General features: G+C 64.5%; 38 protein-coding genes (1 of these 38 cut by a window edge). 18 read left to right on the forward strand and 20 right to left on the reverse strand.

Annotation, left to right across the window (positions count from 1 at the left end; translation table 11 throughout):
- Together ACZLZY_RS21165 and ACZLZY_RS21170 are read right to left on the reverse strand one after the other, a co-directional pair.
- On the reverse strand, positions 1 to 897 hold the start of the coding sequence (locus ACZLZY_RS21165; protein ID WP_472936034.1) for a circularly permuted type 2 ATP-grasp protein. It extends 1,521 nt beyond the left edge of the window; only the first 897 of its 2,418 coding nucleotides appear in the window; its start codon is at positions 895 to 897; its stop codon lies beyond the left edge, outside the window.
- Between the two features lie 19 nt (positions 898 to 916).
- Positions 917 to 4,258, reverse strand: coding sequence for a transglutaminase family protein (locus ACZLZY_RS21170; RefSeq protein WP_472936070.1), 3,342 nt, complete (start codon positions 4,256 to 4,258; stop codon positions 917 to 919).
- A gap of 659 nt (positions 4,259 to 4,917) precedes the next feature.
- Here ACZLZY_RS21170 and treZ point away from each other — a divergent pair.
- The 5 genes from treZ (at position 4,918) to ACZLZY_RS21195 (ending at position 13,347) form a co-directional block, all read left to right on the forward strand.
- Positions 4,918 to 6,816: a malto-oligosyltrehalose trehalohydrolase gene (treZ, locus tag ACZLZY_RS21175; protein WP_472936035.1), complete on the forward strand. Its 1,899-nt coding sequence runs from the start codon at positions 4,918 to 4,920 to the stop codon at positions 6,814 to 6,816.
- Complete coding sequence (malQ, locus tag ACZLZY_RS21180) at positions 6,809 to 8,665, forward strand: 4-alpha-glucanotransferase (protein ID WP_472936036.1); 1,857 nt, start codon at positions 6,809 to 6,811, stop codon at positions 8,663 to 8,665. The genes treZ and malQ overlap by 8 nt, the downstream gene beginning before the upstream one ends.
- Positions 8,662 to 11,367, forward strand: a complete 2,706-nt coding sequence (gene treY / locus ACZLZY_RS21185) for a malto-oligosyltrehalose synthase (protein ID WP_472936037.1) — start codon at positions 8,662 to 8,664, stop codon at positions 11,365 to 11,367. Before malQ ends, treY begins: the two co-directional genes overlap by 4 nt.
- Before the next feature lie 151 nt (positions 11,368 to 11,518).
- Entirely contained in the window at positions 11,519 to 12,304 is a 786-nt protein-coding gene (locus ACZLZY_RS21190) for a ThuA domain-containing protein (protein ID WP_472936038.1), read from the forward strand.
- Complete coding sequence (locus tag ACZLZY_RS21195) at positions 12,301 to 13,347, forward strand: Gfo/Idh/MocA family protein (protein ID WP_472936039.1); 1,047 nt, start codon at positions 12,301 to 12,303, stop codon at positions 13,345 to 13,347. The genes ACZLZY_RS21190 and ACZLZY_RS21195 overlap by 4 nt, the downstream gene beginning before the upstream one ends.
- On the opposite strand, the gene ACZLZY_RS21200 is transcribed toward ACZLZY_RS21195, so the two are convergent.
- Positions 13,344 to 13,856 carry a hypothetical protein gene (locus tag ACZLZY_RS21200; protein ID WP_472936040.1) on the reverse strand — a complete coding sequence of 171 codons (513 nt, stop codon included), beginning with the start codon at positions 13,854 to 13,856 and terminating at the stop codon, positions 13,344 to 13,346. The genes ACZLZY_RS21195 and ACZLZY_RS21200 overlap by 4 nt on opposite strands.
- A gap of 267 nt (positions 13,857 to 14,123) precedes the next feature.
- Here ACZLZY_RS21200 and pyc point away from each other — a divergent pair, with 267 nt between their 5' ends.
- The 4 genes from pyc to ACZLZY_RS21220 all read left to right on the forward strand — a co-directional run bounded on the left by pyc (position 14,124) and on the right by ACZLZY_RS21220 (position 20,514).
- Positions 14,124 to 17,585 carry a pyruvate carboxylase gene (pyc, locus tag ACZLZY_RS21205; RefSeq protein ID WP_472936041.1) on the forward strand — a complete coding sequence of 1,154 codons (3,462 nt, stop codon included), beginning with the start codon at positions 14,124 to 14,126 and terminating at the stop codon, positions 17,583 to 17,585.
- Positions 17,586 to 17,884: 299 nt separating this feature from the next.
- A complete protein-coding gene (locus ACZLZY_RS21210) occupies positions 17,885 to 18,502 on the forward strand; it encodes a TadE/TadG family type IV pilus assembly protein (protein WP_472936042.1) in 618 nt (205 codons plus the stop codon).
- A complete protein-coding gene (locus tag ACZLZY_RS21215; RefSeq protein WP_472936043.1) occupies positions 18,502 to 19,098 on the forward strand; it encodes a TadE/TadG family type IV pilus assembly protein in 597 nt (198 codons plus the stop codon). Before ACZLZY_RS21210 ends, ACZLZY_RS21215 begins: the two co-directional genes overlap by 1 nt.
- 9 nt (positions 19,099 to 19,107) lie before the next feature.
- Positions 19,108 to 20,514 carry a pilus assembly protein TadG-related protein gene (locus tag ACZLZY_RS21220; RefSeq protein ID WP_472936044.1) on the forward strand — a complete coding sequence of 469 codons (1,407 nt, stop codon included), beginning with the start codon at positions 19,108 to 19,110 and terminating at the stop codon, positions 20,512 to 20,514.
- A gap of 101 nt (positions 20,515 to 20,615) precedes the next feature.
- Here the strand turns inward: ACZLZY_RS21220 and ACZLZY_RS21225 are convergent, their stop codons facing one another.
- From ACZLZY_RS21225 to ACZLZY_RS21260, 8 genes are all read right to left on the reverse strand, one after another.
- On the reverse strand, positions 20,616 to 21,353 hold the full coding sequence (locus ACZLZY_RS21225) for a BA14K family protein (protein ID WP_472936045.1): 738 nt from the start codon (positions 21,351 to 21,353) through the stop codon (positions 20,616 to 20,618).
- 455 nt (positions 21,354 to 21,808) lie between these two features.
- Positions 21,809 to 22,024 carry a cold-shock protein gene (locus ACZLZY_RS21230; protein WP_188853002.1) on the reverse strand — a complete coding sequence of 72 codons (216 nt, stop codon included), beginning with the start codon at positions 22,022 to 22,024 and terminating at the stop codon, positions 21,809 to 21,811.
- 546 nt (positions 22,025 to 22,570) lie between these two features.
- Positions 22,571 to 22,783: a cold-shock protein gene (locus tag ACZLZY_RS21235; RefSeq protein ID WP_472936046.1), complete on the reverse strand. Its 213-nt coding sequence runs from the start codon at positions 22,781 to 22,783 to the stop codon at positions 22,571 to 22,573.
- Positions 22,784 to 23,229: 446 nt separating this feature from the next.
- Positions 23,230 to 25,434 (reverse strand): aldehyde oxidoreductase molybdenum-binding subunit PaoC, encoded by a 2,205-nt coding sequence (gene paoC, locus ACZLZY_RS21240; protein WP_472936047.1) that lies wholly within the window; start codon positions 25,432 to 25,434, stop codon positions 23,230 to 23,232.
- A gap of 3 nt (positions 25,435 to 25,437) precedes the next feature.
- Positions 25,438 to 26,388 carry an FAD binding domain-containing protein gene (locus ACZLZY_RS21245; RefSeq protein WP_472936048.1) on the reverse strand — a complete coding sequence of 317 codons (951 nt, stop codon included), beginning with the start codon at positions 26,386 to 26,388 and terminating at the stop codon, positions 25,438 to 25,440.
- The gene (gene paoA, locus ACZLZY_RS21250) at positions 26,385 to 27,023 is read right to left on the reverse strand and encodes an aldehyde dehydrogenase iron-sulfur subunit PaoA (RefSeq protein WP_472936071.1); all 639 of its coding nucleotides are present in this window, start codon (positions 27,021 to 27,023) and stop codon (positions 26,385 to 26,387) included. Before paoA ends, ACZLZY_RS21245 begins: the two co-directional genes overlap by 4 nt.
- Before the next feature lie 373 nt (positions 27,024 to 27,396).
- The gene (locus ACZLZY_RS21255) at positions 27,397 to 28,584 is read right to left on the reverse strand and encodes a tyrosine-type recombinase/integrase (protein WP_472936049.1); all 1,188 of its coding nucleotides are present in this window, start codon (positions 28,582 to 28,584) and stop codon (positions 27,397 to 27,399) included.
- Entirely contained in the window at positions 28,581 to 29,018 is a 438-nt protein-coding gene (locus ACZLZY_RS21260) for an Arc family DNA-binding protein (protein WP_472936050.1), read from the reverse strand. The genes ACZLZY_RS21255 and ACZLZY_RS21260 overlap by 4 nt, the downstream gene beginning before the upstream one ends.
- Positions 29,019 to 29,136: 118 nt before the next feature.
- Here ACZLZY_RS21260 and ACZLZY_RS21265 point away from each other — a divergent pair, with 118 nt between their 5' ends.
- The 9 genes from ACZLZY_RS21265 to ACZLZY_RS21305 all read left to right on the forward strand — a co-directional run bounded on the left by ACZLZY_RS21265 (position 29,137) and on the right by ACZLZY_RS21305 (position 34,444).
- Positions 29,137 to 29,328 carry a helix-turn-helix domain-containing protein gene (locus ACZLZY_RS21265; protein WP_472936051.1) on the forward strand — a complete coding sequence of 64 codons (192 nt, stop codon included), beginning with the start codon at positions 29,137 to 29,139 and terminating at the stop codon, positions 29,326 to 29,328.
- A gap of 113 nt (positions 29,329 to 29,441) precedes the next feature.
- Complete coding sequence (locus tag ACZLZY_RS21270) at positions 29,442 to 29,714, forward strand: hypothetical protein (RefSeq protein ID WP_472936052.1); 273 nt, start codon at positions 29,442 to 29,444, stop codon at positions 29,712 to 29,714.
- Positions 29,701 to 30,003, forward strand: a complete 303-nt coding sequence (locus ACZLZY_RS21275) for a hypothetical protein (protein WP_472936053.1) — start codon at positions 29,701 to 29,703, stop codon at positions 30,001 to 30,003. The genes ACZLZY_RS21270 and ACZLZY_RS21275 overlap by 14 nt, the downstream gene beginning before the upstream one ends.
- 257 nt (positions 30,004 to 30,260) lie before the next feature.
- A complete protein-coding gene (locus ACZLZY_RS21280) occupies positions 30,261 to 31,739 on the forward strand; it encodes an AAA family ATPase (protein WP_472936054.1) in 1,479 nt (492 codons plus the stop codon).
- A gap of 550 nt (positions 31,740 to 32,289) precedes the next feature.
- Complete coding sequence (locus ACZLZY_RS21285; protein WP_472936055.1) at positions 32,290 to 32,910, forward strand: hypothetical protein; 621 nt, start codon at positions 32,290 to 32,292, stop codon at positions 32,908 to 32,910.
- Positions 32,907 to 33,236 carry a hypothetical protein gene (locus ACZLZY_RS21290; RefSeq protein ID WP_472936056.1) on the forward strand — a complete coding sequence of 110 codons (330 nt, stop codon included), beginning with the start codon at positions 32,907 to 32,909 and terminating at the stop codon, positions 33,234 to 33,236. Before ACZLZY_RS21285 ends, ACZLZY_RS21290 begins: the two co-directional genes overlap by 4 nt.
- A gap of 54 nt (positions 33,237 to 33,290) precedes the next feature.
- Entirely contained in the window at positions 33,291 to 33,539 is a 249-nt protein-coding gene (locus tag ACZLZY_RS21295) for a hypothetical protein (protein WP_472936057.1), read from the forward strand.
- A 56-nt stretch (positions 33,540 to 33,595) separates the two neighbouring features.
- Positions 33,596 to 34,060 carry a hypothetical protein gene (locus tag ACZLZY_RS21300; RefSeq protein WP_472936058.1) on the forward strand — a complete coding sequence of 155 codons (465 nt, stop codon included), beginning with the start codon at positions 33,596 to 33,598 and terminating at the stop codon, positions 34,058 to 34,060.
- Between the two features lie 150 nt (positions 34,061 to 34,210).
- Complete coding sequence (locus ACZLZY_RS21305; RefSeq protein WP_472936059.1) at positions 34,211 to 34,444, forward strand: hypothetical protein; 234 nt, start codon at positions 34,211 to 34,213, stop codon at positions 34,442 to 34,444.
- A gap of 154 nt (positions 34,445 to 34,598) precedes the next feature.
- Here the strand turns inward: ACZLZY_RS21305 and ACZLZY_RS21310 are convergent, their stop codons facing one another.
- From ACZLZY_RS21310 to ACZLZY_RS21350, 9 genes are all read right to left on the reverse strand, one after another.
- Positions 34,599 to 35,489 (reverse strand): ABC transporter permease, encoded by an 891-nt coding sequence (locus ACZLZY_RS21310; protein WP_472936060.1) that lies wholly within the window; start codon positions 35,487 to 35,489, stop codon positions 34,599 to 34,601.
- On the reverse strand, positions 35,486 to 36,424 hold the full coding sequence (locus tag ACZLZY_RS21315) for an ABC transporter permease (protein WP_472936061.1): 939 nt from the start codon (positions 36,422 to 36,424) through the stop codon (positions 35,486 to 35,488). The genes ACZLZY_RS21310 and ACZLZY_RS21315 overlap by 4 nt, the downstream gene beginning before the upstream one ends.
- Entirely contained in the window at positions 36,421 to 37,848 is a 1,428-nt protein-coding gene (locus ACZLZY_RS21320) for an alkaline phosphatase family protein (RefSeq protein WP_472936062.1), read from the reverse strand. Before ACZLZY_RS21320 ends, ACZLZY_RS21315 begins: the two co-directional genes overlap by 4 nt.
- A complete protein-coding gene (locus ACZLZY_RS21325; RefSeq protein WP_472936063.1) occupies positions 37,845 to 38,582 on the reverse strand; it encodes a glycerophosphodiester phosphodiesterase in 738 nt (245 codons plus the stop codon). The genes ACZLZY_RS21320 and ACZLZY_RS21325 overlap by 4 nt, the downstream gene beginning before the upstream one ends.
- A 2-nt stretch (positions 38,583 to 38,584) precedes the next feature.
- Entirely contained in the window at positions 38,585 to 39,475 is an 891-nt protein-coding gene (locus ACZLZY_RS21330) for an ATP-binding cassette domain-containing protein (protein ID WP_472936064.1), read from the reverse strand.
- Positions 39,436 to 40,443 (reverse strand): ABC transporter ATP-binding protein, encoded by a 1,008-nt coding sequence (locus ACZLZY_RS21335; RefSeq protein WP_472936072.1) that lies wholly within the window; start codon positions 40,441 to 40,443, stop codon positions 39,436 to 39,438. Before ACZLZY_RS21335 ends, ACZLZY_RS21330 begins: the two co-directional genes overlap by 40 nt.
- A gap of 44 nt (positions 40,444 to 40,487) precedes the next feature.
- A complete protein-coding gene (locus ACZLZY_RS21340; RefSeq protein WP_472936065.1) occupies positions 40,488 to 42,056 on the reverse strand; it encodes an ABC transporter substrate-binding protein in 1,569 nt (522 codons plus the stop codon).
- Between the two features lie 482 nt (positions 42,057 to 42,538).
- On the reverse strand, positions 42,539 to 43,753 hold the full coding sequence (locus ACZLZY_RS21345) for an adenylate/guanylate cyclase domain-containing protein (protein ID WP_472936066.1): 1,215 nt from the start codon (positions 43,751 to 43,753) through the stop codon (positions 42,539 to 42,541).
- Positions 43,754 to 44,043: 290 nt separating this feature from the next.
- The gene (locus ACZLZY_RS21350) at positions 44,044 to 45,963 is read right to left on the reverse strand and encodes a putative bifunctional diguanylate cyclase/phosphodiesterase (protein ID WP_472936067.1); all 1,920 of its coding nucleotides are present in this window, start codon (positions 45,961 to 45,963) and stop codon (positions 44,044 to 44,046) included.
- Between the last annotated feature and the right edge of the window lie 778 nt (positions 45,964 to 46,741).

A 46,741-nucleotide genomic window follows, 5' to 3' on the forward strand; every position in this document is an offset into this window, starting at 1 on the left:
GAAATCCGAGTCGAGGCGCCGCCACAGCACCTTTAGCGGTTCGAAGCCGTCGACGGTGCGCACCTCCACCGCATCGTCGTTGACGACGAGATCGCCGCCTTCGAGCAGCAGGAAACCGAGATAGCGCGAGAGATAGGCGTGCTCGAAATAGGTCTCGTTCATCGGACCGGGGGTGAGCACCCCGATGCGCTCGGTGCCATCCTGGTTCAGCCGGAGCAAGGATTGCCGGAAACGCTGGAAGAAGCCTGCGAGCCGCTGCACCCGCATGTCGGCGTTAAGGTCGGGAAAGGCGCGCGAGGTGGCGACGCGGTTTTCCAGCGCGAAGCCGGCGCCCGACGGCGCCTGTGTGCGGTCGCCGAGCACCCACCAGCGCCCGTCCGGGCCGCGGCCGAGGTCGATGGCGATGAAGCGGATCAGCGGATCGCCGGCCAGGCCTTGATTGGCGATCGGCCGCAGGAATTCGGGGTTCTCGCCAACGATCACCGCCGGCAGCGTGCCGTTGGCGAGCAACGTCCGCGCGCCATAGAGATCGCCGACCAGCGCTTCGAGGAAGCCGGCGCGCTGGACGAGGCCGCGTTCGAGCGTCGCCCATTCCGCCGCGCCGAGGATCAGCGGCGGGAAGGTCAGCGGCCAGCTGCGCTCGTCGCGTTCTGCCTCGCCAGTGCCGCCATAGACGCGGTAGAAGACGCCGGCCTCGCGCAGGTACTGGCGGGCGCTGCGCACCCGGCCGGCGCGATCGGACGCGGTCATCGCCGCCAGCGCCTCGGCGAGCGGGCGATAGTGCGGCCGGATGCTGCCATCGGCCGCCAGCATCTCGTCATAGACCCCCGCCGGCGGGTGGTAGCCCGCCAGCAGCGCGTCGAGCGCCAGGCCCTCTCGGGAAGCGGCGGCACTCATGGCTTGCCCGTCATCCCGGTCAGACCGCCAGGCTCGCCGGACGGCGCAGATCCAGCGTCGTCGGGAAGGACGGGTCGGGGATCTCGAGCACCGGCGCGTAATGCCCCGGCGTGTGGCCGATGTCCTCGAACCGCGCCAGCCGGCGCGCCTCCGCCTCGTTGGCGTTGACCGGGAAGGTCTCGTAGTTGCGACCGCCGGGATGGGCGACGTGGTAGACGCAGCCGCCGAGCGAGCGCTGCGACCAGCGATCGTAGATGTCGAAGGTCAGCGGAGCGTGCACCGGAATGGTCGGGTGGAGGCCAGAGGCCGGCTGCCACGCCTTGAAGCGCACGCCGGCCACCGCGTCGCGGCCGTTGCCGACCGGCGTCAGCGGCACCTGCCGGCCATTGCAGGTCACGATGTGGCGCGCCGGGTCGAAGCCGGTGAGTTTCACCTGCAGCCGCTCGACCGAGGAGTCGACGAAACGCACCGTGCCGCCGATCGCGCCGGTCTCGCCCATGACGTGCCAGGGCTCGAGCGCTTGCCTGAGCTCCAGCGCAATGCCCTCGCGCTCGATCTTGCCGCAGAACGGAAAGCGGAACTCGGCCTGCGCCTCGAACCATTCCGGCCGGATGGCAAATCCCGAGCGGCTGAGATCGGCGAGAACGTCAAGAAAATCCTGCCAGAGGAAGGCGGGCAGCATGAAGCGGTCGTGCAGCGTCGTGCCCCATCGGGCGAAACGGCCGGACTGCGGCTCCTTCCAGAATTTCGCCACGAGCGCCCGCACCAGCAGCTGCTGGGCAAGGCTCATGCGCGCGTCTGGCGGCATCTCGAAGCCGCGGAACTCGACGAGGCCCAGGCGCCCGGTCGGGCCGTCCGGCGAGTACAGCTTGTCGATGCAGATCTCGGAGCGGTGGGTGTTGCCGGTGACGTCGACGAGGAGGTTTCGGAACAGCCGGTCGGTCAGCCACGGCAAGGGCGCTGCGCCTTCGCCCGGCAGCGGCACCTGCGCCATCGCGATCTCGAGCTCGTACAGCGCATCGTGCCGCGCCTCGTCGACGCGCGGCGCCTGGCTCGTCGGCCCGACGAAGAGGCCGGAGAAGAGGTAGGAGAGCGAGGGATGGCGCTGCCAGTGCAGCACCAGCGACTTCAGGAGGTCCGGCCGGCGCAGGAAGGGCGAGTCGGTCGGCGTTGCGCCGCCGACGACGACGTGGTTGCCGCCGCCGGTGCCGGCATGCTTGCCGTCGATCATGAACTTGTCGGTGCCGAGCCGCGACTGCCGCGCCTCGTCGTAGACGGTGCGGGTGATCTCGACGCATTCGCGCCAGGAGGCGGCGGGGTGGACGTTGACCTCGATGACGCCGGGGTCCGGCGCCACGCGGATGACGTTGACGCGCGAATCGTGCGGCGGCTGGTAGCCCTCGATCACCAGCGGCAGGCCGTGCTTCTCGGCGATCACCTCGACGGCCTGGAGGAGATCGAGATAGGCCTCGAGCGACTCCAGCGGCGGCATGAAGACGCAGAGCTTGCCGTCGCGCGGCTCGATCGAGATCGCCGTGCGCACCGCGCCGAAGATTTCCTCGTGCTTCTGCTCCGGCGCCTGCCAGACCTCGGGGCTGGCGGCGAGGATGCTCGGCTGCTCGCGGCCGGGGCCGATCTCCTCCGGCGCCGCCAGCGGGCCCTGTTCTGCGGTCGGATCGTTCGGGTGGATGTAGGGGTACTGCGCCGGCGGCACGTGCGGCAAGGCGCCGAGCGGCAAGCGGTAGCCGACCGGGCTGTCGCCGGGCATCAGGAAGAGTTGGCCGCGCCGCGTCGTCCAGCGCTCGGACATCCAGCGCACGCCCCGCGTCATGCCGGTGCCGCTTGCCTGCGACTGCCAGGCCTGAACGGGGAGCACGTAGCCGGACGCCTTCGACAGGCCACGGTCGAAGACGCGGGCCAGGCGCGCGCGCTCCTCGGCATCGTCGAGCTTCGGGTCGCTCGGCTCGACGTTTTCCGGCAGCTTCGCCTCGCGCGACATCCAGTAGGACGGGTCTTCGTAGGCGGCGGCGGCATAGGCGGGGTCGACGCCGAGCTCCAATGCAACTTCCCGCGTCAGCGTCTCGGCGTCGGCGAGCGAGACTGGGGCCTCGGTGACCTCGCGGGCGATGAGGTTGGAATTGCGCCAGATCGGCAGGCCGTCCTTGCGCCAGTAGAGCGAGAAGGTCCAGCGCGGCAGCGTCTCGCCGGGATACCACTTGCCCTGGCCGTAATGCAGGAAGCCGCCGGGCGCGAAGCGGTCGCGCAGGCGGCGGATCAGGTCGTCGGCGAGCGCCCGCTTCTGCGGCCCGACGGCGGCGGTGTTCCACTCCTCGGACTGGAAGTCGTCGATCGAGACGAAGGTCGGCTCGCCGCCCATGGTGAGGCGGACGTCGTTGGCCTTGAGCTCGGCGTCGACCGCCTCGCCGAGCGCATCCAGCGCCTGCCAGCTCTCGTCGGAGAAGGGCGCGGAGACGCGCGGCCGCTCGGCGATGCGCTCGACCGTCATCTCAAAGCCGAAGGTCACCTCGGCATAGTCAACGCCGCCGGAGATGGGCGCGGCCGAGCCGTAGTGCGGGGTGGCTGCAAGCGGCACGTGGCTCTCGCCGGTCATCAGGCCGGAGGTCGGGTCGAAGCCGATCCAGCCGGCGCCCGGCAGGTAGACCTCGGCCCAAGCGTGCAGGTCGGTGAAGTCGTGGTCGGTGCCGGCAGGCCCATCGAGCGAGACGAGGTCGGGCTTCAGCTGGATGAGGTAGCCGGAGACGAAGCGCGCGGCAAAGCCCAGCTGGCGCAGAATCTGCACCAGGAGCCAGGAGGTGTCGCGGCAGGAGCCCGAGGCGTTGGCGAGCGTCTCCTCCGGCGTCTGGACGCCCGGCTCCATGCGGATGAGGTAGGTGATCTTCTGCGACAGCAGCCGGTTGAGGCCGACGAGGAAATCGACCGTATGAGTCTCGCTGCGGTCGAGCTCGGCGAGGAAGGTTCTCAGCAGCGGCCCGGCGGACTCGGCGCCGAGATAGGCGGAGAGGTCGGTGCGCAGCGGCTCCTCATAGGCGAAGGGCCAGGCCTGGGCGGCATCCTCGACGAAGAAGTCGAAGGGATTGTAGACCGTCATGTCGGCGACGAGATCGACCTCGATCTTGAACTCGGTCGCCTTGTCCGGAAAGACGAAGCGGGCGAGGTAGTTGCCGAACGGATCCTGCTGCCAGTTGATGAAGTGGTTCTCCGGCGTCACCTTTAGCGAGTAGGACGGCACCTTGGTGCGCGAATGCGGGGCAGGGCGCAGGCGGATGACCTGCGGACCCAGCCGGACCGGCCTGTCGTACTGGTAGTGCGTGACGTGGTGGAGTGCGGCGAGGATCGACATCGGGCGAAGTCTTACCTTCTTCATCGGATTGTTCGCCAAGACCATAGCCGTTCACGTCCCCGCCGCAAGCAGGTAAGGCGCACTGTGTTCGCAGATGCGAAAATAACAGCTTTCCCCTTGGCTAGATCGGGGAACTACCGCGGACGCCTCACATTGAGGCGAGAAGAAGGTCGCCGATCCTCCGCCTGCCTGCCGCTTCCTGTGTTCCAGGAGAGCGGCCGGAGAGGGTTGTCAGGTCGGCCTCGAGGGTGCGGTCATGCGAGTTTTCAGCGAAGGTGAACCGGCCCAGTCATGTCTGACCCTTCGCACCTCGCCGGGATCGGCAGACTACGCTGAGGGGTGGCGTGGCCGCGCAGCACACGCAGCGGACAGCCGGTTGGCTGGCTGTAGGAGATTCCCGATTTCCGGGACTTTAAAGCGGGACACGCGCCGGCCATGACCCATGTAGGGTTCGAGGGCGGACCGACCGGACGCAGCGACCGATGCGGCAGACGGGATGCCGGAACGGGATTTCCGCAGCATTCCGGCGATCGCCGACCTCCTCAGATTCAGGCCGCATCCGCGGCGCAACATATATCGGTCGCCTCCAGGGCACGCCGAGCAATGCCACGTCCTTCATCGCCCCCAGCGGATGCGGTGAAGGCTGGGAAAGGATGAACATGCCCGAGACACAGAAGACGTTTTCACAAGCGACCTCGTGGGGAAGCCGCATTACCGAAAAAGGTGCCGCCTTTCGCCTCTGGGCGCCGAATGTCGATACCATCGAACTCGTCGCCGAGCGGGCGGGCGAGCGCCGCTTCCTGCCGATGGACAAAGAGGATGGCGGCTGGTGGCAGACCGAGACCGATGCCGTCGCGGTCGGCGAAGGCTACGGGTTCCGGGTCAACGGCGAGCAGGTGGTGCCGGACCCTGCGGCACGGGCGCAGATGTCGGACGTGCACTCCCTGTCACGGCTTGTCGATCCCCGCGCCTTCGAGTGGAAGTCGGCCGGCTGGAAAGGGCGCCCCTGGCACGAGACGGTTTTCTACGAGCTGCACACCGGCACCTTCACGCCCGAGGGCACGTTCGATGCCATCGTCGAGAAGCTCGACTATCTCAAGGGTGTCGGAATCACCGCGATCGAGCTGCTGCCCGTCGCGCAGTTCGGCGGCCAGCGGGGCTGGGGCTATGACGGCGTACTGCTCTACGCGCCGCACGAGGTCTATGGCGGTGCCGAGGGCCTGAAGCGGCTCGTCGACGCAGCCCACGAGCGCGGCCTGATGGTCTTTCTCGACGTCGTCTACAACCACTTCGGACCGGACGGGAACTACCTCAACGCCTATGCGCCGGAGTTCTTCCACCCGGAGATTCACACCGCTTGGGGTGCGGCGATCGCCTATGACGAGGCGGCGGTGCGCGAGTTCATGATCGAGAACGCGCTGTTCTGGCTGAACGAATACCGCATCGACGGCCTGCGCCTCGACGCCATCGATTCGATCCAGGATACGACCGACGTTCCGATCATCCGGGAACTCGCCGCGCGGATCCGCGAGAAGATCACCGACCGCCATGTCCACATCACGAGCGAGGACGCGCGCAACATCACCTGGCATATCGAGCGCGACCCGAAGGGCGAGCCGCTTCTGATCAGCGGCGAGTGGAACGACGACTTCCACCATTGCGCCCACGTTCTGGCGACGCACGAGAACGAGAGTTACTACGCCGATTATTCGCGCAACAGCGTCAAGCAGATCGCCCGGTCGTTGGCCGAGGGTTTCGTCTTCCAGGGCGAGCACTCGCGCCACCGCGACGAGGATGTCGGTTTCCCCTCGGCTCATCTGCCGCCGACGGCCTTCGTCAACTTCATCCAGAACCATGACCAGATCGGCAACCGGGCTTTCGGCGATCGGCTGGTGGATCTTGCCTCGCGCCGGGTGGTGGAGTGCCTGCAGGCGATCCTCCTTCTGTCGCCGCAAATTCCGCTGCTGTTCATGGGTGAGGAGTTCGGCGACACCAACCCGTTCTGCTTCTTCACCGATTTCGACGGCGAACTCGGCGATGCCGTTCGCGACGGCCGCCGGGCGGAGTTCAAGAAGTTCGACGCGTTCCGCGACGAGGCCAACCGCAAGCTGATTCCGGATCCGAATTCGGAGGCGACGTTCCGCTATTCCATGCTCGACTGGGAGATGGCCAAACGGCCGACCTATCGCCGCCGCCTGTTCAAGGTCTCGGCGATCCTCAAGCTGCGACACGAAAGCATCGTGCCGCTGTTGACCGACATTCCGCCGAACTGCGGCAGCCACTACATTTCCGACGACAGTGCGGCGTTCGTGGTGTCCTGGGTCCTGAAGGACGGTAACGTCCTGAAGCTTTTCGCCAATCTCGACGATGAGCCGTGGACCATCCCCGACGTGCTGTCGACCGATGATCGCTCCAGCGGCGAACTCGTCTTTGCCTATCCCAAGCATGCCACCGAGGACTTGGAGTCGGGGATTTTGCCGGGTCCTTCCGTGGTCTTCCGCCTGAGCCGGATGCTGCAGATCGCCGACACGACCCACGAGGAGGCTTCGCATGACTGATCGGCTCGACAAGCTCGCCGAAAGCCACGGCATTCAGCTCGGCTACGTCTCCGAGATGGGTGAGCGCAAGGTGATCGAGGATGGCGCCAAGCTGTCGCTGCTCAAGGCGCTGGGGGTTGATCCCGAGACCGGCGAGGAAGGCAGCTTCGACGAAGCCGGCGACAAGCCGGCCTCGCGCTGCGCCTTGCCGGAGAAAGTTAGCTCCCGACGCAGCTGGGGCATTGCCTGCCAGCTCTACAGCTTGCGATCGGATCGCAATCTTGGCATGGGCGATTTCCGTGACCTCGGCGACTTCGTCGAGATCGCCGGGTCGGTCGGTGCGAGCTTCGTTGGCGTCAACCCGCTGCACGCGCTGTTCATGGCCGATGCCGGACGATTCAGCCCCTATTCGCCGTCGAGCCGTCGGTTCATCAATCCCCTCTACATCGCAGTGGACGAGCTTCCTGGTGGGGCGGAGGCAATCGCACGGCTACGGGAGAGCGAGCCGTCGGCGTTTGCCGTGCTCGGAGGCGACCTCGTCGAATATGTCGCCGTCGGTCTCCTGAAGAACCTCCTGCTGCGCGAGGTTTTCCTGCAGCAACTGGAGGCTTTGCGCCACGACGAGGCGTTCAACGCCTATTGCGCCGGCGGCGGCGAGGCGCTGCGGGACTTCGCGCTGTTCGAGGCGATTTCCGCCCGGCAGGTCGCGAGCGGCGCCTATGCCGGATGGCATTCCTGGCCGGAAGCGTTGCGCAGCCGCGACCTGCCGGCGGTGCACGCGCTGGAAGCCGAAGCGGGCGATGAAATCCTGTTCCATCTCTGGCTGCAATACACCGCCGAGGAGCAGTTGGCGGAGGCTCAGCGCCGCGCCAAGGCGACAGGCATGAGCATCGGCCTCTACCTCGACCTCGCCGTCGGTGTCTCGCCGGACGGCGCGGAGACGTGGAGCGATCCGGCATTGACCGTTGGTGCCGCACGCGTCGGCTCGCCGCCCGACATGTTTAACTCCTCCGGCCAGGACTGGGGCCTCGCCCCGCTCTCGCCAAAGGCGCTGGCGGAACGGGACTACCGCCCGCTCGGCGAATCCTTCGATGCGCTCACGCGGCATGCCGGGGCGGTTCGGATCGACCATGTCATGGGCCTTGCCCGACTCTGGTGGATTGCCGAAGGGCACAAGTCGGCCGAGGGCGGCTATGTCCGCTACCCCCTCGGCAAAATGCTCGACACCATTGCCGAGGCGTCCAACCGCAATGACTGCCTTGTCATCGGCGAGGATCTCGGCACCGTGCCGCCGGGCTTCCGCGCAACGCTCAGCGAGGCGAACCTCCTGTCGTACCGCGTGCTCTATTTCGAGCGCCGGGATGTCGAGTTCCTGCCGACCTCTTCCTACCCGGAACTTTCGCTCGCTTGCGTCTCCACCCACGACCTACCGACGCTGAAGGGCTGGTGGCTCGGGACCGACCTCGACCTGCGGGCCGAGACCGGGCGGCAGAATGCCAAGCGCACCGAGGAGCAGCGTGAGGAGCGCAAACGCGACCGTCGCATGCTGATCGGCGCGCTGAAGGAAGCCGGCGTCCTGCCCGAGGAATACGACCGCGTGGCCAGCGGCGAGGACGCCTTGCCGGTGACGCTGTCGCAGGACATCGCCGATGCCGTGCACCGCTTCCTCGCCCGGGCGCCGAGCCTTCTCGTGACCGTGCAGATCGAGGACATGACGGGCTCCGAGCGCCAGCCGAATCTGCCCGGCACCACCGATGAATACCCTAACTGGCGCATCCGCTCCGCTGTGAAACTGGAGGACCTCGCCGAAGATGGCGGTTTCCAGTCCATCGCCCGGGCCATGCGCGACGAACGACCGGAGACCGTATGAGCCGCCAGCTGATCGCCACTTACCGCCTGCAGTTCCGCGAAGGAACCGGTTTCGACACCGCGCGGGACCTCGCGCCTTACCTGAAGACCCTCGGGGTCAGCCATCTCTACGCCTCGCCCGTGTTCGCGGCCTCGCCGGGCTCGACGCACGGCTATGACGTCGTCGACTACAACCGCTTCGAGGAAGACCTCGGCGGCGATGCCGGCTTCCTGGCGATGAGCGATGCACTGTCCGGCCAGGACATCGGCCTGATCCTCGACTTCGTGCCGAACCACATGGGCGTCAGCCCGGAGAACGCCTGGTGGGAGGACGTGCTCGCCTGGGGCCAGGAGAGCCGCTACGCCAACACCTTCGACATCGCCTGGGACGCCGAGAAGGTGCTGATCCCCGTGCTGTCGAAGCCCTATGGCGAGGCGTCGATGGACGGCGATCTCTCCGTGGTGCTCGACCGCGAGCGTGCCCGGCTGCGCTTCGATGCGGCCGGCTACGAACTGCCGCTCGATCCGCGCACGCTCGGCCATGTCTTTGGCTTCCTGGAGCATGCCGAGCGCGACCGCCTGGTGCGCCGCTTCTCGGTGGCGACCCCGATCGAGGGGGAGGAACTGACGGAGCGTTTGCGCGAGCATCTCAGTGACGCCAGTTTCGCCACGGCGCTCGATGCGGCCGTCGCGGCCATCAACGCGGACCAGAGCGCACTCCACGCGCTGCACGAGGCGCAGGTCTGGCGTCTGGCCTGGTGGCGGACGGCGCGGGAGAAGCTGACCTATCGCCGCTTCTTCGAAATCGCCGACCTCATCGGCGTTCGCCAGGAACTGCGTCACGTCTTCCGCGACTCGCACCGCACCGTCATTCGGCTGGCCCGCGAGCGGCGGCTGGACGGCATTCGCATCGATCACGTCGATGGCCTGGCCGACCCAAAGAACTACCTTCTCGACCTGAAGCAGGCCTTCCAGTCGGTGCGCCGCGACCCCGTCATCTACGTCGAGAAGATCCTCACCGGCGAAGAGCGCCTGCGCACTTCCTGGGAGATCGCCGGCACCACCGGCTACGAGTTCATCACCGCGCTGGCGGGGCTATATGTCGACCCCGACCAAGAAGAGGGGATGACGCGGGGCTACGCGCACTTCATTGGCGAGGAGGAGGATCTTCGCCAGATGATCCTGCGCCAGAAGCGCTCGATCTTCTCGCGCAACCTCGCGGGCGAGCTCGCCTACCTCACCGGCGAGGCGCTGACGGTAGCGAGCCGCGGCCTCGCCACGCGCGATCTCGGGCCGGACACGATCTCGCGCTCGATCATCGAGGTCGCCTCGGCGCTGCCGGTCTACCGCACCTATGTTGGCGTCGACGGCGTGCCGAAGGGCGATGCCCAGATCATCGACGATGCCGTCGCGCTCGCGACGTCGCAGCGCGAGGTCGAGGCCGACGAGCCGATCGAGTTCATCGGCCGCCTCTTGAAGCTCGATTTCGACGATGGCCGCGATGTCGCCGGCGCCTTGAACTTCACCCGCCGCTTCCAGCAGACCACCGGTGCGGTGATGGCGAAGGCCGTCGAGGACACGGTGTTCTTCCGCTACAACCGGCTGATCGCCTTGAACGAAGTCGGCGGCGAGCCCGATCATTACGGCGCCGGCGTCGAGGCCTTCCACGAGGCCATGGCGATCCGCACCGAGGACCAGCCGGAAGGCCTCCTCGCCACGTCGACGCACGACACCAAGCGCGGCGAGGACGCCCGGGCGCGCCTCTACACTCTGAGCGAGGCGCCGAAGCGCTGGTCGTCGCTGGTCGAAGGCTTTGCCGAAGCGATGGGCGCCTATCGCCAGCCGATCGAGGAGACGCTCGACTCGCCGGACGCCGCCAGCGAGTGGATGTTCTACCAATCGCTGCTCGGCGTGCTGCCGGCGGATTTCGATCCAACGGACGCCGCCGCCCGCAAGGCGATCGGCGAGCGGCTGTGCGTCTTCATGGAAAAGGCGGTGCGCGAAGCCAAGCGCTACACGTCCTGGACCTCGCCGGCCGAGCCGTACGAATCGGCTCTCAAGGCCTTCGTCGAGGCGGCGCTCGACAGCGAGGCGACGGACGATTTCCTCGCTGACTTCTGGACGTCGGTTCAGCCTTTCGTGGCGGCCGGTGCCTTGACCTCGCTGTCGCAGACATTGATCAAGATGACGGCGCCGGGCGTGCCGGACATCTACCAGGGCACTGAGTTCTACGACCTCAGCCTCGTCGATCCCGACAACCGGCGAAAGGTGGACTTCAAGGCCTGCGCAGCCGCGGCGGCGACGGACAACGTCGCCATCTCCGCTATGCTGGCGGACTGGCGGAGCGGCGCGGTGAAGGCGAAGGTCATTCTGGCGGGTGTTGCCGCGCGGGTGGCATCGCCGACCCTCTACACCACCGGCGCCTATATGCCGCTGGCGATCGAGGGAAGCGCCGCGCGCCATGTCGTCGCCTTTGCGCGGGTCGAGGACGGCAAGGCGTCGATCACCATCGCGCCGCGTCTGTGCCTCAGTCTCCTCGAAGGCGCCGAGGGCCTGCAGCCATCGGCAGCGCAGTGGGGCGATACGGCAGTGGTGCTGCCGAAAGAGCTCGCCGGCATGACCTGGCGCAATGCGCTGGGGACCGGCCGCGTCGGCCCAGCCGATCGCGTGAAACTCGCCGACCTGCCGGATGGCCTGCCTTTCGCCTTGTTGATCTCCCAATAAGGCGGAACTGTCTAAGCAACCTTTGAGAGGGTCGATTGGCCCGTGTGGAGGTTGCTTTGACCCAAACTAGTGAGCGTCCTTCGTGCATTTCTTCGCATGCGGGGCGTTCTTGCCGGACCCACTGGCGGCCAACCGAAATGGGAGTTCTGCCATGCCGATCCGCGCCACCGTCTGGAACGAGTTCGCGCACGAGCGTGAGAACGAGACCGTCCGGGGGATCTACCCCGACGGCATCCACCGGACCATCGCCGACGCGCTGGCTGCCGACGCGGAGATCAACCCGGCGACGGCGACCCTCGACGAGCCCGAGCATGGGCTGACCGCCGAGCGGCTGGCGGCGACCGACGTGCTGCTCTGGTGGGGGCACAAGGCGCATGCGGCGGTCGATGACACAGTGGTAGAGCGCGTGGCGCAGCGCGTGTTCGAGGGCATGGGGCTGATTGTCCTGCACTCCGGGCATTTCTCGAAGATCTTCAAGCGGGTGATGGGGGCGCCGTGTTCGCTGCGCTGGCGCGAGGCAGGCGAGCGCGAGCGGCTTTGGGCGATCAACCGCTCGCACCCGATCGTCCAGGGGATCGGCGACCATATCGAACTGCCGAATTCAGAGATGTACGGCGAGCCCTTCCTGATCCCCGAACCGATGGAGACGGTGTTCATCTCCTGGTACCAGGGCGGTGAGGTGTTCCGATCCGGCGTCACCTACCAGCGTGGCGCCGGGCGTATCTTCTATTTCGGCCCGGGCCACGAGACCTACCCGATCTACCACGATCCGAAGATCCAGCAGGTGCTGCGCAACGCCGTGCGTTGGGCGCACAACCCGGTGCCCGCCTGGGCCGACGTCTCGGCGGCACCGAACGTGCCGGTCGATCAGGCGCGCGAGCCGATCGAGCAGCGCGGCGGCTCGCTACACCAGCCGGGCGAAAAGGGTTTCCGGTGAGTGACAAGCGGCTGCTGATTCTCGGCGCCGGGGCCATGGCGCACCGGCATGCCGAGTTCTTTGCTGTCATCCCAGGCTGCCGCGTCATCGCCGCCTGCGACATCGATGCCGAGCGGGCCAGGCTCTTCGCCGAGGCGCACGGGATCGGCGCCTCCTTCGGTAATCTCGACGCCGCACTCGACTGGAACGGCTTCGACGCCGCCGTCAACGTCACGCCGGATGCCGCGCACCAGCCGACGACATTAAAGCTGCTCGCTGCCGGCAAGGCGGTGTTCTGCGAGAAGCCGCTGGCGCTGGACCATGCCGGCGCGCTGGCGATGACGGAAGCGGCCGAAGCCGCGGGGCTCGTCGCGATGGTCAACCTCACCTACCGCAACGCCCATGCCGTGCAGAAGGCGCGGCGGATGATCGACGCCGGCAAGATCGGCGAGATCCGCCATGTCTCGGCGAGCTACCTTCAGAGCTGGCTGACCGCCAAACACTGGGGCGACTGGCGCGCCGACGAGCGCTGGCTCTGGCGTTTGTCGGCCGCGCACGGCTCGAAAGGGGTGCTCGGCGATGTCGGCATCCACATCCTCGATTTTCTGACCTTCGGCACGGGGCTCGACGTCGCCAGCCTCTCCGCGCGCATGAAGACCTTCGACAAGGGCGGCGCGATCGGCGCCTACGGGCTTGACGTCAACGACAGCGTTGCGATGACGGTGGAGATGTCGAACGGCGCGCTCGGTGTCGTCCACATGACCCGCTTCGCGACGGGCAAGCTGAACGATCTCGACCTTACCATCCACGGCGAGAGGGGCGCCCTGAAGATCTGGGCGAACCACGAGGCCTCGCGCCTCGAAGCCTGCCTCGGCCCCGACATCGAAACGCAGACCTGGCGGGCGGTGGACTGTCCGGCAACGCCGACCAATGCCGAGCGTTTTGTGCTGGCGTTGCTCTCGGGCGAGAACGGCGAGCCGAGTTTCCGCCGGGCGGCTGATGTGCAGAAGCTGCTCGACCTCTGCTTCGTCTCCGATACCGAGGGGCGGACTCTGACGGTCTAGCCACCGGCATCGAGCAAAGCGGGGTTGCGCGTATAGCCTGGCCCAATGGTCAGCGGTGCTGTCGGCATCGCTGCCGAACTGACGTCGGAGACGACGGCGAACGCATCCTCGAACAGCACGGCATCATCGCCTTGCTGCAGCAGCCTGACGGTCACATGATACGGCTTGCCGGTTTCGATGCCGTGGAGGGACGGCGTGCGCATGCCGTATTGCCGTGTCTTCGGCCAGAGCTTCGCCTTGACCACCAAGGGAGCGCCGCCCGCCGGGTCCTCGAAAATCGCCTCGATCACCGAGGCGTTCTTGACGGGCTTCATCACCCAGGCCGTGAACCCGTAATAGGCGTCGGCGATGCGGTAGTTGAAGATGAAGCCCGCCCCGGCGATCTTCAGATAGGGCGTCTCCCCCGGCGGCACGCGCACCGCGAAGGCCGCGGCGGCAAGCGCCAGCAGAAAGGCGCCGCCGTAAAGGGCGAGCGTGCGGGGCGCGATCTTTCGCTGCGGTTTCGGCATGGGTGGATCCCCAGGATGGCCTCATCCGAGGCGCGTGAGACCTTAAGCGAATCGCGTTGGTCTCGCCATCCTCCGGCAAGGCGCGCGCTATGGCCCGCGCCCAATTTCCAGCGTCGACGACGGCCCCGTCCCGTGGCATTCGCGCCTGCCGCAAAACTCGTATCCCAGTTCCGTCTTCGCGCTTGCGAAAGCGCCGCCGCCGACGCAATCTCGGGCGTTGCGACCGGATGGGTATCAGCCTGGCGGCGCGCTGAGGGAGAGCCTGATTTGTCCATCGCCAAGATTCTTGTCGCCAACCGCTCCGAAATCGCGATCCGCGTGTTTCGCGCCGCCAACGAGCTCGGTCTGCGGACCGTGGCGATCTGGGCCGAGGAGGACAAGCTGGCGCTGCACCGCTTCAAGGCGGACGAGAGCTATCAGGTCGGCCGCGGCTCGCATCTCGCGAAGGATCTTGGCCCGATCGAATCCTACCTGTCTATCGAGGAGGTGATCCGCGTCGCGAAACTCTCCGGCGCCGATGCGATCCATCCCGGCTACGGCCTCCTGTCGGAGAGCCCGGAATTCGTCGACGCCTGCCATGCGGCAGGGCTCGTCTTCATCGGTCCGACCGGCGACACCATGCGCCGGCTCGGCAACAAGGTGGCCGCACGCAACCTCGCCGTCGAGGTCGGCGTGCCCGTGGTGCCGGCGACCGAGCCCTTGCCGGACGACATGGACGAGGTCCGCCGCATGGCGCGCGAGATCGGCTATCCCGTGATGCTGAAGGCGTCCTGGGGCGGCGGCGGGCGCGGCATGCGCGCCGTGCGCGAGGAGAAGGACCTCGAGCGCGAGGTGATGGAGGGCAAGCGCGAGGCGAAGGCCGCCTTCGGCAAGGACGAGGTCTATCTTGAAAAGCTGGTCGAGCGCGCCCGGCATGTCGAGGTGCAGATCCTCGGCGACACCCATGGCAACGTCGTCGACCTGTTCGAGCGCGACTGCTCGATCCAGCGCCGCAACCAGAAGGTCGTCGAACGCGCGCCGGCCCCCTATCTCGACGACACTCAGCGCCGGGAGCTCGCCGGCTATGCCCGCAAGCTCGCCGAGGCGACGGCCTATGTCGGCGCTGGCACGGTCGAGTTCCTGATGGATGCCGATACCGGCAAATTCTACTTTATCGAGGTCAATCCGCGCATCCAGGTCGAGCACACGGTGACCGAGGTCGTCACCGGCATCGACATCGTCAAGGCGCAGATCCACATCCTCGACGGCCATGCCATCGGCTCGCCGGAATCGGGCGTGCCGCGGCAGGAGGACATCAAGCTCAACGGCCACGCGCTGCAGTGCCGCATAACCACCGAGGACCCCGAGCACAATTTCATTCCGGACTATGGCCGCATCACCGCCTATCGCGGCGCGACTGGCTTCGGCATCCGGCTCGACGGCGGCACCGCCTATTCCGGCGCGGTGATCACCCGCTTCTACGATCCGCTGCTGGAAAAGGTGACGGCCTGGGCGCCCTCGCCGGGAGAGGCGATCGCGCGCATGCACCGCGCGCTGCGCGAGTTCCGCATCCGCGGCGTCGCGACCAATCTCACCTTCCTCGAGGCGATCATCACGCACGAGAAATTCCACGATAACAGCTACACCACCCGCTTCATCGACACGACGCCGGAGCTGTTCAGCCAGGTGAAGCGGCGCGACCGCGCGACCAAGCTCCTTACCTATCTCGCCGACGTTACCGTCAACGGCCATCCCGAGACCCGCGGCCGGCCAAAGCCCAGCGCCGACCACGCGCTGCCGCGCGTGCCGGTGTTCCGAGAGGAACTGGTCGAGGGCACCAAGCAGAAGCTCACCGCCCTCGGGCCGAAGGGCTTTGCCGACTGGATGCTCGCCCAGAAGCAGGTGCTGGTCACCGACACAACCATGCGCGACGGCCACCAGTCGCTGCTGGCGACGCGGGTGCGCACGCACGACATTGCCGCGATCGCCGAATCCTACGCCCGCGGCCTGCCGCAGCTCCTGTCGCTGGAATGCTGGGGTGGCGCGACTTTCGACGTCGCCATGCGCTTCCTCACCGAGGATCCCTGGGAACGTCTGGCCCTGGTGCGCGAGCGCGCGCCCAACATCCTTCTGCAGATGTTGCTGCGCGGCTCGAACGGCGTCGGCTACACCAACTACCCCGACAACGTCGTGAAGACCTTCGTTGCGGAAGCGGCGAAGGGCGGCGTCGACCTGTTCCGGGTGTTCGACTGCCTGAACTGGATCGAGAACATGCGCGTCTCGATCGACGCTGTCAGAGAGGCGGACATGCTGTGCGAGGGGGCGATCTGCTACACCGCCGATCTCCTCAACTCCGCGCGGCCGAAATACGACCTCAAATACTATGTCGGTCTCGCCAAGGAGATGGAGGCGGCCGGCGCCCACATCCTCGGCGTCAAGGACATGGCGGGCCTGTTGAAGCCCGCTGGCGCGCGCGTCCTGTTCAAGGCGCTGAAGGAGGAGGTGGGCATCCCCATCCACTTTCACACTCACGACACCTCGGGCATTGCCGCAGCGACCGTGCTCGCCGCCGTCGATGCCGGCGTCGACGCCATCGATGCCGCAATGGACGCGCTGTCGGGCGCGACGTCGCAGCCGTGCCTCGGCTCCATCGTCGAGGCGCTCGCGGGGCGCGAGCGCGACACCGGCCTCTCTGCCGACGCCATCCGCCGCATCTCGTTCTACTGGGAGGCCGTGCGCAACCAGTATGCGGCGTTCGAGAGCAATCTGAAGGGCCCGGCCTCCGAAGTGTACTTGCATGAAATGCCGGGCGGCCAGTTCACCAACCTCAAGGAGCAAGCGCGCTCGCTCGGCCTTGAGACGCGCTGGCACTCGGTCGCGCAGACCTATGCCGACGTCAACCAGATGTTCGGCGACATCATCAAGGTGACGCCGTCCTCGAAGGTGGTGGGCGACATGGCGCTGATGATGGTGAGCCAGGATCTTACCGTCGCCGACGTCGAGGATCCCGCCAAGGAACTTGCCTTCCCCGAGAGCGTGGTCTCGATGATGCGCGGCGACCTCGGCCAGCCCGCTGGCGGCTGGCCGGAGGCCTTGCAGAAGAAGATCCTGAAGGGCGAGGCGCCGGTGACGGCGCGCCCGGGCTCGCTGATCCCCGATGCCGACCTCGCGGCCATGCGCGGCGAGATCGAGGCAAAGCTCGAGACGACGCTCAGCGACCAAGCCTTCGCTTCCTATCTCATGTACCCAAAGGTCTTCACCGACTTCGTGGCGACGCAGGAGCTTTACGGTCCTGTCTCGGGCCTTCCGACGCCGAACTATTTTTACGGCATCGCGCAGGAGGAGGAGGTGCTGGTCGATCTCGAGCGCGGCAAGACGCTGGTGATCCGCTGCCTCGGTTTCGGCGAGACCAACGAGAAGGGGCTGCGTACCGTCTTCTTCGAGCTCAACGGCCAGCCCCGCCGGGTAAAGGTGCCCGATCGCACGCGCGGCGCCACGGCGGCGGCGAAGTCGAAGGCCGAGCCCGGCAATGCCGCCCATGTCGGTGCGCCGATGCCGGGCGTCATTTCGACGCTCGCCGTTTCCCCCGGCCAGCAGGTAAAGGCCGGCGACGTGCTGCTGTCGATCGAGGCGATGAAGATGGAGACGGCGCTGCACGCCGACCGCGACGGCCGGATCGAGGCCGTCCACGTCAAGCTCGGCGACCAGGTCGACGCCAAGGATCTCCTGGTCGCCTTCACACCGGACTGACGATGCCGCGGGGTGGCAGGACTCATGCCGCCCCGCTTGTTTCGTCTCCCGCGCTAGGGCCTCATTTTTTCAACCGGATGGGCGCCTTGGAACACAGGTTTCCGCATAATTCGGTTTCCGGTCATTGCGCGCTCGCAGCACTGCAAGAACCGCTATAGGAAAGCGTTTCCTGCGGCCGGCCGGCCTTCTCTATAATCTTTGGCCGGCTAAGCATGGTCCAAAACTTAAGACCGTCTCAATCATGCGCTCGATAGATTGGTGGCAAGGGTTATCCTTTATTGGACAATGCCGGACACCACATGGCCATCTATTTACGGAGTGATCTGAATACTGGAAGGGTGCGGCGTTCCGCCTTGCGCAGTCTTGTCTGCAGGGCTGCAGGCGATCGGCGAGCGGCGACGGCGATCGAGTTCGCGCTGATTGCGCCGGTCCTCTTCATTCTGATGCTCGGGACGGTGGAACTCGGCCTCTGCTTTACGGCCGACATCCTCTTGCGCAATGCCACGTCGTCGGCGGCGCGACTCGGGCGGACGGGCTACGTCGCCGCCAGCACCACCCGTGACGCCATGGTGCTCGCGCAGATCACGCAGGAGGCCGGGGCACTGCTGACGCCCAGCAAGCTGACGGTCACCAGCAAGGCCTATGGCGCCTTCGATGACATCGGCAAGCCCGAGCCCTTCTCCGACGTCAACGGCAATGGAAAGCGCGACGACGGCGAGAGCTATACCGACGTCAACGGCAACGGGAAATACGATCTCGACCGCGGCAAGGATGGCCTCGGCGGCACCAGCCAGATCGTGATCTACACCGTCACCTACCCCTGGTCGTTCTTCACCCCGCTGGTCGGCCGGATGATCTCGAGCACCGGCACGATCCTTCTCACCGCGACGGCGGTGATCCAGAACGAGCCCTACTGATGCGGAGGGGCCCGACCATCCCGGCCGCGTTGCGGCGCGTACGCAGGCTTGCCATCGGGTTAAACGACCGGCGGGGCGTCGCTGCGATCGAACTCGCCCTTGCCAGCCCGGTGCTGCTCGTCCTCTTGCTCGGGACGACGGAAATCGCCGGCTTCATCAAGGTCCACTACCAGGCGGCGCAGATGGCATCGACCGTCGCCGATGCCGTCGCCCGCTACGACAAGGTGACCTCAGCCGATATCGCCGACATCCTCAGCGCCTCCGCGGCCGTGATGGACAAGGCCGATTTCGGGACCAAGGGCTACGTCGTCCTGACTTCTGCGGTGAAGGTCAAGGTAACGGACGCGCCGACCGTCGCCTGGCAATGCCGCGGTGGTGGCACGACGGCGCAGGCAAGCCGGATCGGCAAGCTGAAGAACGTGGCGACGCTGCCGGGAAGCCTGGTGCTGGATGCCGACGACAACGTCATCGTGGCGGAAGTCTTCTACACCTACACCCCGATGTTCACCCTGATCCCGATCGATACCAGGATCGTCTACAAGACCGCCGTCTTCCGGCCGCGGCTCGGCGCCCTGACCACCGTTTCAGGCTGTTGAGAGGTCGACATGGCCGCACTCCGTTTCTCTTCGCTTCGCCGATACCGAGCGGCGCTGGCCCGTCTTCGCCGCGACCGACGCGGCAGCGTCCTGCCGTTGATCGCCGTCTCCCTCTTCGTCCTCGTCGGCAGCGCCGGCTTTGCCGTCGACGGGGCACGGCTGATGCTGATGCATGCCAAGCTGCAGGCATCGATCGATGCGGCAAGCCTCTCGGCGGTCGCGCGGCTGAGCACCACGGACTATCAAGGCCAGGTCAGCAAGTTCGCGCGGGCGAACTTTCTCGACGGCTATATCGGCGCGCAGATCGCATCGATCACCTCGGTCGCCAGCAGCAATCGTGAGACGCTGACGGTGACCGCCACCGCCTCGGCCCCCACCAGCTTCATGCAGCTCTTCAACATCAAGCTGATGAGCACCAGTGCCAGCACGACCGTGACGCGGGCGATGGGGGGGCTGGAGGTGGCGCTGATCCTCGACGTCACGGGGTCGATGGATATGAATGGCAATGGCCGGCTTGCTAGCTTGAAGGCGGCGAGCAATACCCTGTTGAATATCCTGTTTGGCAGCGAGGCGACCGTCGACAAACTCCATGTCGGCATCGTGCCCTTCTCTCAAGCGGTGAACATCGGCACCGGCGGGACCCGAAGCAGCTGGGTGACCGGGAGCACTACGAACTGGGAAGGCTGTGTACAAGCACGTTTCAGCGGCCGCGATATCAAGGATGATCCGCCTATTGCGAAGTTCAATACCTACTTCAGTGAGGACTACTGCCCCCCGCCGATCACCCCTCTAACTTCGACAAAAGCCACGCTGGTGGCGGCTATCAAAGACCTGAAAGCGCAGGGCGGTACGCAGATCGTTCACGGGGCGGAGTGGGGCTGGAACCTTTTGTCGCCGAACTGGCGAGGGGTCTGGGGTGGAACGATGGGCACAACGTTGCCGCTGAACTACGGGGTGAGCGGCATGAGTAAGGCTGCTGTCATCATGACCGACGGCGAAAACAGCATGAACGATGATACCGCTTACGGCAAAGCCACCTGCACAGGCTCACGCACTTTAGCCACCTGCTCCTTTGACATCCGCATCAATACCACGGCAACCGCCAGAGACGGGTACCGCTACGATGGGCGCAATTATGTTTATTATACAGCAACTGAGAATGCTAAGCTGGATCTATTTGCCAAGTCCAATGACATTCTCGACGATAAACTCAAGGCCGTCTGCACGAACATGAAGAATGCCAGTATCACCCTATATACGGTAGCCCTCGGCAATCCAGGCGAAAACGTTAAAACGCTGCTGCGAGGCTGCGCGAGCCAGTCGGCGTTCTTCTTCGACTCGCCGACCAATGCCGACCTGCAGACCGCTTTCGCCAAGATCGGCGATTCGCTGTCCAGCCTGCGAGTCAGCCGCTGAGCCACCGCACGAACGGCTGCCGTATTTGACGGCTGGTAGTTTTATCGACCCATAAAATTGTCTGAAGTGTCCTCAGCGGACCCGGTAGACCGGCGCGCGGCCTACTCGCCGGCGGTGCAGAAGCGGCTCCGGCCGGCGGCGTCGAGATAGGTGCCAAGTTCCGGGTTAAAGCTGGCGAAGGCGTTGATGCAGTAGCGCGTCCAGGCCTCCGACCATGGCTGCAGATAGCCGGTCGCAGAAGTCTGGGGCTTGGTATTCGCGCTTGCCTCCCGCTGGCCGGCGCGGGAGTAGCCGGGCGCGATGCGGATGATCTTGGGACCGCCCTTGGAAATCACCTCGATCCCCTTGCCGCCGACCGGGCGACGGTCGAGCCGCTCCGTCTCGATGTCGATGATCTTCGGTCCGGACGGAAACCGCGGCGTCGCAGCGATGCTCCCGCCATCTCCATAGCCATAGCCGCCATAGCCGGACGAACGGTCGTAGTCGTATTCATAGGTGCCGGACCCGCCATAGGCGACGTCGTCGAGCGAGGGGATGTAGGGGCGATCGGCCGGATCGATGGCGCGGCCGACATAAACGATGGAGCCGCGGGCCTCCAAGCGTCGATCGGCGCGCGCGGCATTCTCGCGGCGATCCCAGCGGTTCCGATCGATGCCCCTGTCCCGGTCGTCGCGGCTAAAGCCAGAGACGGCAACGCCCCGGCCCGACCGGGCGGAGGAGAGCGATTCCGTAATGCTGCCATTGCTGGCGATGTCGATGAAGCCAAAGCTCCTTTCGGCCGCGGCCGAGGCGTTGCCGGCGAGCGTCAGGGCGGCAAGGGCGAGGCAGGTGGTGCGCATGGCTGTGTCCCACATTGAAACCCGTTAAAGGGTGATGTGTGACGCGCTGCATTCCGCGTGCCAGACGAAATCGTTTCATAGTGGTTCACAGAGCACTTCTTACACAGGAAAATGCAGACGGCCGGCCTGTTTCGAAGATGAATGCCCTGACGCGGGACCGGAAACCGTCGTTGCGGGAACGGCATGTCCCGGCAGACGTCCAGCCTGGCGTCGATCTCGCCAGCCCGGACGCCGATCTTAAGGATGCAGCGAGGCCGAGGCCGCCGGAGGGCGCGGCCCATACTTCCCCGAACGTCCTGCGTATCCTTCGGACACGGCAGGCAGCGAAGTCGTCCGACCGCCGCGGCGCCCGTGCGGTTGCAGGGCTATCCCCATAGCCTCGCGACAGCCCTCCGCCGTTGACGCACAAGCACGGCGGGGTGCTGCGCGCGCTGTGGCGCAGGCCGAAGATAGCCTCAGTCGGCTGCTTCGAGGTTCACGGCTTTCGGGCCCTTGCCGCGCTTGTCCGGCTCAGTCTCGTAGGAGACCTTCTGGTTCTCGACAAGGCCATTGAGCCCGGAGGCCTGGACGGCGGAAATGTGGACAAAGATGTCGGCCCCGCCATTGTCAGGCTTGATGAAGCCGAAGCCTTTCTCGGTATTGAAGAACTTCACGGTGCCAGTCTGTGCCATTGCCAATCCCTGTTCCTTGGCGGTTCGCTGCGCCACGTCAGCTGTCGCAGGCAAGTCTCGAACGGCAAGGAAGAGAAGCGATACATCGCAGGCGCCCGTCCCGGCCACCTACTCGGAGGTTAAAGCCCCCGACCCGACATTCGTTCAGTTACTGTGTTCACGAAGTTGCCCCAACCTCCTTTTTTTGCAAGGTACGGCGCGTGAATGCAAGTAAAAGTTTTTCACCGTCTTTTCCTGCACCTTTATCAACTGTAGCTAGATGTTTGTATGCAAAATTTACTAAGTTGCACCGCGATGGGTCGTCACCGATATTGACATTGCGCGGACTTGTTTTGCCAGCCAAATATCCTGGTATAAAGCCGCACGGGAAGCTCTCGGGGGTTGGCTATCGGAATGGCCTGAATAGTATGCCTTTCATGCTATGACATCCTTCGTAAACACGGCAGAGTGCAGCGCCACGATGCAAGAAGGGCCCGCTTTGCAGCGAGCCCTTTGATCTATTTGTTGCCGCCCGTCGGACCTGTCCGGCGGATACGCTTGCCCGTTTCAGGCGCGCTGGACGTTGACGGCCTTCGGGCCCTTGCCGCGGCTATCGGGCTCGACGTCGAAGGTGATCTTCGCGCCGTCCTCGATCGAGGACATGCCAGCGCGCTCGAGCGCGGTCACGTGCAGGAACACGTCCTTCGCGCCGCCGTCCGGGGTGACGAAGCCGAAGCCCTTGGAGGAGTTGAAGAATTTCACGGTGCCGGTCTGGCTCATGACAGTACCCTTTTTCACTGACGATCGACGAAATCCCGATCGGTCCGGAAGGCGGGCGTCAGCGCACGGCTTCCGATGGAGGTGACGCCGTCCGAGGGGAGGGCGCCGGTGATGTCGGAAGTTTACGTCGTGTCGGCGAAAGGGTCGAAGTCGTGAAGTTCGCTGGAAGCCCAGGGCTAGCATAGGCCTGACCAAGGATTCTGCAGCATGTTCGCGGGGAGACCCGCGGCCTTAAACGTCTCACCAGTTCTCCGGGTCAGCAAATGCCCGAGCCGTCTTGATATGGCAGTCGCTCCGGTGCTTCGCAAGGGAAGGACGATTGCCGGCTATGGTGCGCTGCGTCATTCTGGGACAGGTCCGCTCCGTCCGTCGTGCCAGATGCAGTTCGGGCGGCGCCAGGTTTCCCCAGCACCGCCCGATTGTTCATGTCGAACGTTCCGTGCGGCCTAAGCGACCTGCGGCAAGCGGTCGATCAGTTTGTCGAGCGTGACCGGATAGTCGCGCACCCTGACGCGCGTGGCGTTGTAGATCGCGTTGGCGATCGCCGCGCCGACGCCGCAGAGGCCGAGCTCGCCGACACCCTTCGCCTTCATCGGCGAGGTCGTCGGGTCGGTCTCGTCGAGGAAGATCACCTCCTGGTGCGGGATGTCGGCGTGCACCGGCACTTCGTAGCCCGCGAGATCATGGTTGACGAAGAAGCCACGGCGCGTGTCGACGGCAAGCTCCTCCATCAGCGCCCCGCCGACGCCCATGGTCATCGCGCCGATGACCTGGCTGCGGGCAGTCTTGGGGTTGAGGATACGGCCGGCGGCACAGACCGCGAGCATCCGGCGGACCCGCACCTCGGCTGTCGCCACATCGACGCCAAGCTCGACGAAGTGGCCAGCAAAGGTCGACTGCTGGAACTTCTCGCCGAGATCGCCGAACTCGATCTTGTCTTCGGCAACGATCTCGCCGTCGCGCGCGGCGTCAGTCAAGGCGATGTCCTTGCCGCCCGACCGAACGCGTCCGTCTTCGAACACCGCATCGGCCGCCGCGACGCCGAGCTTGGCCGTCACAGCCTCGCGCAGCTTGACGCAAGCGGCATAGACGCCGGCGGTGGACGAGTTGGCGCCCCACTGTCCGCCGGAACCAGCTGCCGCCGGAAAGCTCGAATCGCCGAGATTGACCGCCACCCGGTCGACCGGGACGCCCATCATCTCCGCCGCGGTCTGGGCGATGATGGTGTAGCTGCCGGTGCCGATGTCGGTCATGTCGGTCTCGACGGTCACGATGCCGTCCTGTCCGAGCCGTACGCGGGCGCCGGAGGTCATGCCCGGGCTGTCGCGGAAGCCGGCGGAAACGCCGTGCCCGACCAGCCACCTGCCGTCGCGGACCATTCCCGGCAAGGCGTTGCGCTTCGACCAGCCGAAACGCTCGGCACCCATCCTCAGGCACTCGACGAGCTGGCGCTGCGAGAACCGGCGCTCCGGGTTTTCCGGGTCGACCTGCGTGTCGTTGAGGGCGCGGAAGTCGATCGGGTCCATGCCGAGCTTCTCGGCCATCTCATCAATCGCGATCTCCAGCGCCATCAAGCCGGGCGCCTCGCCCGGCGCCCGCATTGCATTGCCCTCGGGAAGATCCAGGTGCGACAGGCGCGTGCGCATACGACGGTGCGCGCCGGCATAGAGCAGCCGGGTCTGCGCCGCCGCCATTTCCGGCTTGCCATCGGGCAGGTTGCCCGACCAGGCTTCATGCGCGATCGCCGTGATCTTGCCGTCGCGGCCGGCGCCGATGCGGATGCGCTGGATTGTCGCCGGGCGGTGCGTGGTATTGTTGAACACCATCGGCCGGGTCAGCGCGACCTTGACGGCGCGCTTGGCAGCCTTGGCGCCGAGCGCGGCGAGCACCGCATCGGAGCGCACGAACAGCTTGCCGCCGAAGCCGCCGCCGATGAAGGGCGAGATCACCCGCACTCTTTCCTTGTCGACACCGAGCGTCAGCGCGATGTCGCCGACGGCCCAGTCGATCATCTGGTTGGAGGTCCAGACGGTGACGTCGTCGCCGTCCCAGACCGCCATCGAGGCATGCGGCTCGATCATCGCATGCGCCTGGTCGGGGGTGGTGTAGGTTTCTTCCAACTTGATCTCGGCGGCGGAGAAAGCCGCGTCGAAATCGCCGACGGTGGCGTCGGGGTCCTTTTCCTCGCCTTCCGGCTTGACGCCTTCCTTATGCACCTCTGCGAGGTCGAAGCTGCCCTTCTCCTCCGCATAGGTGACGTCGATGAGATGCGCGGCTGCGCGCGCTTGCTCGAATGTCTCGGCGACCACCATGGCGATCGCCTGGTGGTAGTGGTCGACCGCCGGGCCGCCGAGCAGCTTGGCGATGTTCATTTTGCCCTTGCCGAGCGTGCCGGCATTTTCGGCCGTCACGATGGCGATCACACCGGGAGCGCGGCGGGCGGCTGCCGTATCCATCGCGGTGATCCGCCCCTTGGCAATCGTTGCCCCGAGGATGTGGCCGTAGGCGGGATTGTCGATCGCGTCATGGCGCTCGAATGCGTAGGGCGCGGTGCCGGTGGTCTTGTGACGGCCATCGATCCGGTCGATCGGCTGACCGACCACTTTCATGCGGTCGATCGGGTTGGTGGTGGCAGGCGTGTCGAACTTCATGGCTCAGTTCCTCGCATCGGAGAGCACGGCTCCAAGCGTCCGCTCGACCAGCGACAGCTTGAACGCGTTCTCCTCGGTCGGCCGGGCGTCGGCCAGCAGCTTTTCGGTGACGGCCTTGGTGCCGCGGGGCATCTCGGCCTCGGCGGCTTCGACCCGCCAGGGTTTCGGCGCGACGCCGCCCACGGCGACGCGTCCGCTGCCATCCGGCTGCACGACGGCGGCGACCGAGATGAGGGCGAAGGCGTAGGAAGCGCGGTCACGCACCTTGCGGTAGACCTGCGTGCCACCGATCGGCGCCGGCAGCGTCACCGCCGTGATGAGTTCGCCAGGCTGGAGGACGGTCTCGACCTCCGGCGTGTTGCCGGGCAGGCGGTGGAAGTCAGCCATCGCGATCTTGCGCTCGGCGCCATCGGGGCTGACCGTCTCGACCACGGCATCGAGCACCCGCAGCGCGACGTTCATGTCGCTCGGATTGGTGGCGATGCACGCATCGCTGACCCCGACGACGCCCAGCTGGCGCGAGAAGCCTTCGAGCGCCGAGCAGCCGGAACCGGGCTGGCGCTTGTTGCAAGGCTGAGCGGTGTCGTAGAAATACGGGCAGCGCGTGCGCTGCAGGAGGTTGCCCGCCGTCGTCGCGCGGTTGCGCAGCTGGCCGGAGGCGCCCGCCAGCAGAGCGCGAGACAGGACACCATAGTCGCGGCGAACGCGGGCGTCGGCGGCAAGATCTGTGTTGCGCACAAGTGCACCGACCCGAAGACCACCCTCGGTCGTCGCTTCGATCGTGTCCAGCCCCAGGCCGTTGACGTCGACCAGATGCGCCGGCGTCTCGATCTGCAGCTTCATCAAGTCGAGAAGATTGGTGCCCCCGGCGATGAATTTGGCGCCGGGTGTCTTCGCCGCCGAGGCGGCAGCAGCTTGCGGCGAGGCGGCACGCTCGTAGGTGAAGGATCTCATGCCGGCACTCCCGCAACCTCGGTCATCGCGTCGACGATGTTGGAATAGGCGCCGCAGCGGCAGAGATTGCCGCTCATGCGCTCGCGCATTTCGGTAGCAGTCATTTCCGGGGTAGCATTGAGATCGGCGCTGACATGGCTTGGAATGCCGGCCTTCACCTCCTCGATGACGCTGACCGCCGAGCAGATCTGCCCCGGCGTGCAGTAGCCGCACTGGTAGCCGTCATGCTTGATGAAAGCCGCTTGCATCGGGTGCAGATTGTCCGGCTGGCCGAGCCCCTCGATCGTGGTGATCGTCTCGCCCTCATGCATGACGGCCAGCGACAGGCAGGAATTCATCCGCCGGCCCTCGACGATCACCGTGCAGGCGCCGCACTGGCCGTGGTCGCAGCCCTTCTTCGTCCCCGTCAGGTGCAGGTGCTCGCGCAGCGCGTCGAGCAGCGTCGTCCGCAGATCGAGATCGAGCGAGTGCGCCTCGCCGTTGACCGTAAAGGAAACCTTGGACACCACCGGCGCGCCCGCCGGTGCCGTCTCGGCGGCCCGGGCGCCGGCAGGCAAAGCGCTTACCGCCGCCGTCGCCGCCGTTCCCGCCATGACTTCGCGGCGGTTCAGTTCAAAGCTGCAGGATTTCTGCATCATACGTCCAATCCGTGATCATCCAAATGCTTTGCCGCCCCTCACGTCTCGCAGCTCAATCACCCCGAGGGGAACACGAACCTGGAGCCATTCTAAAGTCGGCACTAACGTTCAACGGAAGCGACCCCATCATGTTGCCTCGCGTCCGGTCACGCTTCGGAGAAGTGGAGTTCAGAGGATTAGTTTGGATGCGGTTTCACGTGGGTGACAGCATGCGTCGGAACGGGCGGCCTAAAGCACCCGCTACGACACTCAGATCCGGCTGTTTTTGGTGATCCCGACTGGATTTGAACCAGTGACCCTCAGATTAGGAATATGGCGCCGGTCCTTGAAATGACTGTGCTTTTAGCCTCTATGTCGCAGTCATGTCGCATCAAGACAGTAGCGCGTTCTCCGCGGCAGCCAATTCCTCACCGTCATCGCCCTTCGGGAACAGGTGCGAATAGACGTCCAGCGTCATAGCAATCGTGCTGTGGCCGAGCTGCTCCTGCACTGCCTTTGCCGACAAGCCGAGGCCTCCGTCCTTCGTCGCGTTGATGCACCAAGACGCGTACCAGTGGCGCAGAGCATGCATACCGCTGTACTTCGGCAAGATCACCGGCTCGCCGTCAGCTCCCTTTTCCTCGACCGTCACGCCAGCTCGGACCATCGTTGGGTGCAAACCGCGGCGAGAGATATTGTTCAGCTGCTCGACGTTGCCGGATCCGTTAGGGAAAACGAGGCCGAGCTGACCCTTCGGACACGCTAGGCGCCACTCCCTAAGAGCGTTGCAGACGATCGGTGACGCCGGCACTGTGCGCTCCCCAGCGATCGACTTCGGCCTTCCGATCTCATTGAACCTGTCGGCCCTCTGCCGGACATGGAGAACGCGCTTGGCGAGGTCTACATCTCTCCATCGAAGCCCGCGCAGTTCGCTCGCCCGTAGGCCGGTAAAGATCGCCGTTAGCAGCATCGGCCGCCAGCGGCCCTCCAGAGCTCCCACAATCGCTTTGATCTCGTCACGGGTGGGAATGTCGACGCCAATCTTTAGGCGGCCCTTGTGACGGTCCTGCTGTCGGTCCGATCCCCTCCGCCTGCCGCTCATGTCCCGAGCGACGTTGCGTCCGACTAGACCACGTTCCTGTGCATCTGCAAGCAGAGAGCCGAGGCTCACCATCACCTTGCGGACCGTCAGCGCAGAGCGGCCACCTTTCCGTAGCTGATCCTCAAATGCGCGTAGGGCAGGGACCGACAATGCGGTGAGCCTCATGCCGCCGATCAGGGGCACGATGTGCAGGGACAGGTGAGATCGGTAGTTCGCGACCGTCGTGCGCTCGAGGTGGTTGGCTTCCGCGGTGCCAACCCAGAACTCGCCGGCTTTCGCAACAGTCACACTCGCGCTGTCGGCGACGTGCACACCCTGACGCACTTCGACATTTGCCGTCGCGGAGAAGGCGTCGGCCTCTTTTTTCAGCTTGAACGTTTTGAGCCGGCGTTTTCCGGCCGCGTCCGCGTAGTCGACCACCCATGCGGTTTTTGCCTCACCGGTGGCAGTGATCCAAGAGCGTTTGCGAACACTCATTCTCTTCCCTCTAGATAGTTTTTTTCTTCTCTCTTGTATTGTTCATCGATTTTTATCCCATCCAGCACCCGAGCTGCCAGCTCCTGGCCGATGTCTGTGTTCTGATCTAAATGCTCGATCGCCTCGATAACTAGTCTACTTGTGAACATCTGCGGAGATACTCCTCGCTCGTCTGCAAGGCGTCTAATTTCCGATTGAATACCGGGCAAAAGAACAAGCTCCTCGGCGCGACCTGCCAACAGCTTCTCATTCATGTCCATCAGAACGCGGATAATTTGTGAGTGCGGCATTGGGGACAATGAATATTCTAGACGCGTGATTATTTCGGCGTTCAGCGACCGTCCATTTTCGTCCGCTTCTTTCTTTAGTTTGTCTCGCATCAACAAGGGAAATCGAAGTTGATACTGATCCGGTTTGCTGCGCGTCTCTGCCATTCGGCACTCTCCCAAACTATCATACCCAATGGGTATAAAATTTGATTGACGTCAAGCATACCCGATGGGTATGGTTATCACATACCCAATGGGTATGGTTATGGAAGGATTACACTCAATGACGGAATTTACCGAGAGCCCACTCGATTTGGTCTGGGGAATCAAAGCGATTTCGAAAATCATCGGCCGCAGCGAGCGCCAGACTTACGACATGTGTGCGTCGGGCCATCTTCCGGCGCGTCAGGTTGGAAATCGCTGGGTCGCACGGCGGGAAGCGCTTGAGCGATTCTTCGCTGAGGTGGCGGCGTGAATAACAGCTGGGCGTCCAGGCTCCTGCAGACACTACGCCAGAAAGCGAAAGGCTCGGCGAGCGCGCCAACGCTCCCGAGCCATGGTCCAACAATTCCCCCAAAAGGAACGATTATGAACAGTGGTAAGCGTACCACCGATACTCCATCATCCGCAATGACTGACAGCTTAAGTGCCCGCTCGCAGGCATTTGCACTCCTCGAAAACCCCATCGTTCGGGTCAGCAGACTTTGTGAAGTGCAGACCTTCCTCGCGGAGCTATGGCAAGACGGCGACCCGCAGCGCCACCAGCTAGCGGATTCCATGACGACCATGGCGACCGAAATCAAAACCGCGATCGACGTGCTCGATGCTCTGTATCCGGAGTTTCACAATGCGAGCCGATGAAAGCGTTGGCGACCCGCTGCTAGACCTGATCACCCGCTACCGCCACCAGTGCGATCTATACGACAACGCCACCGAAGGCGACGACGACGACGAGCTGGAGCGCATGTACGCGGCTACCGTCAGGCCACTATGGATGGAGATGCGAGACAATATTCCCCCGGCCACTACCTATGACGGCGCCGTCGCGGCAGTCCGCTTGTGTGCCGAGGATATGGAGGTCGGCGACAGCGATATTCATAAGCCGCTGGTGCAAGCCGCCCTCACTTACTTCGACAGGGAGGCGCGCTAATGCTCCGCATGTCCTACGGCATCCTTCTCACATGGCTGCGGACTTCCACAGCGATCGTGCTCATGTCGCTAGCAAAGCTTCTCGCTCATCTTGCTGGGAGGCTTTATCGCGCCGAGCTTGCAGCCCAGGAAGCCAAGGCATCTAGCCGACTTGCGCGGTGGCGAGACCTCGAAGACACCTCAAGGGTTCGGTGATCGCACGTGGTTTCTCCGAATGACGGCAATGGCCTTCGCACTGGCAGGACGCGTCCTACTGGCTTGGCATTGGTTCAAACTATTTTGGCCAGGGCGAAGGCGCAGAGCCGGCAGCGCGATTTGGGCGTGCAGATCCTTATCGAAACAGGCGACGAAGCCGAAGAATGGTTGAGCCAGCTTGGACCGATTTCGGCAGAGCAAAAGGCCGCTCTAGAGGATGCGATTGCCAAACGCGATCGTATGCTTGAGATCGAGAAGGCTTGTGATCTATTGCGTTTCCTGCCTGAGGCCTCACTGTCGCCGTTCCTTGATGAGGGCGAGGTGCTATCGATTCCTGATGGCGTTACCTCGCGCGGCGATCATAGCCTCAATGTTACCGAAGCTTATATGGCCCGCGTCTGGGGCCGCCCATTTGCGCCGCTGGATGGGGATGCTGCCCCAGCTGAGGCAACGCCCGTCGGGCTGAATATCGTTTCAGCCTCCAGCTTCGCCGGTATCGACAAGCCACACCGAGAATTCATCGACTCGCTCGGGCTGATCCCGATGCAGAACGTGACCCTTCTCGCTGGCGATGGCGGGACGGGAAAGAGCTTACTGGCAATGCAGCTTGCATTGGGCGTCTCGACCTCAACGCGCTGGCTGAACCTCAAAGTTCGGGCGGGACCGTGCCTCTATTTTTCAGCCGAGGATGATCAGGCCGAAACCCATATACGCCTCAGCGAGATCGCCGAGGCCGATGGTATCGATCTGACGGCGGCCGAAACCCTGCGCATCATCTTGCTCGCGGGCGAGGATGCGGTCCTGGCGAACGACGATCCGAAAACTGGGCTCGTCAAATGGACTGGCCTCTTCGCAAAGCTGCAGGATGTCATCCGGGCCGAGCGGCCGGTCCTCGTCATTCTCGACAATCTGGCTGACGTGTTCGCGGGTAACGAGAACGTCCGATCCTCGGCTCGCCAGTTCATCGGAAAGCTACGAGGCGTCGCAATCGAGTTCGGTTGCGCAATCGTGGTGCTGTCCCATCCATCGCTGTCAGGCATGGCAAGCGGCAGCGGTACCAGCGGGAACACCGCCTGGTCGAACAGCGCTCGTTCTCGCCTCTACCTTCGACGTGACATCGGTGATGACAAGACCGAGCTGAACCCCCAGCGCCGCATCCTGCAGACCATGAAAGCCAACTATGGCCCGATCGGCGGGTCCATTACCTTGGAGTGGAGTGAGGGTCGTTTCATCTCGGTTGACGGTCCCGCTGGTCGTCTCGGGCATCTCGATGCAGGAGCACGGAGAAGCCGGGCCGAGCGTGTCTTTCTGGAAATGGTGATCCGGTTCACTGGGCAAAATCGGCCGATCTCTCCTGCCAAAAGCCCCGCCTATGCCCCTGCGCTCTTCGCGGACCATCCGATGGCTGAAGGAGTGAAGGCGCGGGAGTTCTATGCGGCGATGAACAGCCTCTTGGAAAAGGGCCGGATTGAGATCATCGAGACCGGTCCAATCTCTAGGCGTCGGTCGCAGATCGTCATGAAGCAGGAGGTCGAAGAGTGATTTCGACCAGCCTACCAACCGCCTACCAACCGGAATTACCAACCGGCCTTCTAACCGCCTACCAACCGCCTTCCAACTGGTGCCAACCAAGCATTTCCAGGCTTCCAACCGGCACTTACCAACCAGAATTACCAACCGGCCTACCAACCGCCTACCAACGGGTACCAACCGAGCATTTGCGGGGCCTCCAGCGCGTCGCGCCCAACCCTATTACTAACGTAATAGGTAGCGGGGCCTTGGAGGCCCCCGCCACCTTAAACCAGCGAAGCATGGCGGCGTGCACCGGGTTCCGAGCCTTGTGGTCAGGCGCCCTGCACGGCGGAAGACAATGGCCTGCGAGGGGATGTCCTTCTGCCTCGGCAGTGCCGCGCCGGGACAGCCTGAACTCCAGCGTCCCATCCAGCCCCCCATTCAGGGACCGTATCGGCCTGCTTCTGCCCCCTGCGGGGCGGAAACGCCCCAAACCTCTCTAGTCAGACACGCTTTGCGGAGTGTCAAAAGCCCGTCAAAGGCAATTTCTCGCCAGCCCAACGAAGTGGATTTGTGAACAATGACTGACGGCACCATGGGCAAGTCCGAGTTCGCCCGGCACATCGGCGTCGACCCCGCCGTCATCACTCGATACCTCCGCTCCGGCATCGTCGGACCGGATGCGCTCTTCGGATCTGGCCGAGATGCTCGCATCGTGGTCGCCCGAGCGATCAAGCAAATTCGCGAGCGTCGAAACCCGAGCCAGGCGCTCGGCAACGGGATGAACACCAGGCTGGAGTTCACCTCGCAGGAATCTGAGAACGCGCCGCCGGCGCCCCGGCCCGACAGCCTCGATGAACAGTTCAAGCGGGAAAAGCTTAAGGGCAGTCAGATGGCGAACCGGAAGGCCGCCGAAGAAGAGGCAGCCCGATCCGGTCGATTTACCGAAACCGCGGCGGTTCGGGCCGAGATGATGAGGCAAGCCGCCACCGCCTTGGTGGCCTTCGAGGGGTCGTTCTCGGCCATGGCAAGCGCGGTGGCGAGCAAATTTGGTATCCCGCAGCGCGACGTGCTGCATTTGCTGCGTAACGAGTTCCGAGCACAGCGCGTGGTTCTCGCCGAGAAGCATCAAGCATCCGCCGACGCGCTGCCTCGCCTGGTCGATAGCGTCCTCGATACGGGTTTTGAGGACGATCAATGACCGATGAAACCGTCAGAGTGACCCATTGGGACTGGCTGGTCGAAAGCGTCATGGCTGAGGCGTTTGCCCCTTCCGGCGATGTAACGTCTGAGCACTCCCTGCCTGCTACTGCTGCCGATCGCCGCCCCGACCACAACAACCCAGAAGCCCGTCTCGAAGCGATGAGTGATCGGAGTTCAAGGCGAAACTTATTCGAGGATATGGACGAGGCGATTCTAGAGCTGGAGAAAGCCGAGACCGAGGGCGCCCGCAGGATCGGTGTGGCTCTTCAACGCTGGCGCGCTGAGGGTGCAAGCATTCCCCTCGACCGAGCGCTAGGCTTCTGAACCCGTGGCGGTGTCTCACCAGCACGTGGCGAAGCTCTGGCAAAGCGCGACGATATGCTCCGCGCCCTGTGGCGGTTGTTGCCGGAATGGAATTCCTTTTCGCCCACGGCCGCGGCCCGGCTCATGGCGCTCAGCGCATCGCGATATGAGCAAAACCGCTGGCCGAGCGCGCGCTACAGCGCCTCGGCGCCGTCGGCAGATCCGGCAACAACCTGGTGGCGCATCCTGTCGAGCAATCTCCCGGTTCCGCAAGCGAAACACTTGACCCGCATTTTAGTCGAGGACTTTCAAGACGGGGTTTGAATGTCCCAGCCTTTGCCAGATCCTCAGGCCATCACACCGCAGGAGTCGACCGGCAGATGGTTATTGCCCCAACCGCACGTAGGCCTTGCCTTGAGGCGATTGAAGCCGCAGCCGAGATGGCAGCTAAGACACATCGGACAGCGAGCCGGCTAAGCGAGGCGGCCCGAAATTGCTTCTATCGTCTCGAGGAGCAGCAGATCGCCACGAGCCAGAACCTGGCGGAAACATCGCTGCGCAGCACCGAGCTGATGAATGAGCTGCGCGGCGATGCCGCAGCGGGTCAGATGCGGCTGGAAGTCGTGCAGCGTGAGGCGGTGGCCGCCAAGCCTCCGCTCCGCGTCGACATCGTTGAGAACGCGAAACAGCGACAGGCCGAAGCGCAGGCCGCCGTGAGGCGGCGATGGCTCCAGATGAGCCCAGTCCGAGCCGAGCCCCTGCTGTCGCCGTCAAGAAGCTTCGCGTCGATATCGTTGAGAGCATGCGTCGGCGGTTCGAGGATCAGGGCTCACGGCCGGACTTAAATCATCCAGTTTCCCGCGTGTGTTCTGTCCGTCCGCGCGCGGGATGTGGGATCGGCTGAACGTTTGACGGGGTTCACGGCCGCGACAGCGCTTCCTACCGGAGTCTCCCACTCCGCCAAGGCGCCACCCTTCTCCGACGGGATCAAGACATTGGCCGATCTGGACAGCACGATCAGGAAGCACATCGCGACAGGCGCAGCAGACGGCCAAGGCGCATGCCTGATAGCCGCCGCGCTCTTTGAGTTTGCCCGGGTGTACGAGAGCCGCACGGCCGATGCGACTCATGCGCCCAACCTGGCCGACATCGCCGGGCAGATTGCCAAGGCGATCGAGCGCGTCGAGGACAGGATTTCAGAGCTATCGGACACCATCCTTTCGAAATAAGATACTTCGCAAGCTATCCTAGCGCCTGATCGATCTAGGGGCGGCGAAGGGAAAGCTGCCGTTCGGCTCCCAGCCCTTAAATCAATGTAAAAGTTCTCTTCACTCTTTGTCTCGGTGTGCTGATCCCTACTAAGGAGGGAGTCACAGGCTCTCCCTACTGCTCTGCAGTACGCAGTGTCGGATCAAGGCGGTCACGAAGGTAGTCGCCGAGAAGGCTGACGCCGAGCGTCGTCAGGAAGATCGCGATTCCAGCAGGGATTGCCATCCACCAGGCGGTGGCGATGTAGTTTCGGCCCTCGCCGAGCATCAGGCCGAGGCTCGTCTGCGGCGGCTGGACGCCGAGGCCAAGGAAAGAGAGCGAGGTTTCGAGCAGGATCAGCTCGGGAAAGTTCAGCGTCACCTGCACGACGAGGACGCTAAGGATGTTCGGCAGGACATGCCGGAGATAGATCCGGAATGGGTGGACGCCGAGCGTGCGGATCGCAAAGGCATAGCCCTGGGCATTCGCCTGCAGGACGAGCCCGCGCGTCAGCCGCGCATAGACCTCCCAGCCGTAGAAGCCGATGACGAAGAGAAACAGCTCGAAGCTGTTGCCGAAGAAGGCGAGGACCGCCAGCGCGATGATGAGGAAGGGCATCGAGGCCTGGAAGTCGACGGCCAGCATGATCGCCTCCTCAACCCAGCCGCGGAAATGAGCGGCGAGGAAGCCGAGGAAGGTGCCGACGACGGAGCCGATCAGCGTGCCACAGAAGGCGATGAGAAGGCTGGAGCGCATGGCGTAGATCAGCCGCGAGAAAACGTCGCGGCCGAGCCCGTCGGTCCCGAGCAAATGGGCCGGATCGCCGCCGAGAAAGGCCGGCGTCTTCAGGCGTTTCAGGAGGCTCTGCTCGGCATAGCCGTAGGGCGCGATCCAGTCGGCACCGACGGCGAGGACGAGCGCCAGGATGAGCCAGGCGCAGCAGATTAGGATGACCAGGGGCATGCGCCGCCGGCGCGGCGGCTTCGCTGCCGCCTCGCCAGCGACGGTCTCTGTTGTGGCAGTCATGCCCGGGCCTCGCTGCGGCCGGTGCCGATGCGCGGATCGAGCCAGCCATAGGTGATGTCGACGAAGAAGTTCACGGCGACCATGGTGAAGGCGATGAGAAGGACGACCGTCTGCACCACGGCGAGATCGCGCGCGGCGACTGCGTTGACGAGAAGCTGACCGATGCCGGGCCAGGCGAACACCGTTTCGACTACCACGGCGCCACCGATCAGCGCGCCGATCCTGAGGCCAATCACCGTGACGATGGGAATGCCGGCGTTTGGCAAGGCATGGCCGAGGATGCTGCGGCCAAAGGGCACGCCCTTCGCTCGCGCGGTGCGCATGTAGGGCTGATGGAGGACTTCGAGCAGGGAGGAGCGAGTGAAGCGCGCGACCGTCGCGGCATAGCTGGTGCCGAGCGTCACCGCCGGCAGCACCATGTGCTTCCACGTGCCGAATCCCGAGCTCGGCAGCACGCGCCACGTCATCGCGAAGAGGAGGATCAGGAGGATGCCGAGAAAGAAGTTCGGCATGGAATGGCCGATGATGGTGAAGGCCATGGTCGCGTGGTCGGTGCTTGTCCCGCGCTTCAGCGCCGCGAGGACGCCGGCGCCGAGTCCGAGGAGAAGCGTCAGGGCGAGTGCGGCGAGACCGAGTTGAAGCGTCTGCGGGACGCGTTCGAGGACGACGCCCAGCGCCGGCCGGTCGTCGCGGAACGAGACGCCGAAATCGCCGCGCAGGATGCCCGCGACGTAGCGCACATATTGCTCCGGCACGGGCCGGTCGAGGCCCAGCATCTCGCGGTAAGCGGCGACCACCGCAGCCGGTGCGTCGTCCGGAAGGAGTTGCGTCACCGGATCACCGGACATGCGCAGGACAATGAAGACGAAGGTCACCGAGAGGACTAGGGTCAGGGCAGCGCGCAACAGCTTGGTGAGAAGGAAGCGTGCGGTCATGCCGGCGACCCGCTTTGTCCCGTCGACCAGCCGAAATCGGTGATTGGCCGTCCCTCCACGAGCCATTGCTCGACGCCCTGCTCGTAAACGCCGAGGCTGGCGCCCAGTGTCCGTCGGTCGACCTCCGGCGCGGTGCCGTCGCCCGTCGCCAGGGACTCGGCGAGGACGCGGCCGCTGGTGCCGTCCGTGGCAAGGCCGAGGATCGTCAGCAGCGTCGGCGCGATGTCCGGCAGCCAGCACGGCGTCTCGGAGACGAAGCCAGCTCGGAACGCCGGGCCGGAGCCTGCCAGAACCGTGTGGAGCTCGCCGCGCGTCAGCCCGCCATGGATACCGCCGCCGGCCTCAATGCCGCCGGTAAAGAGGCAGGTTTCCGGCGCGCCGTAGCTCGGTGCCGGCGAAGCGCGAAGGGTGAAGGAGACCGGCGCCGAGCGGGCATGACCGCCGCCAAGAGCGGAAGCGGGCAGGGCGCCCGGAACGGTCCCCCCGCGATCGCCCGGCAGGGTGACGAGGATCAGCCCGCAGAAAGGCTCTTGCGCCAGCCGCTCGACGGCGGCGGCGATCGTGCCGGCGGTGGGATCGGGCAGATAAAGGCCGGAAAATCTCCCGGGCGAAAGCCATTCGGCATAGTCCGGCAGCGCGGCGGCGAGGTCGAGCTTCGCCGAGCCGGTGATGTGGCCGTGGTCAGACATGACGACGATGTTTTCGGGACCGTCGCCCGCCTCCCACCAGTCGAGGATCCGCCCGAAGGCGTCGTCGCAGCCGCGCTGCGCTGCGATCGTCTCCGGGGCATCGACGCCGAAACCGTGCGAGGTGATGTCGGGATCGGACATCCAGAGGATCGAGAGATCTGGCCGATGCTGGGGGTGGACGATCTCGGTGAGGACCCGCGCCGCGTAGTCGACGCGGGCGGTATTCGGCGTCGCGGCGGCCGGCACCGGGCCGAAACGGTCGGCGGCCGTCGCCATCAGCTCCGGCGTGCCGACGCCCGGATAGACCGAGAATACCGGTTGGCCGAGTTTTGCCGCGCCGTAGCTGATCATCGTGGTGGCGCCGGGCGTCGCGGTGGTGACCACGGCAAACTCCTTGCCGGCGCGCGCCAGGCGCTGGCCGAGGCTTTCGCGGTCGATGAGGACGCCGAGCGCATCGGCGCGGGCGAGCGACTTGTGGTCGGCCGTGTTGAACAGGCCGTCCGGCTGCACCGCCCGGTGGATGAACTGGTTGGCGACAAGGCCGTGCAGGCCCGGCGCGCAGCCGGTCACCGTGCTCGTCGAGGCGACGCGCGTCTCGCTCGGAAAGACGCTGCGGGCGTTGGCCATATCGGTGCCGCCGGTGATGAAGCGGGCGAGGCGGGGCATGCGCTCAGCCGTGGCGCGATCGCGGCGCAGGCCGTCAAAGCAGACAAGAAGCGTCGAGCCGGCGGTCATGCAGGGGACTCCGGCATTGATGAGGATAGGGCCTGACGCGCCGCGACGGGGTCGTTGACCAGAAAGCCGCTGGCGCCGTCGGCCCTCATGCGGCGCAGAGCGTCGGCGTCGAACTCGCCGACGTCGCGCGTCGTGCCGTGATGACCGGTGGTGACCCAGACAGAGCGGCCGCGGCCGATGATGCCGCCGAGGTGGGCCGCATCCGTCTCCCACAGCCGTAGGATGTCGCCGCCGGCCGCGAAGAACGCGTCCTCCTCCGCCGGCGATGCGAGAAGACCTAGGATTTTAGCCGCCGTCAGCGCGCGGACGTGGCGAACCGTGGCCAGCGTGTGCAGCCCGAAGATCAGCCCGTCGTGCCCCGAATGCGCCGCCGCGGCGACGAGCCGGTCGAGCACCTCGGGCCGCTCGTCCTTGACGTCGAAGAGGATGGAATGGTCCGCCGGCAGCGTTGCGAAAAGAACGTCTAGAGTTGGCGCCGCCGCCTCTCCGTCCACCGTGACCGCGGCGAGTTCGGTAGCGCTGGTGTCGGCGATCGTCTCCGGGCGGCCGGCGAGGCGGCGCAGGTCGGCGTCGTGGCAGCAGACGAGGACGCCGTCGCGCGTCATGCGGATGTCGACCTCGACGACGTCGGCGCCGGTGTCGACTGCCGCGCGCCAGGCCGCGGGGGAGTTTTCGCGGTGGGCGGCGGAATAGCCGCGATGGGCGACGATCGCTGGCAGGACTGTATCGGGCATGGTCAGGCTTTCAAGAGGGAGGCAAGAGCGCGGGCATCCCGCTGCCGGCGGGCGGCCGGCGAGGCGGCTGGCAGGGCAGCGATGAGCGCGCGCGTGTAGGTATGCTCGGGCTTGGCAAAGACCTCGGCGGCAGGTCCGGTCTCGACGATCCGCCCCTGGCGCATCACAGCGATGCGGTGACTGACATGACGGACGACGCCAAGATCGTGGGAGATGAAGAGGAAGGCGACGCCGAACTCGGCCTGCAGGTCCTGCAAGAGGTTCAGGATCTGCGCCTGCACCGAGACGTCGAGGGCGCTCACCGCTTCGTCGCAGACGATCACGTCCGGCGACAGCGAGAGGGCCCGGGCGATCACCGCGCGTTGCAACTGGCCGCCCGACAGCTGGTGCGGAAAACGGCCGCCGAGCCCGGCCAGGCCGACGCGCGCCAGCATGGCCTCGATGGTGCTGCCACCAGCGTCCATGCCGTGCGCCTCCATCGGCTCGCGCACCTGTGCGGCGATCGACAGCCGAGGATCGAGAGCCTGCGAGGGGTTCTGGAAGACGACCTGGACATGGCGGCGCTGGCGCCGCCATGCGGGCGAACCGATCGCCGCATAGGGCTCGCCGCGAAAGCTCACCCGGCCGGCGCTCGGCGCCTCGATGCCGGCGGCGATGCGCCCGAGCGTCGACTTGCCGCTGCCGCTCTCGCCGACGATGCCGAGCGTCTCGCCGGGGCCGAGCGCGATATCGATGCCGTCGACGGCGCGCACCGGCTCCGCCCTGCGCCACCATGACGTCTTGCCGCCATAGTGACGGCTGACCTCGCGCAGGGTCAGCACAGCCTTAGAAGGGGCGTCCGTTCCCGCGCCGGTCACGGCGCCAGCCCCTGGCTTGGTCCGGGATAATGGCATGCCACTGTCTGTGCGGCCGCGTAGCCGCGCAGCGCCGGCAAGGTCTCGCACAGATCGGTCGCCCGGGGGCAGCGGGTCCGGAAGGCGCAGCCGCTCGGGCGTGCCGTCGGCCGCGGCACCGTGCCGGCGATGGCGGCCAGGCGTCCGCGCGCCGCCGTCAGCGCGTGCAGCCGGCAGTCCATCAGCCCGCGCGTATAGGGATGCGCGGGGTTCTCGAAGATGTCGTCGACCGGACCCGTCTCGACGATCCGGCCCGAATACATCACCGCCACGCGGTCGGCGATCTCGGCGACGACGCTGAGATCGTGGGTGACGAAGATCATCGCCGTGCCCGTCTCCTGCTGCAGCGTCTTCATTAGCTTTAGGATCTGCGCCTGGGTGGTGACGTCGAGCGCCGTCGTCGCCTCGTCGGCGACGATCAGCCTGGGCTTGCAGGCGAGCGCCATGGCGATCATCACGCGCTGGCACATGCCGCCGGAGAGCTGATGCGGGTAGTCCCTCGCCCTTTCCGCGGGATCCTTGATACCGACGCGGTCGAGAAGCTCGATCGCCCGCGGCATTGCCGCGCGCAGGCCGATGTTTTCGTGCACGACGAGTGCCTCGGCGACCTGCCGTCCGACGCGCTGCACCGGGTTGAGCGAGGCGACGGGATCCTGGAAGATCATCGCCATGTCGCGGCCGCGGATTTCGCGGAACTGCTTCTCAGAGAGCCCGGTCAGTTCGCGGCCCCTCAGAACCACGCTGCCGGTCTGCCGCCGGACCGGATCGGCGAGCAGCCCCATCGCCGAAAGGCAGGTGAGGCTCTTGCCGCAGCCGCTCTCGCCGACCAGACAGAGCGTCTGGCCGGGCGCGACCTCAAGCGAGACGTCGATGACGAGGTCAACGTCGCCGGTGCCGACGCTCAGATGCTGGATCGCGAGGACCTGCGTCGGGGCGGGTGCGTCAGGGGCACCGCGCCACCGCGCCAACGCATCGGCTTGGCCGGCGCGGTGGCGCTCAAGAACGGCTGACGTCACGAGCCGTGCGCCTCGTCCTTCAGGTTATACGGCCTGAGGTCCATGTAGTAGAAGGTATAGGGCTGCCATTTCAGTGACTTGCGCGCGCCGTAGGTTTCCAGCGGCTGGTAGAGGATGGTGCCCGGCGCGTCGTCCTCGAAGATGTCCATCAGCTTGACGGCGAGGGCGAAGCGCTTGGCGTGGTCCAGCGTCGTCTCGAGGGCTTGGCCGACCGTGTTGAACTCCGGTGGGGCCCAGGTCTCCCAAGTCTTCTGGGCTGAGCCAAAGGGTCCCCAGGTGTTCCACAGCCCGCCAACAGGATCGGGATAGCGGGTCGAGTTCGACCAGTTGCGCACCATCAGCTCATCATTCGGCATCGTGTCGAGCTTTTCGCGGACATCGAGCGTGGCATTGATGCCGACGGCCTTCCACATTTCGAGAATCGCTTGGGCTGCCGGAAGGGCGTTCAGGTAGTAGTTCGGCTCGGTCGAATAGGCGATCGGCTCGCCCTTGTAGCCTGCCTCTTCGAGAAGCTTCTTCGCCTTCTCCGGATTGTATTCGAGGGCCGGCCGGTCGGCTTGGTACATGTCGCCATATTCGGGATACTGGTGGCCGTTCGGCACGGTCGCCTTGCCGGCCCAGAGGGCATCGACCAGGAGCTTGCGGTCGATGGCGAGGTTCATCGCCTGGCGCACCCGCTTGTCCGCCAGCACGCCCTTGTCGGTGTTGTAGACGAGGACATGGGCGTTCGCGAGGACGACGCTGCGAGTCTCGATGTCGTCATAGCCGTCGATCTGGGCGATCTGGTCGGGCGCGACATTGGCGATGATGTCGAACTCGCCGCTGACGAGACCAGCGATGCGCGCGGCGGGCTCAGGCACCTTCTGGAAGGTGACGCTCTCCGCCGTAGGCTTGCCGCCCCAGTAGCCGTCAAAGGCCTTCAGCCGTACATGCTGGTCGGCCTTGTAGTCGTCGAGCATGAATGGACCCGTGCCGACCGGGAACTGGGCAAATCCCTTGCCCTTGGCCTTCTCCAGCCAGTCCGCTTTGTTGACGACCCAGGCCGCCCAGGAGGCGAGGCGCTGTTCGAGCAGCGGGTCGGGCTGCTTGGTGACGAAGCGCACGGTGTGGTCGTCGACCTTCTCCACACGGTCGAGCACGCCGAAATAGGCGCGGCCCTGAGGCAGCGGCGAATCCTTGCCGATCAGGCGCTCGGGCGAGAAGGTGAAGACGACGTCCTCGGCTGTGAAGTCCGCGCCGTTGTGGAATTTCACTCCCTGACGAAGCGTCACTTCCAGCGTCTTGTCGTCGGTCCGCTTCCAATCCGTGGCAAGCGAAGGGACGAGCGTCGAGCCGCCGCCGCCTTCGGCCGACAAGAAGTCGCGGCGGATCAGCGTGTCGAAGACGGAATAGGTGATGCGCGTGCCGACATTGGATAGTTCCTTGGCGGGCTCGAGCGTTGGCGGGTTGTCGGCGACGGCAACGACGATGTTCGGCCGGCTCTCGGCTTGGGTCGCGGCAGGCGCAGCGCTGCCGAGGGCAAGAAACCCCGCGGTCAATGCCGTCGTGAAAACACGCAGTATCATAAAACCACTCCGTTTGTCTTGGAAGTGGCGAGTGTTAGAGCCGCAGTGCGAACGCCGGGTGACAGCCACGCGACGGATTGATGAAAGTCCCGGCCGCATTCTCTGTCCCTCTGGAGGGATCACGTAACGCTTCTGGCTATCCGGCTTAGTGCCGCCCCGCAAAAGGCAACAGGCGACCTATGGAAACGATGGAAATCTTGAGACAGACAACTTCCTGGTTCCATGTCCCAATAAGTCAGCATGAGCGTCTGCTTGGGGACAGTGCATAGGGCAAGCAGAGCAACATCGCCGCGCACGCTGCCGCCGATATCGCATGATAACGGCTTTCAGGCGCGGCTTGACACAAGTTACATGACGAGGTCGGGCCGAGAGCAGACAGGCAGCTTTCGGGTTGATCGTTATAAAAGCTACCATTCCGCAAACGACGAAAAGCTGCCTGACCGCAGTCCACCTATGGCTGACTGATTGCGCCCCGCCTTTAGTCAGAGGATCGCCGGATCGATGGTGAACAGTTCCTGTGCCCGCCCGACGCCGCGTAGCGCATAGCGGCCGACGGATACGAGGTTCTCCTGCTCGTCTTGAGGAGTCGCCGCGCGAAAGTCCGCGGAAACAAGTATGCCGCGGTCGACCGAACGGCACATCGAGGATATGCGGCTGACCTCGTTTACCGCAGGGCCGACGACGGTGAAGTCGAGCCGATCGTCGCTGCCGATATTGCCGTAGGAGACAGGGCCTATGTGCAGGCCAAGTGTCACAGTGGTCACCGGCAGCTGCCCTGCAACCCTTCGCGCATTGAGGGCGGCAACGCTCCTGCGTAGGTCCGCCTCGGCCCGCAACGCGCAGCGGCAGGCCTCGGATGGGTCCTCAGCCTTGAATATTGCGAGCACCCCGTCGCCGATGAGCTTCATCACGTCGCCTCCGGCAGCATGTACGGCTGAGATTGCGGCGCCGGCATAGTCGTTGAGGAGAGGAATGATCTCGCCGGGCTCGGCGGCGTCCGCAATGGTGGTGAAGTTTCGGAGGTCCGAGAACCAGAGCACAGCCTGAATAGTCTCGGTGACGCCGCGCGAGATGCGGCCGCTGAGGACAAGGCGTCCGGCATCGCGGCCGAGGTATACCTCGACCAGTGTGGACGCGATGCGGGCGAGCGAGGCGCATTTGACCGCCAATGCCAGCGCAGGCAGCAGCGCGCGCAGGTTGGCAAGGTTCTCCTCGTCGAAGCCGTCGGGATCGCGTGTGACCCAGTAGCTATAGAGGCAGTCCATCTCGCCGATGCTCGACTCGCCGGAAAAGCGGTGGACGAAGGCAACGTAGTCGGAGTGGCCAGTATCCTTCAGCTCGGCAAGATGCTTCCAGGGGTGGGGTCCGTCCGTGGCGATCTTGACTCGCCGTTCTTCATCGCCCGATGCCAGCATCTGGTAGAAGATGCTGGATTGCCAGTCCGCTGCGGCGGCGCCGCTGTCGGTGCGGCCGTATTGGACCATGGACTCCTCGGGAACACCGTCGTTGCGCCAGCGGAAAACCCTGCCTTCGTAAATAGGATGTAGCGTGTCGATGATCAGCATCGCGCGTGCAAGCGGCAGACCCGCCTCCGTGCATTCGGCGCAGAAGCCGTCCAGGAGTTCCGTCTCGCTGGCCCCGGCGAGACCTTGCCGAGCGGTCCAAGCGGCGATGCGCTGAAATTGGGCGTTCGTCATGATCGTCGGCTTTCCATAGCGGACCAGATATCCCCGCGGATCACCTCATATGGAATAGATCGACCACGGATCGACAGGTCGTCTCACACGGAGACAGGGCGCAGGTCAGTTTCGACGGAGCGCATCGGACATGATTCACTTCACGTCGATGGCGTTGACGAACAGTTTTCAAAAAGCCGGCTGAAGCGGTGCCAAGGCTTCAGGCTAGGCCATAAATAATTTTCGATACCGCGATGGGCTCAAAGCCGACCATCCGCTCCCGGGGCGATCTCGCGACTAGCTGCCCGACCTTACGCTGCCTTGCGCTCGGCCATCCAGTCGATCAGATCCTCTATGCTCATGGGCTTGGCGAACAGAAAGCCTTGGAAAGTGTCGCATCCGATGCCACGCAGAATCTCTAGCTGGCAGGTTTCTTCGATGCCTTCCGCGATACACTGCATTTTCATCGATCGGCAGAGGGCGACGATGGCTGCCAAAAGTTCGCGCCCGGACTCGGTTCCCGTCCCAACGACGAAGCTTCTGTCGATCTTTACTTTATCGATCGGCAAGCGGTGCAGATAGCTGAGGCTCGAATGGCCGGTGCCGAAGTCGTCGAGCGCAATCTGAACTCCAAGACCGCGGAGCAAGACGATCGAAGCCTCAGCGGCATCAAAGTCGCGCATGACCGCCGTTTCAGTCAGCTCCATGATGATGCGAGAGGGTTCGACAGACGACTGACGGATGACTGCCACAATGCCCAGCACCGTCGCGGGGCAGGTTAAATCATGCGCCGACAGGTTGAACGATAGTTTGATTTCGGACGGAAGCCGTCTGAGATGGACTAACGCCTTCCTGAGGAGGGTTAACGTCAGACGGTGTATGATCCCCGCGCGCTCCGCGATGGGGATGAAGATGTCAGGGCGGACCGGCCCAAGTGAGGAGCTGGTCCACCGGGCCAGCGCCTCGACCGCCGTCGTCTCTGCCGTTGGGCCAGTGACGATGGGTTGGAGATGGACATCCATTTCCGTCTCAAGGTCGGCAGCTTGCAAAGCCGCTTCGACAGCGCGCTCCGATCTGATACGCCGCTCATGCTCGGCCGAATAGAGCACCGCGAACCCACGCCGCTCGCTCTTGGCACTGTACAGGGCGTAGTCCGCCCGATCGTAAACGGACATGGCTCCGTCAACGAAGGGCGTTGAGGTCGACAGCCCGCAGGACGCTCCGATCGAGACGGAAATTTCGCCAAGCCTGAAAGGCTCCGACAGTGCCTCGCAGGCATCGTTAGCAACTGCGGTCGCGGCTTCTCCGTCCATCTCGACACAGAAGGCGAACTCATCTCCACCAAGTCGCGCGATCAGCCTGTCGGAGCCAAATACGGCACGGAGGCGATCGCCGACTACTTCCAGCAATTGGTCGCCGACGATGTGCCCATAGGTATCATTGACCGCCTTAAAGCGATCCAGATCGATAATTCCAACGGTAATTTTTCCGCCGTCCTTAGCCTGCATGCTGATGTGCTCGGACAAATGCGAGAAAAATAGACGACGGTTTGGTAGTCGCGTTAGCGGGTCTGTGTTGGCTAGAATATTAACCTCGTGATTCAGGCGTTGGGTCTCGGCTTCAGATCGGACCAAAAGAACGAACCCGTGATGGCTGTTCAGCAGAACTCGGATCATCACGATGGTCACGAGAAGTATGTTGAGGGCAATTGCAATGTAGACATCGTCTCCTAGGGAGACGTAGTAGGCAAGGTAGGGCACGGTCACGATGGCAGTGACGGCAAGGGCAGCCTGAGGGAGGTTCATCAGACAAAAAATGCAGCCGATGACGGTAACGGCAATAAAAATCGCTACGTGAGCATGCTGTTGGTAGCTACCGTAACTGGCCAACCTTAGCGACCAAGAAATGTAAGCAGCGGCAATCAAGCAGCCGAGGATCGTAGTTCTCCGGAGCGTTAGGATGGCTTCTGGGCCACTCACCGCCCGCACCGGCATTTTTATCCAGACGACGAGGCGTATTAAGCTGACGACCACTAGTACCAGTGGCACCCAAACACTCATCCAGGCAGGAGCGAAGTCCAAATGGGTATACGCGACCGCGACCGCATTTACGCTCAGCAGCGCGTAGAGCAGTGGAATTTGACTCTGGAGTTCACGGCATTGAGCGATAGCTAAGTTTGGCTGAGTATCTCGTAAGGTCAACCAGAGGTATAATCTTAAAGCGCTGGGCATGTCGGTCCTCGTATTCGAGAATTATAATGCCAGATGGCTGTAAAATTTTCGCCCTTTTATTTCAGTCGTTCTATTTGGCTCTCCCATGTACTGGCCGCTAGGTAAATACGCATTTAATGGAGCATACCGTCCTGAAGGCATACCCTCCAAGATGAATCTGAATGAATGGATAAGTCGATGACGTTTTCAGGTACCGTCGGCGATCGTTCACTCAGGATGATGGTTATACAAACCGCGAGCTCTTGGTTGCCAATGACGAAGGACTCCAGGCGAAGTTCGCGACGATCGAGTCCGACGATGTCTCTGCGTGGAGATGCCGGATTATCGCGTCCTAGCGCGCATCTGCCCACTGCCTGGCCGAGTGGCGCGCCAGCCGGCACCTCATGTCCGCCGTGTCCGGGATGCTGAGTCGACGTGGGGAACCCTCAATTCGCAGTCCGCGTCGAGGGGGACGCGCGACGAAGCCTCGCGGCCGTCTGACGTGGGGGTGTGCTTGCCACTTGGTGTCGTCCTCGGCAGACGATCCTGGACATCCGCTGGCTCTCGCACCGCTTCGCCGATCGTTGCGCCTTCATGCTGACGATGATTGCAACCGCCACGCTCAACGACATCGATCCGCAGGCCTAGCCTGCCTCTGACCTCTCTCGCATCGCCAACATGCCTCATTCTGCCATGGAACTGGGCCGCGGCGGCCCCATAAGGATGAAGCCGTCGCTGCCTGAGGGCGGCCTACGTCGGATGCATAGTTCGGACAGGCCCAACCGATTGATGGTGTCAG

The sequence above is a fragment of the Mesocryomonas lacus genome, from assembly GCF_055730135.2.

Coding starts and splice junctions, on each gene's coding strand:
- ACZLZY_RS21170 (WP_472936070.1), bottom strand. CDS start 4,258: ATGTCGATCCTCGCCGCACTCCACCACGTCACGCACTACCAGTACGAC.
- treZ (WP_472936035.1), top strand. CDS start 4,918: ATGCCCGAGACACAGAAGACGTTTTCACAAGCGACCTCGTGGGGAAGC.
- malQ (WP_472936036.1), top strand. CDS start 6,809: ATGACTGATCGGCTCGACAAGCTCGCCGAAAGCCACGGCATTCAGCTC.
- treY (WP_472936037.1), top strand. CDS start 8,662: ATGAGCCGCCAGCTGATCGCCACTTACCGCCTGCAGTTCCGCGAAGGA.
- ACZLZY_RS21190 (WP_472936038.1), top strand. CDS start 11,519: ATGCCGATCCGCGCCACCGTCTGGAACGAGTTCGCGCACGAGCGTGAG.
- ACZLZY_RS21200 (WP_472936040.1), bottom strand. CDS start 13,856: ATGCCGAAACCGCAGCGAAAGATCGCGCCCCGCACGCTCGCCCTTTAC.
- ACZLZY_RS21210 (WP_472936042.1), top strand. CDS start 17,885: ATGGCCATCTATTTACGGAGTGATCTGAATACTGGAAGGGTGCGGCGT.
- ACZLZY_RS21215 (WP_472936043.1), top strand. CDS start 18,502: ATGCGGAGGGGCCCGACCATCCCGGCCGCGTTGCGGCGCGTACGCAGG.
- ACZLZY_RS21220 (WP_472936044.1), top strand. CDS start 19,108: ATGGCCGCACTCCGTTTCTCTTCGCTTCGCCGATACCGAGCGGCGCTG.
- ACZLZY_RS21225 (WP_472936045.1), bottom strand. CDS start 21,353: ATGCGCACCACCTGCCTCGCCCTTGCCGCCCTGACGCTCGCCGGCAAC.
- ACZLZY_RS21230 (WP_188853002.1), bottom strand. CDS start 22,024: ATGGCACAGACTGGCACCGTGAAGTTCTTCAATACCGAGAAAGGCTTC.
- ACZLZY_RS21235 (WP_472936046.1), bottom strand. CDS start 22,783: ATGAGCCAGACCGGCACCGTGAAATTCTTCAACTCCTCCAAGGGCTTC.
- paoC (WP_472936047.1), bottom strand. CDS start 25,434: ATGAAGTTCGACACGCCTGCCACCACCAACCCGATCGACCGCATGAAA.
- ACZLZY_RS21245 (WP_472936048.1), bottom strand. CDS start 26,388: ATGAGATCCTTCACCTACGAGCGTGCCGCCTCGCCGCAAGCTGCTGCC.
- paoA (WP_472936071.1), bottom strand. CDS start 27,023: ATGCAGAAATCCTGCAGCTTTGAACTGAACCGCCGCGAAGTCATGGCG.
- ACZLZY_RS21255 (WP_472936049.1), bottom strand. CDS start 28,584: ATGAGTGTTCGCAAACGCTCTTGGATCACTGCCACCGGTGAGGCAAAA.
- ACZLZY_RS21260 (WP_472936050.1), bottom strand. CDS start 29,018: ATGGCAGAGACGCGCAGCAAACCGGATCAGTATCAACTTCGATTTCCC.
- ACZLZY_RS21265 (WP_472936051.1), top strand. CDS start 29,137: ATGACGGAATTTACCGAGAGCCCACTCGATTTGGTCTGGGGAATCAAA.
- ACZLZY_RS21270 (WP_472936052.1), top strand. CDS start 29,442: ATGAACAGTGGTAAGCGTACCACCGATACTCCATCATCCGCAATGACT.
- ACZLZY_RS21275 (WP_472936053.1), top strand. CDS start 29,701: ATGCGAGCCGATGAAAGCGTTGGCGACCCGCTGCTAGACCTGATCACC.
- ACZLZY_RS21285 (WP_472936055.1), top strand. CDS start 32,290: ATGACTGACGGCACCATGGGCAAGTCCGAGTTCGCCCGGCACATCGGC.
- ACZLZY_RS21290 (WP_472936056.1), top strand. CDS start 32,907: ATGACCGATGAAACCGTCAGAGTGACCCATTGGGACTGGCTGGTCGAA.
- ACZLZY_RS21295 (WP_472936057.1), top strand. CDS start 33,291: ATGCTCCGCGCCCTGTGGCGGTTGTTGCCGGAATGGAATTCCTTTTCG.
- ACZLZY_RS21300 (WP_472936058.1), top strand. CDS start 33,596: ATGGTTATTGCCCCAACCGCACGTAGGCCTTGCCTTGAGGCGATTGAA.
- ACZLZY_RS21310 (WP_472936060.1), bottom strand. CDS start 35,489: ATGACTGCCACAACAGAGACCGTCGCTGGCGAGGCGGCAGCGAAGCCG.
- ACZLZY_RS21315 (WP_472936061.1), bottom strand. CDS start 36,424: ATGACCGCACGCTTCCTTCTCACCAAGCTGTTGCGCGCTGCCCTGACC.
- ACZLZY_RS21320 (WP_472936062.1), bottom strand. CDS start 37,848: ATGACCGCCGGCTCGACGCTTCTTGTCTGCTTTGACGGCCTGCGCCGC.
- ACZLZY_RS21325 (WP_472936063.1), bottom strand. CDS start 38,582: ATGCCCGATACAGTCCTGCCAGCGATCGTCGCCCATCGCGGCTATTCC.
- ACZLZY_RS21330 (WP_472936064.1), bottom strand. CDS start 39,475: ATGCCATTATCCCGGACCAAGCCAGGGGCTGGCGCCGTGACCGGCGCG.
- ACZLZY_RS21340 (WP_472936065.1), bottom strand. CDS start 42,056: ATGATACTGCGTGTTTTCACGACGGCATTGACCGCGGGGTTTCTTGCC.
- ACZLZY_RS21345 (WP_472936066.1), bottom strand. CDS start 43,753: ATGACGAACGCCCAATTTCAGCGCATCGCCGCTTGGACCGCTCGGCAA.
- ACZLZY_RS21350 (WP_472936067.1), bottom strand. CDS start 45,963: ATGCCCAGCGCTTTAAGATTATACCTCTGGTTGACCTTACGAGATACT.